The sequence below is a fragment of the Micromonospora sp. NPDC050187 genome (genome assembly GCF_044459745.1).
In the GTDB taxonomy this organism is placed as follows: Bacteria; Actinomycetota; Actinomycetes; order Mycobacteriales; family Micromonosporaceae; genus Micromonospora.
On record NZ_JBITJH010000028.1, the window covers coordinates 1 to 57,671 of the forward strand.

Here is a 57,671-nt window from a genome sequence, read left to right on the forward strand (position 1 = left end):
CCTGGTCCCGATGGCGACGCCGCCGCCAACACCAAGCCCGAACCTGCCACTACCGACGACGCGGCTACCCGTAACCAACTGCCGTTGCAGTACTAGGTGCCCAGGTCGACGGCGCGGGCAACTTGATCTCGTAATGCGCAGGTCGCTGATGCGGCCGCGTACGAGTGATGGCGCGACGATCGGCTGCCGCGCCGCTACGCGGCTTGCCATCGGGTAGCAGCGCTCTGACCAGTGCTGCATGATCAGTCTGTGGGCCAACTGCCGGAAGATGTCAGGTCGTGTTATCGCTTCTTCGCGTTCTACCTCGCCAATGGCACGCTGTGCCTAGACCTTCTGGACGGGATCGACTACCGGCCTGCTCTGATGCAGTTCGGCTCGACGCTGGAACAGGTCATGGCGATCTTTTCCAATGTGCTCGACATCGACGAGCACGGCCAGGTGACGAACGAAGGCGATGCCCAGTGGCGCGCGGCGCAGTACATCCGCCGATACTGCGACCCCGAGTACACAGTCGAGCCGCCATTCGAAACTTGGGAGCTAGAGCTGCTGTGACGACGGGTAGCTGTACGGCTTGGGGTCGACGCCGGGCGACAAGGCGAGCAGGCCAACGGCAGCCACCGATGCCCGCCGGCAGTCGTCTTGACCTTTTCCGGGCAGGGGTCGGCTCCACGGCCTGCCTTCCGCGCTTGCGGCCCCGCCCTGCGGGCGGCCTCCGGCCGTCCTCGGGCGAGCCGCAGCGCACACGTCGACCTCCACGGACCATGTACGGACTGATCTTGACCAAGTAGCCCGGAGGTGGACCCGCCGATGCAGGTCAGCGGACCTGAAGTGCTCTGTCGACTGTTGGTTTCCTAAACCGTGTGTCGCAGGTTCGAATCCTGCCGGGGGCACCTCGAAGATCAGCCAAAACGCTCTCTGACCTGCGGATGCGCTTCTTCAGCAGGCCCCAGCCGGTTGCCGGAAGATGACAGTCCCGCTCCCGCAGACCCAGGGCCTCACTCGGCCGCAGCGCCGCGAAGTAGAGGCAGGCGTAGAAGGCGACCAGGCGCTCACCACGGCGGCCGTTCTTCCCGCGCTGGCCGACGTACGTCACCCCGGTCAGCAGCTCGCGCGCCTGACGGATGTTGACCACCACGCGGCGATCCACCTCCCCGACCACCCTCCGCCGGAACGACCGCACCCGCAGCTTGTCGACCGGGTTGAAGTCCAACAGCTCCAACTCCACCCGCGTGCTGAAGAACGTTGTAGAAGACCGAGCGCCGCCGCCTGGTCGTCGACGCCGCCGCCGGCCGTCCGTCCATCGTCAAACCCAGCGTGTCCAGCACCGGACGCATCACCGCGGCTTCTGCCATCGCCGACAACGGCAGGGATGCCTTGCCGAGCCAGCGCAGCGCGCCGGCTACCTCCGCCGGACGGTCGAGTTGCCGAGACGCGGGCGGAAACTCCCACTCCCGCAAAGCCCGCCGCAGCAGCGCCGGATCAGGCCGCCCGGCCAGGTCCCGCACCAGCGCAGCCGTCACGGTCGCCAGCGCATCCGTCGTGCTCTCTCGTGACTTGGCCGCCGCGCCCGGCCACTTCATGTCGATGTACCGGCGGACGAAGCCCCTAAGGTTCCCCCCGGAATGTGGACACCGGTTATGCCGCGATTTGATGGATCGTAGTCGGTGTGAGGGTCTGTTCGTAGCCGGCGGGGCTGAGGTATCCGAGTGCGGAGTGGCATCGTCGGTGGTTGTAGAAGGCGATCCACCGGAACACGTCGCGGCGGGCGTCGGCCTCGCTGTTCCAGCGGCGTCGGTCGACGTCGAGTTCACGCTTGAGCGAAGCGAAGAACGCCTCGGCCAGGGCGTTGTCGTACGACGAACCGATCCGGCCCATCGAGCGGCGGATGCCGTGGCGGTTGCAGGCGTCGGCGAAGTCACTACTGCCGTACTGGACGCCGCGGTCGCTGTGAAAGATCACCTCGTGGACCCGGTCGCCGCGGGCGGCGACGGCGTGCAGGGCGTCGGTGACCAGGCTGGTACGCATGTGGGTGTTGATCGACCAGCCGACAAGCCTTCGGGTGGCGATGTCGATGACGGTGGCCAGATAGAGCCAGCTGGCGCCGACGCGGAGGTAGGTGATGTCGCCGCACCACCGCTGGTCGGGTGCGTTGGCGGTGAGGTCCCGGCCGATCAGGTCCGGAGCTGGCGGGGTGGCCGGGTCGGGGATCGTGGTCCGCTGGCGGCGGCGCATGTGTCGGCCTACGACGTTACGCTGCCGCATGATCCGCTCGACCTGTCTGCGGTTGACTCGCACGCCCTGGTAGTGCAGTTCGAGGGTCACCCAAGGGGATCCGTAGGCACCACCGGAGTCGGCGTGAATAATCCTGATATCTGCTCGGCGAGGGTGTCCTCGGCGGCAGCGCGGGCCTGCCGGGCCGGTTCGCTGGCCGTCCAGCGGTAGAACCCGGACTGGGATACGGCCAGGACCCGGCACAGCCGCTTGATGCCGAAGGCGGCGCGGTGGGTGGAGATGAACCGGAAGCGGCTGAGTACCGATCCATTTCCTTCGCGAAATAGGCGGCTGCCTTGCGCAGGATCTCCTTCTCCTGCCGCAGCTCAGTCACCTCACGCCGCAGGCGGGCGATCTCGGCGTCCTTGTCCGCCACCGATAACCCATCAGCGGCAGGCACCGCTCCGCCGGACCCGGTCCGCTGATCTTGCTTCCGGACCCAGTTCCGCAGGGTCTCATGACTCAGCCCGAGCTCACGAGCGACCTGGTTGATCGGCCGCCCCGACGAACGGACCAGGTCGACCGCGTCACGCCGGAACTCTTCCGTGTACTTCGATGGACGCCCCCACGGGGACACCCCTTCCTCTGGACCAACGTCCAGTCTCAGGGTGTCCACATCTCAGGGGGAAGCCCATCGCCGACCTCGGCTACGCCCTACTCTGCTACCGCCGACTCACCAAAAACAACCATCTGGAATAAGCCTTAACTGTCGCGGAATGCGCCTTACCCCGCGAAAGGACTGGCGTGACCGGCGGGCCGCACGGACAGCACGGACAACGACAGCAGCAGGATGCCGCCGATCAGGAAGTAGGTACCGGGGGCCACCATGTAGGCCAAACCCAACTCGGGATTGGCCGCCTTGGCTCCCCATTGAACGATTTCGCCGCCGACGGCGGCCGACAGCAGCAATCCCAGCAGCGGGGCGACCGCTCGGCCGAGGCGGAGAAGCTGCGGATTACCGCACAGCACCGCAGTCGCCACTACCAGCGCCACCAGGCCCAGCATCGGGGTCAGGAAAGGAAGGTCCGTGGTCCGCAGCGCAGAGACGGGATCTCCGTTCGAGGCCAACGGCGCGAACATCGCCACCATCATCGCGAGGAATCCGGCACCGGCCATGAAGTGCGGCAGCGGCGAGGATAGCCCGTTGGGCGATGCCGCCATCGCGGCCCCGCCCGGCGCGGGAGGTGTCGTGAAGTAAGGCGGCGGGGCGGGCTGCGCGGGCACCGGCTGCGACGAGCCCTCGGCCCGGGGAGGTTGGCTCGGCGGCACCGAAGGACGGGTCTCCTCGTGGTCTGCAGCTGTCACCCCTGCAGTATCGCGGTCGACTGCAATCGACCGGGCTCAGCCCAACCTAAGTGGTCGGCTCCGGAAGTCCTTCGGGGGTTGATCAAGCTGCCGGCGCGACGGAGGATTCTTCTGGGTGATCGGCGGTGTGCCGGTCGAGTCTGGCCAGCAGATCGTCCAGGTCTGAGGGGGTGAACTTCCACTGGAACGGCTGCGCCGTGGCGTTGTAGCGGTCTTCGAAGGCTCGGAGCCGGTTTCCGACTTGGGCAAGGTCGGTGAAGTCATTGGGCGCCACGACCTTGCGCTGCACGACGGAGAAGAAGATCTCCACCTGGTTCAGCCAGGAGGCGTGCACCGGGGTGTGGACCAGCACCGTGTTCGGGAACGCCGCGGTCAGCCGGTCTGCGGCCATCTTGCCGCGGTGGGAGGAGCCATTGTCGACGACCCAGAACACGCGTTTTGCGCTCGTGTACGGTTCCTGGCTCATGACCTGAGCGACGAGAGCCATGAACGGGTCGATGCCGGTTCGTGCTTCGGTGCGGCCGAACACGCGGGCGTGGTGGACGTCGTAGGCGGCCAAGTAGGTCACCGCTCCGCCGCGTCCCTAGGTGTGGTTCACTCGCATCGCCCTCGCCTGCCCTGGTGCGAGGGTGGGGTGACAGCGGCAGCGGGCCTGGATGGAGGTCTTCTCATCCGCGCTTATGACGTACTCGTCCGCACCGAGCGGCCTGCCGTTGAAGGTGCGGGCGTAGAGGTCCAGCACGCGCTCGGCCTTGGGGCGGAAGTCAGGGTCGGTGATGAAGATCCAGGATCGGTGCTGCCAGGGCTTGAGGGTGTCCTGGGCGAGCCAGCGACGCACGGTGGAGGCCGACACGAACGTGGCGATGTCTCGCGCCATGGCCTCGCGGGCCAACTCCGGGCACGACCAACGCGACAGTGGCGCGCCGGCCTCGAAGGGAAGCCGACAGGCCAGGGCCTTGACCTGGGCGACCTGCAAGGCGGTGAAGCGGGGCGGACGGCCAGAGCGCTTGCGGTCGGCTAGCCCAGTGAGTCCCAGCGCAGCGAATCGGTTCCGCCAGGTCCGCACGGTGTCCAGGTGTAATCCGGTCACACGGGCGATGCGCGCGTTGGAGCGCCCACGCGCCGCGTGCAGGATCACCTGAGCCCGCATACGCAGCCGGTGCTCGGTCTTTTGACCGTAGGCCATCCACTTCAGCCGCTCGCGCTCGGCGGGGGTCGGGGCTATCGCACGGGCCAGGGCAACAGACAAGACAGACAGGCCAATCTGTAGAAGTGGATTTTTACCGCCCGCATTCCCGGAAGCCCTGCCTGTCGCACCCCCGGAACCCCGCCGGATCGTCCGTCAGCGGTTGACCTCGAGGTTGATCAGGAGGAGCAGGGCCCGTCGTGGCTGGTGCGCACGTCGGCATGTCCTCCCGGTCACAGCCCCGCCCGGGAGGACATGCCGCCGCTGATCGCCGCCGCTTGCCCGGGACCGCCGAACTTGGAGTACGAGCTGTCAGTCGGTGCGATAGCCGGCCATCATCGAGGCCGGGTAGCGGCTGCCTGCGGAGCCCTGGGGGAGGACCTCCCGGATACGGGCCAGGTCGGCCTCGGTGAGTTCTACGTCGGTGGCGCCGACGTTCTCCTCCAGACGTGTGGCGCTGCGGGTGCCCGGGATCGGGACGACGTCCTCGCCCTGGGCGAGCAGCCAGGCCAGGGCAAGCTGGGCGGGGGTGATGCCCTTGGTGGCGGCGAGCTTTCGGAGCTGCTCGGCGGCGTTCAGGTTGTAGGCGTAGTTCCCGCCCTGCCAGCGCTCGTCCCAGCGGCGCATGTCGCCCTCGGGATACTCGTCGGCGGGCTTGACCACGCCGGAGAGGAAGCCGCGGCCGAGCGGCGAGTACGGCACCAGGCCGATCCCCAACTCTCGCAGGACCGGCAGGATCTCGTCCTCTACTTCGCGTTCGAAGACCGAGTACTCGTACTGAAGGGCTGTGACCGGGGTGACGGCGTGGGCGCGGCGGATGTACTGCGGGCCGACGTTACTCAGGCCGAAGTACTGCACCTTGCCCTCGGTGATCAGGTCACCGACAGTGCCGGCGACCTCCTCGGTCGGTACGTCGGGGTCGGAGATGTGCTGGTAGAAGAGGTCGATGCGGTCGGTCTGGAGGTAGCGCAGGCTGTTCTCGGCGACCTTGCGGATGTTCTCCGGGCGGCTGTTGACGCCGATCCCCGGCGTCTTGCTGGTCATGTCGAAGCCGAACTTGGTGGCCAGGACGACCTCGTCACGGAAGTCCTTGACTGCGCTGCCGAGCAGCGTCTCGTTGCTGCCGGTGCCTTGGCCGTACAGCTCGGCGGTGTCGAAGAAGTCGACTCCGAGTTCGTGGGCGCGGCGGATGGTGGAGATGCCGTCCTCGTCGTTCGAGGGGCCGTAGGCCAGGGACATCCCCATCACGCCCAGTCCGAGCGCGGAGACGCGCAGTCCCTGCTGTCCCAGGGTGCGGTGCTGCATGAGATCGCTCCTCGTGTCATATCGGCAGCCCATAGCTGACCAAACCAAACTGTTCGGTGTGATCCTACGCCTGCCTGGAGTGCAACGCAAAACCGAACGGTTCGGTCGCCTATCCTGGGCTCATGCCTCGCTCCACCAACCCTGGCCAGACCTCGGACGCCGCCATCGCGGGCGACTCCACGCGCCAGCGGATCGTCGCCGCAGCCAAGGAGGAGTTCGCCCGGCACGGGATCGCCGGCGCCCGCGTGGACCGCATCGCCAAGCAGGCCAGGACGAGCAAGGAACGTGTCTACGCCTACTTCCGCAGCAAGGAGGCCCTTTACGCGCACGTCGCCGAACGCGAGACGACCGCACTCGTCGAGGCCACTCAGCTGGATCCGGCCGACCTGCCCGGTTATGCCGGCATCCTCTTCGACCACTTCACGGCCCGTCCGGACCACTACCGCCTGATCATGTGGGGCCGCCTGGAGCTGGCCGAGCCCGCAGACAACACCACCAACCCCCTCCAGGCCACGATCGCCGGCAAGCTCGACCAACTCCGCGACGCACAGCGCATCGGGCTGCTCGACCCGGCCTGGGACCCGGTCGACGTCCTCGCCCTGATCAACCAGATCGCCATGACCTGGGCAGGTCAGCCCGAAATCGCCGCCGCTGCCGCAGGCCAGGCCGTGGACCCCTCCATCGCCGCCCGCCGCGCCGCACTGGTGGCCGCCGTCGAGCGCATGTTCCCTCGCTCGGACTGGGAACAACGCCCAAACCGTTTGGTTTGACGCGCACCTCCGGGTGTGTCCGGTGAATCCGGGTGTGTCCGTTGAAGATGACCTGGTGGACGAACGCGCGGTCCGCTGGCGCGGGAGTGATGACGTCGAGCCCGCGGCCGGCCAGGCGGTCGGTGATGGCCGTGGCCATCCGGATGGCGGTAGCAGCCCTCGCCAACGGCTGTGCCAGCCAGGAGTTCGGCGACACCCGACAGACGCGCCGTCCCGGGGGGCAACCCCCCGAAGGACTTCCGGAGCCGACCACTAAGGGACGTTCGTAACCCGGCGTCTGTCTGTTGGGGCGTCGGGCAGGATGCCTGGGTGCAGGTGATCACGGCAGCCTGCCCGGAGTGGATATTCCCATTTACTGGGCTGCATCCGGCTCAATTCCGCACGCTGGTCCGGCTCGTCGACGAGCGTGGCGGTGACGCCGTAGCCGGACCAGCAGTGCCGCCCGTCGAGTCCTTGTGTGGGTCGGCGGCAGGCGGGATGGCGGGGAAGTATCCAGCACCTAAATGTTGCAAGGCGGTTCTCGCGGCGTGGCACCGCTAGTAGCTGGAGGTGGCCGAAATGCTAGACGTGGGAACCGGCGGAATGCTCCACGATGATGAGGGCGTCACTGAGTTGGGCTCGGGGAATGCGCCAAAACTCGTCAGGCTGAGCTCATCACACATCATCCATGCATGCCGCATACGTATAAACTGTTCCGTTCGTGCCCCATTTAAGCGCAATCCAGACGTTGCTGTAGGCGCCGCAGGCCTGGACCCAATCGCCCGACACCGTGAAACCCCAGCAGCTATACTGATATCCCCTTTGGGCGGTACTAACCAACTCGGCGTTCATGTAGGGGCCCACTCGAATCGGCAGGTTTGCTGCGATCGACACGACGCGACCAGTACTGCAGAGGGAGCTGGCGATGGAAATGTCTTTCGCCGCGACGACGGGGCCAGCGCTGGCGACCTTGGCGCTGGCAGGAGTCGGAGCTGTAAGGAACATCCCGAATGCGCAGGCTAGCGCCAGGGTGGCCTTGGTTGCTTTCATTCTTCCCCCGTTTCGGTGCGTAGAGGCAGCAGGCATGACGGTCGGGCCCCTGCTCGTTTGGCGCTGAGCGACTCCCGACCATGCCTGACATTGACCTACATCACTGTAGTCGCCCGGGCGGCCTCATGCTAGATCAAGGCGAGAGCCGTTCAAGATCATGGAGCCGGCCGAGTAGAGCGGTCAGTAGAGCCATTCGTGCAGCCGGGCCCGCCGACGGACACCGTCCGGGGTCGACGGCAGGCGACACGGTGAGCGATTCAGCGACAGCCACCGACGCAGGCATGCAGCAGTCTTGATCTTTGCAGGTCAGGGGTGGCCGTTGCGCTCGCGGCCTGCCCTGCGGGCGGCCTCCGGCCGTCCTCGGGCCCGCAGCGCCTCGTGCAGAGTACGTGCAATGATCTTGGCTCGGGGAGCCGGTGAGTAGCCGGCCCGCCCAGGTTGCGGCCACAGTGGTCACGCTGCCGCAGGCGCCTTCCTGAACCTTGTGTCGCAGGTTCGAATCCTGCAGGCGCCTTCCTGAACCTTGGGTCGCAGGTTCGAATCCTGCCGGGGGCACCAACGTGAGGTGTTGACCAGCAAGAACCCGGTCAGAGATTCGATGTTTCTCTATAAAACTCCGAATCGTCCCCCGAGAGCCCTCCGGTAACGCAGGTGAGCGACCAGGCCTGACATTCCAGGCGGGGGCAGTCGGGGCTGGTGGCGCTTGGGCTTCTCCTTGCTCTCCCTTGCTGTGGCCGGGATTGTCGTTGGCCGTCCGCTGACAGGCTAGTTTGCTCGGATGAGTCTCCTCGATGACGTCGCGAAGCGTGACAGTTGGCGGTGCTGGGTGTGCGACGAGCCGGTCGATGCCGACATGTCGGTGAACGACCCGCGTGGTCCGAGCGTCGACAGCCGTACCGCCGACAGGAAGGCCAAGGTCGTCGAGCGACTTGCGCATCGTGCTTGCAACACCCGCAAGGGTGCGGTAAAGGTGGTCATTGCCTGGCCGGACCGGCTGCACGTGGTGGAGCCCGCGCCGCTGATCACCGTCGCCGAGCGGCTCGAACGCAAGGGCGGCCGCGAGTTGGTCGCCCGCTGTCCGAGCAAGAGGGACGCCCAGGAGGCGGCGGACTGGCTGGTCGACCGGTTCTCCCGGCTGGTGCCCGGACTGCCGGTGACCGCAAGCGTCGACGCGGGCGGCGGACAGTACCTCGTCACCCTGGCCACCGGCCGCCGCTGACCGGTGGCCTGGTCTCTGGCCGGGCGTCCCTACGACCTGCGGCACGCCTACCCGTCAGGTCGACCCCGAACCGGTCCACGTGCCTCCGCAGGATCGCCACCAGTTCCGGCGGGATCCGCACCTCACGCGCTTCCGTCTCGCCCTGGTGCTTGAGTCTTCGGTCGTCGTGCACCTCCTCGCTGTCGGTGTACCGCTTCCCCGCCGTCGGCCGGGACTTCTCCACCACCAGCAGCCTTCAGCCCGTTGCACGGAAGGTGGAAGCCCTGTTCTCGCAGGCCCAGCGCCTCACTCGGTCGCGGCCCGGCGAAGTAGAGGCAGGCGTAGAAGGCGAGGGGCGCTCACCGTGCCGGCCGTTCTTACCGTGCCGGCGGACGTGCGTCACCCCGGTCAGCAACTCGCGCGCTTGGCGCACGTCGACCACGACCCGCCGGCCTACCTCGCCGGCCACCTTCCGCCGGGACGACCGGACCCGCAGCGTTTCGCGGGCATTCCCAGGGCGGCACGGATAGCGTTTCGCGGGCGATTCAATGACTCTCGTCGCTGCTTGACCGCCCTGTCGTCGCGCAATAGCCTGCACTCGACGACCTCTGTGGCGCCCGGCCTCAGGTCGTCAGAAGTCCGAGGAGGGAAACATGCAATTGGGTAGACGACTGACGGCCTTGGTCGCGATGGTACTCGGCTTTGTGGTCCTGTCTGGAAACGCGGCTCAAGCTGCCTATTACAACACATACACCGACATCGCCAGCACACCCGACACGAGCTGCTGCACCGGGGTGCAGGGCTTCGCTGCCGGAGCCACCTACCTTTACTCGATCAAGAACCGCACCAATTACGACGACGTCTCCGTCATCTACCGTGTCCACAAGACCACCGGTGCGCGAGTGGTGATGAAGAACGGCACGAACAACACGTCGAGCAATACCTGGCTCGGGCACGGAAACGACATGACCATCGTCGACATCGATGGGAAGCACCACATGTTCATCGTCACCATGAAATCGAGCGGCGCGCAGCTCGTGAGGCTCCGCTACGACGGCACCACCTACTACCATGCCGGGTCGTACCAGGTGCGCCTCAACGGGGCCGTATCGACGCCGTCCGGGATCAACCGGGTCTCGGTCACCGGCACGACGATCACGTTCATGTTCAAGAGCGGCAGGACGATCTACAACGGCAGTGTCCCGCTGCGCGCCTCCTCCGGGACCATCAATTTGACAAAGGCGTTCAGCCTGCAGGTCGAGGGCGCCCTCGTCAACGGCGCACCGGTGCCGGACCTGGGGACCTTCACCAACCAGGGGTTCTTCTACGACGAGAGCAAGAAGGTCCTCTACTACCCGCTGACCAAGGACAACCGCAGCATCGTGCTCGTCTACCGGAACGTGTCGCCGACGACGACGGGGACCGCGCCCGCAGCCACCAACCTCTCCTTCCGCATCACGTCCTCGAAATACTCGTCCAAGTTCGAGATCGAAGGCGTAGGAATCAGCGGCGGCAAGTTGTACTTCAGCACGAACCGGGCGAACTCGAGCGGTGCCTACGACGGGGTCCACGTGTTCAACGGCTACGTCGCGGCCTAACTCACGCGACGGTGGGACCTGCTGTGGCAGCGATTGAGCCACAGCAGGTCCCACGCCCCATTGCTGGGCCGGCTGGCGGGTACGGTGACCGGCGTCATGCGTACGCTCGTGGGTGTCCTCTTCTTCGGCCTCGTGCTGCTGATGCTGGCCTGGCCGGTGCCGGCGGGGGCGGCCGTCGTCCTGGCGGTGCGGGCGGCGTTCGCCTTTCAGGACGGCCGGAGCGCACGACCGAGGGCGGGACGGCTGCTGATCGCCGCGGCGGCGTCGACGGCTCTCGCCGCCTACGGGTACGGGCTGGGCACGACCACCTTCGGTCTGCTCACCGACGCCGACGACCGGTGCGGGATCGCCCGGCCCGATCTTTACGGGTACGAGCACGACGGGCCAGCCGGCGGGACGCACAGCATGTGGCCGCTGCGGGACACCACCTGCGGCCCGGACCTGGTGCCCTGGTTCGTCAACCCTCTGGTGGCCGGCTCGATCGTCCTGCTCGTGGTGCTGGTGGCCGTCATGGTGGTGGCACGGGTCGGGTTCCGCCGTCGCTGACCGGCTACGCCCCGTCCCGGTGCACTGCTGAAGCTTTCCTTCGCCGAGAGGTCGTACGCCGAAGGGTATTGACCTGAACTGATTGCCGGGTAAGGGTGGGCCTCGGAGTCATCAATCCGACCGGGAGGCTCGATGCCCAGCGTGACGTCCCCGACGAGCAGACGCATCCTGCTCGCGGCCGTCGTGGCTGCTGCCACGGCGATCGTTCCCCTCACCACCACCCCTGCCGTCGCCGACGAGTCCGTCACCCGGCAGCAGCAGTACGCCGCTGCGGCGGCGGAATACGGCGTGCCGGAGAGCGTGCTGCTCGGCGTCTCCTACCTGCAGTCCCGCTGGGACACCAACGCCGGTACGCCCAGCACCAGTGGTGGCTACGGCCCGATGCACCTGACCGACGCCGAGTACGTGGTGTCCCTGCCGGGAGGAAACCACCACGACGACGACGAGGACCCACGCGGCGACGACTCGCGGCCGGCGCGCAAGGTCGACTCGGGCGGGGACGCACCGCCGGCCGAGTCTCTCCAGACCCTCGACGCCGCCGCCACCCTCACCGGCACCAGCGAGGCGGCGCTGCGCGGCGAGCCGGTGGCCAACATCCGGGGCGGGGCGGCGCTGCTCGCGTCGTACCAGCGGGAACTGGCCGCGCCGATCGGGCGCACGAGCGACCCGGCCGCGTGGTACGGCGCGGTGGCCCGTTACGCCGGTGCGGACAGCGCGGACGCGGCGGCCGCCTTCGCCAACGAGGTGTACCGGACGATCCGCGAGGGTGCGAGCCGGACCACCGACGACGGGCAGCGGATCACCCTGGCCCCGCACGCGAACCTGGTCCCGGTCACGTCGTGGCTGGACAAGCTCGGGCTGCGGAAGCTGGCCCGTCCGGACGGCCTGGAGTGCCCGGACGACATCTCCTGCGAGTGGATCCCGGCGCCCTACCAGGATCTCGGTAACGGGGACTACGGCAACCACGACCTCTCCGACCGGCCCGGCCGGCAGAAGATCGAGTACATCGTCATCCACGACACCGAGGGCAGCTACGCGGGCACGGTGCGGATGGTCCAGGACCCGACCTACGTGAGCTGGAACTACACGCTGCGCTCGGTGGACGGGCACATCGCCCAGCACGTGAAGTCCAAGGACGTGGCCTGGCACGCCGGCAACTGGTACGTCAACGCCAAGGCCATCGGCCTGGAGCACGAGGGCTTCGCCGCCCAGGGCACCTGGTACACCGAGGCGATGTACCGGACCTCGGCGAAGCTGGTGCGGCACCTCGCCACGCGGCTCGGCATCCCGATGGACCGGCACCACATCATCGGCCACGACAACGTCCCCGGCACGGTCGCGGCGAACGTGCGCGGCATGCACTGGGACCCGGGACCGTACTGGGACTGGGACCACTACTTCGAGCTGATGAAGGCGCCGGAGATCAACACCGGGACGCACCGGACCGGCCTGGTCCGCATCGAGCCGGACTTCGCCACCAACCGGCCGGCCTTCACCGGCTGTGTCACCGCCGGGGTGCCGTGCCCCTCGCGCGGGTCGTCCTCGGTGATCCTGCGCAGCGCGCCCAGCCACGACGCACCGCTGGTCAACGACATTGCCCTGCGTCCGGACGGCACGCCGAACACGATGCACATCTCCGACTACGGCGCGCGGGCGTCGACCGGTCAGACGTACGCGGTCGCGGACCGGCAGGGGGACTGGACGGCGATCTGGTACCTCGGGCAGAAGGCGTGGTTCCACAATCCGGCTGACGCCCCGACCGCGAAGTGGACCGTCGGCCTGGTCGCCACTCCCAAGCCGGGGAAGGCGACGATCCCGGTCTACGGGCGGGCGTACCCGGAGGAGGCGGCGTACCCGGCCGGCGTGCCGTACCAGACGATCTCGCCCCTGCAGTACACGCTCTCGGCCGGTCAGCGGTACGCGGTCGGCAACGTACTGCCCGGTGAGTACTACCGGTCGACCACGTTCGACGGTTCGGCTCCCGGCGACTGGACGGTGATCCGGGGTGAGAACCGGTACGTGCAGATCCAGTTCGGTCACCGGGTGATGTTCGTCGACCGGAACGACGTGCAGCTCCTGCCCTCCGCGGTGGGGGCGCCCCGCTAGGTGCGGTCGATCGGAGGGTTCCCGGTCGATGCCCGGGAACCCTCCCCGCCGGATCGGGTGCGGTGTCGTCCGGGAGCACCCGGGAGGACCGGGAACGGCCCCGCGTCCCGGGGAGGGACACGGGGCCTGCTGGTCAGCGGGCCAGGACGCCCACCAACGTTCCGATGCTGGCGACGATCGCGGCGATGATGGGGCCGAGCGCCTTGATGTACGCCAGGATGAGCCGGTGCCGTCCGTCGTGGTCGGTCGGGGGCTCGTCGTCGGAATCCGGCGTCTCGATGTCTGGCCCTTGAGGGGCTACAGTCAACACGACTCCTTCCGTTGCGTGCGGTCGAGTCGATTGCGGCGTCCGGTGCCAGCCGGGCGCCGCCTCTTTTGGGCGGCGCTGCGCCGTTCGACCGTTAGAGCATCCTCCTGCCGTGCAACTAGCACAAGGGTCGAATTTTCACTGTCGGGTAGGCGACAGTCCGATGAAACGCACTGAGAAAATTTCGGTGCAACTCCTTGCGTTACGCGAGATCCTTATGAAGCTGTACAGCGCAAGGTGACCGCACCCTCACCTGTCCGTGAGTGCCGTCCGAGCGGCGCCGGACCGGGAGAGCAGGAGGCCGCCGCCCTCGTGGTGAGAGGGCGGCGGCGACGGTGGGACCGTGACGGTGGACCGGTCCCCGCCCGGTCGCCCCGTGCCGACCGGGCGGGGAGCGGTCAGTTCTCGGGCAGCTGCGCGACGTGCTCCAGCACCCGGTCGATCAGCCCGTACTCCCGGGCCTGCTCGGCGGTGAACCAGCGGTCCCGGTCCGAGTCGCGCGTGATGTCGGCCAGGGACTGGCCGCTGTGCTGGGCGATCAACTCCTGCATGGTGCGCTTGACGTACAGCATGTTCTCGGCCTGGATGGTGATGTCGGCGGCCGTGCCGCCGAAGCCGCCGGAAGGCTGGTGCATCATGATCCGCGAGTGCGGAAGGGCGTACCGCTTGCCGGCCGTCCCGGTGGAGAGCAGGAACTGCCCCATCGAGCCGGCGAAGCCGAGTGCCAGGGTGGCCACGTCGTTCCTGACATAGCGCATGGTGTCGTAGATGGCCAGACCGGCACTGACCGAGCCGCCCGGTGAGTTGATGTAGAGAAAGATGTCCCGCTCGGCGTCCTCGGCGGCGAGCAGCAGGATCTGCGCGCAGACCTGGTTGGCGGACGCCTCGGTCACCTCGGTGCCGAGGAAGACGATCCGCTCCCGCAGCAGCCGATCGAAGACCTGGTCACCGAAGGACGGCTGGTTGACCTCCAGCATGCGCACCGTGTATCCGATCGTCACCCTCGACCTCCCCGCGTGCCTGCCGGCGGGCGGTGCTCACCACCCGGTGGACCGGCCCGTCAAGCGTGCGGGCGGTGCGGCCCACCGGCCGAGGGTTTCTGCCGGTGGCATATCTGCCAAGGGCAGAAGCCGGTCAGCAGCGGGGCGAGGGGCCGACGGTGAGCAGGACGCGGCGCTGGCCGACGCCGCTGCGGACGGCCCGGCCGGCCCGCGCGGGGAAGTCGCCCCCGCGTCCGGTGGTCACGGCGGGACGGCGGCCGGCCGCCGCCCGGGCGTTCGGGATCCGGTTCGTCGGGCAGGTGGACCCGCCCGCCGCCGGCCGGGTGGCCGGGGTGGGACGGGAACCGGCCTGGTTGGGGCGGGAGCCGGCCGGGGTGGGACGGGGGCCGGTCGGCAGGACCCGCCGGCCTGTCGGAACCCGGGGCGGTGCGACCGGGGTACGGGGCTCCACGCGGCGCAGGTCGTCGCGGGCCTCCTCGAGCAGGTCGGAGAGGCGGATGCCGAGGGCCCGGCAGATCGCCGCGAGCACCTCCGACGAGGCCTCCTTGCGTCCCCGTTCGACCTCCGAGAGGTAGGGCACCGAGACCCCGGCCACCTCGGCGACCTCGCGCAGGGTGCGGCCCTGCCGGACGCGGAGCCGGCGCAGGACCCCGCCGATCACCCGTCGTAGCAACGACATTCCGGCCTCCTCGTCGGTGGTGCGGTATCCGACTCTGCTCATTGTGCCGGTTTCCGCCGGTTGCGGTGACCCGGCCGACCGTGGTCGGCACGGCGGCGGATCGGCGGCGCTCCTTGCGGTGCCGGCCGCTGGCAGGGGCGGCGGAGGCGGGCCCGGAGCTCATCGGGTCGGCGTCGGGCGCAGGGACGTCGTCACCTGCCCGGCCGACCTCCGGCGTACCGGCTATGTTGTGCACGTGCAGGCGGCAGCGGAGGCGGGGCGGGCCCGACAGTGATCCATTTTCCCGCGCAGCGGCGGGGGCCGCTCAGTGCGCTCAGCCTGCGGCTGGCCGCCGCCGTCGCCCTGGTCTGCTCCGTGGTCGGCGTGGTCTACCTCGACCGCGAGGGCTACCGCGACGTCAACGAGGACGGCCTGACCCTCCTCGACTGCTTCTACTACGCGGTGGTTTCGCTCTCCACCACCGGCTACGGCGACATCACGCCGGCCTCGGACTCGGCGCGGCTGACCAACGTCCTCTTCGTCACGCCGGCCCGGGTGCTCTTCCTGATCATCCTGGTCGGCACCACCCTGGAAGTCCTGACCGAGCAGTACCGGACCGGCCGTCGGCTGAGCCGGTGGGGGAGAACCGTGAAGGATCACGTCATCATCTGCGGCTACGGCACCAAGGGCCGCAGCGCGATCTCCGCCCTGCTGGAGAACGGGCTGGACAAGTCCAGGATCGTCGTCGTGGAGCGCAGTGGCGCGGCGATCCGGCAGGCCACCTCGGCCGGACTGGTCGCCATCGAGGGCTCCGCCACCCGGTCGACCGTACTCAACGAGGCGCACGTCCGCACCGCCAAGGCGGTGATCATCGCGACCGACAGCGACGACGCGTCCGTGCTGGTGGCGCTGACCGTCCGGCAGCTCACCGCCGGGCAGGTCCGGATAATCGCCGCGGTGCGGGAGGCGGAGAACGCGCCGTTGCTCAAGCAGAGCGGCGCGCACCACGTGATCGTCTCCTCCGCCACCGCCGGCCGGCTGCTCGGCCTCTCCACCTCCGCGCCACCGTTGATCGACGTGGTCGAGGACCTGCTCACCCCCGGCCAGGGCATGGCGCTGGCGATGCGGTCGGCGGAACGCGCCGAGGTGGGCCGCTCGCCCCGGGAGCTGGAGTCGCTGGTCATCGCCCTGGTCCGCCGGGGCAAGGTGGTCACCCTCTCCGACCAGGCCGGGGCCGTGATCGAGACCGGCGACATGCTGGTGTACGTCCGGGACGACCGCCCGCAGGCGGCGACCACGGCCTGAGTCGACCGGGAGCAGGCGGCGGCGACGGCCTGAGCCGACCGGGAGCAGGGCGGCCCTGAGTCGACCGGGCGTGGGGCGGCCCTGAGTCGACCGGGCGTGGGGCGGCGTACCCTGCCCGCCGTACGCGCAGGGGCGGCCCCGTCCGGGACCGCCCCTGCCTGGCGCTTCGGTGCCGACCTAGACGATGGTCCAGGTGTCCCCGCTGTTGAGCAGGCCGGCGAGCTGCTGCTCCGGCGTCTCGGAGGCCGCGGCCACCGCCTCGGCGACCTGCGTCTGCACCACGCTGTCGTAGGTGGGGCGTTCGACCGAGCGGAACACCCCGATCGGGGTGTTGCTCAGGTCCGCCCCGGGCAGCCGGCTCAGCGCGAACGCGTACGCCGGGTCGGCGACCGTCGCGTCGTGCACGACGATCTGCTCGGCCGGGGTGGACGCGGTCTCCCGCACCTCCAGGCCGAAGCCGCCCGGCGGGTGCACCACGCAGAACTGGCCCTCCGCGCCGAACGTGATCGGCTGCCCGTGCTCCAGCCGGATCAGGAAGTCGTCCCGGGTGCCCGGCTCCTTGAGCTGGTCGAACGCGCCGTCGTTGAAGATGTTGCAGTTCTGGTAGATCTCCACGAACGCCGAGCCCTGGTGCTCGGCGGCGGCCCGCAGCACGGACTGGAGGTGCTTGCGGTCGGAGTCGATGGTGCGGCCGACGAAGCTCGCCTCGGCACCCAGGGCCAGCGAGATCGGGTTGAACGGCGCGTCCGCCGAGCCGGCCGGGGTCGACTTGGTGACCTTACCGACCTCGGAGGTGGGGGAGTACTGCCCCTTGGTCAGCCCGTAGATCCGGTTGTTGAAGAGCAGGATCTTGAGGTTGACGTTGCGGCGCAGCGCGTGGATGAGGTGGTTGCCGCCGATCGAGAGGGCGTCGCCGTCCCCGGTGACCACCCAGACCGACAGGTCGGGCCGGCTGACCGACAGCCCGGTGGCGATCGCCGGGGCGCGGCCGTGGATCGAGTGCATCCCGTAGGTGTTCATGTAGTACGGGAAACGCGAGGAACAGCCGATGCCGGAGATGAAGACGGTGTTCTCGCGCGGGATCCTCAGCTCGGGCATGAACTGCTGCACCGCGGCGAGGATCGCGTAGTCACCGCAGCCGGGGCACCAGCGCACCTCCTGGTCGGACTTGAAGTCCTTGGCGGTGAGCTTGAGGGCGACGGGCTCAGACATTCTTCAGGACCTCTTCCAGCATCGTCTCCAGCTCCGCGGCGGTGAACGGCAGGCCCCGGACCTGGTTGTACGCGATCGCGTCGACCAGGTAGCGGCCCCGGATCACCTGGGCGAGCTGGCCGAGGTTCATCTCGGGGACGACCACGCGGTCGTAGGAGCGCAGCACCGTGCCGAGGTTCGCCGGCATCGGGGCGAGGTGCCGCAGGTGCGCCTGGGCGATGGAGAGCCCGCGCTGCCGCAGCCCCCGGCAGGCCGCGCCGATCGGCCCGTACGTCGAGCCCCAACCGAGCACCAGCACCCGGGCGTCGCCGTCCGGGTCCTCCACCTCGACGTCCGGCACCGGGATGGTCTCGATGCGGGCGGCCCGGGTGCGGACCATGAAGTCGTGGTTGGTCGGGTCGTAGGAGATGTCGCCGGTCTTGTCGGCCTTCTCCAGGCCGCCGATCCGGTGCTCGAGCCCGGGGGTGCCCGGGATCGCCCACGGCCGGGCCAGCGTCTCCGGGTCGCGCAGGTACGGCAGGAAGCTCTTGCCGTCCTCGCCGTTGGGCTCGGTGGCGAACTCGACCCGCAGGTCGGGCAGGGAGTCGACCTCCGGCAGCAGCCACGGCTCGGAGCCGTTGGCGACGTAGTTGTCGGAGAGCAGCAGCACCGGGGTGCGGTAGGTGAGCGCGATCCGGGCCGCCTCGATGGCCGCGTGGAAGCAGTCCGAGGGCGACTTCGGGGCGATCACCGCGACCGGGGCCTCGCCGTGCCGGCCGTACAGGGCCATGTTGAGGTCGGCCTGCTCGGTCTTGGTGGGCATGCCGGTGGACGGGCCGGCCCGCTGCACGTCGACGATGACCAGGGGCAGCTCCAGCGCCACCGCCAGGGAGATCGTCTCGCTCTTGAGCGCGACGCCCGGGCCGCTGGTGGTGGTGATGCCGAGCGCGCCGCCGTACGACGCGCCGAGCGCCGCGCCCACCGCCGCGATCTCGTCCTCGGCCTGCATGGTGGTCACGCCGAAGCGCTTGTGCTTGCTGAGCTCGTGGAGGATGTCCGAGGCCGGGGTGATCGGGTACGCCCCGAGGAAGACCGGCAGCCCGGAGCGGACCCCGGCGGCGACCAGCCCCAGCGAGAGGGCGGCGTTGCCGGTGATGTTGCGGTACGTGCCGGGCTGCATCTTGGCCGGCTTGACCTCGTACCGCACCGAGAAGGAGTCGGTGGTCTCGCCGAAGTTCCAGCCGGCCTTGAAGGCGGCGATGTTCGCGGCGACCAGTTCGGGCCGCTTGGCGAACTTGCGCTCCAGGAACCGCAGCGTGGAGTCGTACGGCCGGGAGTACATCCAGGAGAGCAGGCCGAGGGCGAACATGTTCTTGGCCCGCTCGGCGTCCTTCTTCGCGACCGCGAGTTCGGCGAGCGCGCCGACCGTCATCGAGGTCAGCGCGACCGGGTGCACCACCCAGCCGGCCAGGGTGTCGTCCTCCAGCGGGTTGGCCTGGTAGCCGACCTTGGCCAGGTTGCGCTTGGTGAACTCGTCGGTGTTGACGATGATGTCCGCGCCCCGGGGCAGGTCGTGCAGGTTGGCCTTGAGGGCGGCGGGGTTCATCGCGACCAGGACGTTCGGCGCGTCACCCGGGGTGAGGATGTCGTAGTCGGCGAAGTGCACCTGGAAGCTGGAGACCCCGGGCAGGGTGCCGGCGGGGGCCCGGATCTCGGCGGGGAAGTTCGGCAACGTGGAGATGTCGTTGCCGAGCTGGGCCGTCTCCGAGGTGAACCGGTCGCCGGTGAGTTGCATACCGTCGCCGGAGTCACCGGCGAACCGGATGACCACCCGGTCGAGTTGGCGGATCTGCTTGGTCACGCCTGCACCTCGTTTCGCGTGGCCCGGTCGCCTGGGCGGCCGAACCTGATGCTGGCCTCGCCTTGCCCGGGCACCTGACCTCCTTGGACGCACTGCTAAGACGGGCCCTCCGGGTGACCGATGCGACCCGCTCCGCTGAACACCTTGAAGCCTACGTCGCGCAGGGGGTCCCTCCGGGCCCGAGGTCCGTCGAATGGGACCGTCTTACCCCGCGAACTGTACGGTTTTGCGACGGTTTGGGGCTAGGGCCGTAATCGAAATCACCGGTCGGGCATCCGTCATCCGATCGACGGAGATCGCTTGGAGCCGTCACCGTTTCCGGTCGCTCCGCCCGGCGGTCCGGTCAACCGTCGGCGTAGTGACGTGGTCGCCAGCGTCAGCGCGAGGGCCACCAGTAGACCGGAGGTGACGATGAGGATGATCGCGGTCCGCTGCGCCGAACTCAATCCGTCGTCCGGGCCCGAACCTCTGGTCGAACCGGTGAGGACGCCCTGCGAGCCGGTCGGCTGGGGCACCCCGGCCACCGGGGTCAGCGCGGCGGCGGCGGTGATCCGGAAGCTCATCTGCACCCGGCGGCTCTCGCCGTGGCGCGGGTCGAGCTGGCCGACCGCACCACCGGAGAGCGGTGCCCGCCGCTGTGCCTCCGGCGTCGCGACCACCGGCAGCCGTACGACGGCCGTTCGGCCGGCGGCCACCGTTCCCGCCTCGCACCGGGTGCGTCCGGTGGCCGGCTGGAACGTGCAGCCGTCCGGTGGTTCGGGCACGCCCACCCCGTCGGGCAGGACCACCTCGACCAGGCCGGCCGCGTCCACCGCGCCGGTGTTACCGAGCCGCACCTCCAGGGTGCTCGGCCCGCCGCCGATGTCGAAGGCCACCTCGTCGGTCTCCAGGGCGATGCCGGGCACCGGCGGGCCGGGCGGGAAGAGGACCGCGAAGCCCTCGTCGTCGCGGACCGGAGCGGCCTCGCCCGGGGCGGTCGCGGTGACCGTCACCGCGCCGCTGAGCGGCATCTGCCGCCAGGCGTCCCCGCTGACCCGGATCCGGATCAGGCTGCTGAACCGCGCGCCGGGCGCGGTCGTCCACGCACCGCACCGGTAGCTGCGGTCACCGGCCGGCGCGCAACCCGGCGTGCCGGCGTCGCTGACCCCCGCCGGCAGGGTGTACGCCAGGCTGAGCTGGCCGGTCACCCCGCCGGTGTTGGTCACGGTGACCCGGAGGGCGGCCCTGGTGCTCGCCGCGTTCCAGTATCCGGCGGTCAGGTGGACGTCCCCGGTGGTGACCTGGACGCCGAGCCGGGTGGGGGCCGGCTGGCCCGGGGCGGACGTCGTCGGCAGGGAGTGGGTCGGCAGTGGCGGCCGGGGCGTCGAGGTGCGGGTGACAGTGGGCAGTGGTCCGGCAGTGGTCACCGTGGGTAGCGGATCGGGTGCGGCGGTGGTGGTGGGCGATGGGGTCCCGCCCGGCGGTTCCTCGGTCGGCGGCGCGGTGGTGGGCGCCGGGTCCGTCGGGGTGGGCGGGTCCGTCGGCGGCTCCGGATCGCCGTCCTCCCCCGGCTCGGTGACCGGCGCGTACGCCTGTCCGGCAGCGACCGGCGCGGCGGTGGCCAGGCCCGGGGACACGGCTGCTGCGCCTGCTCCGCCGACGGCGAGCGAGACCGACAACAGGGACACCACCCATCGGTCCCGGAGACGCTCACCGGGGCGTACGTCGGGGCGCGTCATCTCTCCTCCGGTCACAATGGGTGAGGGTTCATTATTCGGTAACAGTTGTCGCATGACACTCGTCCCCGGGGAAACAGTTGCGTAACGGGTTCGGGCCGGTGGGCGGCCGGTAGGCTGTCGGATCATGGGCGGATACCTGGGCTCGTACGCGACGCTCGGGCTGTTGCTGGCCGCGAGTGTCCTCTTCTTCGTAGTGGCGTTCTCAGCCAATCGGGTGTTACGTCCCGCCCGTCCGGCCGATCCACCAGGCAAGCGCGCCAGCTATGAGTGCGGCCTCGACCCGGTGGGCGGCGACTGGGCGCAGATGCAGATCCGCTACTACGTCTACGCCTACCTGTACGTGCTCTTCGCCGTCGAGGCGGTCTTCCTCTTCCCCTGGGCGGTCGTCTTCGACCGGCCCGGATTCGGCCTGGTCACCGTCGCCGAGATGGGCATCTTCGTGGCCGTGCTCGCGCTCGGCATCCTCTACGCCTGGCGGCGGAACATCCTGCGCTGGACCTGACCGGCGACGGTCGCGCCCGACCTGTCCGGCGACGGCCGACGCGTGCGGTTCAGGCCCGAAGCGTCCGGCTCAGGCCAGGCCGCGTCGGGTGAGGGTGGGCGCGCGGTCCCCCCGGATCGAGGCCACCATGTCCAGCACCCGCCGGGTCTGCCGCACCTGGTGCGCCCGGAACACCCGCGCGCCCAGCCAGGCCGACACGGCGGTGGCGGCGAGCGTCCCCTCCAGCCGTTCGGCCACCGGCAGGTCGAGGGTCTCGCCGACGAAGTCCTTGTTCGACAGGGCGACCAGCAGTGGCCATCCGGTCTCGGCCAGTTCGCCGAGCCGCCGGGTGATCTCCAGCGAGTGACGGGTGTTCTTGCCGAAGTCGTGCGCCGGGTCGATGAGGATGCCGTCGGCGCGCACCCCGAGCGCCACCGCCCGGTCGGCCAGCCCGGTCACCGTGGTCAGCACGTCCGCCACCACGTCGTCGAAGGCGGCCCGGTGCGGCCGGGTGCGCGGCGCCAGCCCGCCGGCGTGCGAGCACACCAGCCCCGCGCCGGTCTCGGCGGCGACCCGGGCCAACGCCGGGTCCGCACCGGACCAGGTGTCGTTGAGCAGGTCCGCCCCGGCCGTGACCGCCTCCACCGCGACCTCGGCCCGCCAGGTGTCGATCGAGATGACCACCTCGGGGAAGGCGGCCCGGACCGCGGCGATGGTGTCGACCGTACGGCGGATCTCCTCGGCGACGTCCACCTCGTCGCCGGGGCCGGCCTTCACCCCGCCGATGTCGATGATCTCGGCGCCCTCCGACACCGCTCGCTCCACGGCCCGCAGGGCGCTGTCGGCGGCGTAGGTGGCCCCCCGGTCGAAGAACGAGTCCGGGGTGCGGTTGACGATCGCCATCACCACCAGCTCGCCCGGGGCGAACGTACGCGCACCGAGCCGCAGCGTCCTGGCCATGTCGCCTCCCGAACCCCGTCCGTAACCGACCGTCTGCGACGCTAGCCGGTCCGCCGGCACCCGCGTGCCCCGGTCCACCGACCGGGCCGGTCGGCGGCACGATGTGGTCCGGGGGTCGCCCGACGGCGATCGTCATGCCACGATCTGTGCATGGGTCAGCTTCTGCTCCTGCTGGTCGTGGCGTTGACCGTCGCGGCGGTGGTGTTCGGTGTGACAGTTCTGGTCACCGGTCGTGATCCGGGCCTGGTCCCGGCCGAGCCGGACGGTCGGGCGGTGCCGCTGCCCGGCGGTCGTCCGCTCGCCGAGTCGGACATCGGCACGGTTCGTTTCGACACCGCCCTGCGGGGGTACCGGATGGACCAGGTCGACCAGGCGCTGCGCCGGGCGGCCTACGACATCGGGTACAAGTCCGAGTTGATCGGGGTGCTGGAAGCGGAGGTCGTCGCCTTGCGGGAGGGACGTACGGCCGAGGCCGACGAACTGCGGGACACCCGACTGGCCTCCCTGACCGGTGCCCCGGTCGCCGCCGGCGGCACCCCGCCCGCCGGTCCCGTGCCGGCCGACACGGACTCCCCGGCTGACGCTGCCACCACCCCCGACGTCGCCGGGGACGCTGGCGAAGGCACGGAGGGGGCCGGCGACACGGGCGACGGCGGAGCGGACCTCCGACCGGCCGGCCAACCCGACGCGGTCGTCCGGTCGGAGTCGGCGTGAGCGCACCGGGAGGCTCGGAGGAACTGCGGGAGGCGGCCCAGCCCGGCGCCGGGGAGGTCACCGCGACGGTGATCGTCGACGCGCCCGCCGAGCGGGTGTTCGCCGCCTTCACCGCGTGGGAACGCCAGTCGGACTGGATTCCGTTCACCAGGGTCCGCGTCGTCGAGGGGGACGGCGGCGAGGGGAGCCTGATCGAGGCGGTCACCGCGATCGGGCCCGCCGCGCTCCGCGACGAGATGCGGGTGGTCCGGGTCGACGCGCCGTACGAGGTGGGCGTGGTCCACTGCGGGCGGCTGCTGCGCGGCCCGGGCGTGCTGCGCTGCACCCCGATGGAGGGCGGCCGGACCCAGGTGGTGTGGCACGAGTGGTTCCACCTGCCCGGTGGCGCGGCCGGGCGGGTCGCCTGGCCGGTGCTCTGGCCCGGCTCGAAGGTCAGCCTGACCGGGGCCCTGCGGAAGTTCGGCCGGCTCGTCGAACAGGGCCGCCTGCCCTGACCGGGGCCCGGTGGACGTCGGCGGCGGCCAGGAGCCGCCGGTGGCGCCGGGATGCCGGCCAGGGAGGGGGGTTGTGGGCGGCATGTTCTCTACCCTCGTACACCCTCGACCCCCCCCGGAGCCGTCATGACGAGGCGGACGTCAGTCGGTCAACCTCTCTAGCACCCGCCGCTGCAGGTCCGGCGGAAAGTTGACGGAGAAGGCGGTGCTGCGCGGTGCTTTGTCTCCGATGGGCAGTAGGCAGTCCAGCACTTCGACCGCACCGCGTGCCGCGCTGCGTTCCGCGTCCGAATAGAACACGACGCCGGCCGGGATCGGCTGGTCCATGACGGCCACCCGGCCAGTGACCGGATGGCACCGGGTGGACCAGGCCCACAGCAGGTCGCGCATGTCGGTGAGGTCGATGTCGTGGTTGACGACCATCAGCCTGCTGATCCACCAACCGGCGTGAGCGGCGTCCGGAGCCTTACAGACATCGAGGATGCGCCGCGCGAGGTCGGTCGAGGTCAACCCCGTGCGCTGCGCCCAGTCCGGAGAGACGCAGACGGCCAGCAGGGTGCAGGCGCTTTCTGGGACGACCCAGGCTGACATGACTGGCAGGTTGACGCGACGTAACTCCTCCAGCAGGACAGCTGCGATCCCGGGGCCACAGATCGTGTGGTCTTCGTCAACCGGTTTGCCCCCGCAGACGACGGGAAGGATCGGCTCGTCCCGGTGAGTGATCGCGGTGACGTGGTAAACGGGGCGCTGTTTGCGTACATTCGGCAGATATCCGTGGTATTCGCCAGTAGGCCCCTCAAGCCATGTCTCGTCGTTGGCCAAATAGCCCTCGATGACCAGCTCGGCATTTGCGGGAACCTCGAGATCCACGGTCTTGCAGCGGACGGTCTTCATCGGCTCGCCGAACAGTCCACCGAGGAAACCTGCTTCGTCCACCCCGTCGGGCAGCGGCATACCGCCAACGAACATCGCGCTTGGCTCGGGGCCCTGAACAAGTGCGAACGGCATCGGCTCACCGCGTTGCTGCCACATCCGACGGATCACGTTGTTGTGCTGGCTGGCACTGACGATGCCGGTCATCCGCTTGCCGTCGATCAGCATCGCCCGGGCGACCGACCAGTTCGTCCATTTCCGGTCCGGGCTGGCGACCACGAAGATGCCTATGGTGTTGACATAGGGGCCACCGTCTCCTACATGCAGCAGCGGGTTCGGCAGTTTCGTCAGGTCCGCCGCGTCGCCGACCAGCACATTCTCATGGCACGGCGCGTCGTCCACGACAACTGGTGCGATGGGCTCCCGGTGCATCGCCGCAGCGAGTACTTCGACGATGCGTCCGCCGGGGGTCGTCGGAGGCAGCCCGAGTGCGATCGCTACCCGGGCCATCCGGGTTTCGGCGGAGGAACTGTAAGCGAGGGGCGCCCCCGCCATGCGATACCCGCTGTGTCCGCGAATGTTGGTGAACAGCGGAACCGGCGCGCACACCTCGCTGCTGTGGCGTGTGACCGCGCCGATTTCGAACGCGGTGTCCACCTCCCACTCGATCCTCCGCAGGTCTCCGAGCTCATCCAGACGACTCAGGTATTCACGAAAGCTCTGGGGGCGGTCTTTAGGGAATGGGGGCTCATCCATGGCGGGTTCTCCGGTCATCTCGGTCTCCGGCAATTGGGCGGAAATGCTCGACAGCGACGTCAAACAGATTGTGGCGCGAGCGGTTCCCGCCGATCCGACCGATCTTGTCGTCGCGGAGGCGTTGCGGCCAGGCCGGGATCCAGCTCCAGCGTCACCGCAAGCTGCCGGAGGTCGGCCACCCCGTCCCCGCCGGCACCGGACCTGTTGACCCACACACCGAGGAGACCGGCTGCGTCGGCAGCAGCTGCGTCTCCAAGCTTGTTGTCGCCCACATACGCGGTCACAGCCGGTGGGTACCCCAACGCCGCGCAGCCCGTGTGGAAGATGCGGGGGTGCGGTTTCGACACGCCCGCGGCGTCGACGCCGACAACACAGTTGAACCGGGAGAGAAGGCCGACCCGCTGGAGCTTGACCCGCGAAAATGCGGTGTCGCTGTTGCTCACGATTCCCAGGGGCACGTTGCCCAGCGCGGCGAGCCCATCAAGGACATCGGGAAAAAGCCGCAGCGATGCTTCGTAACGCTCGCGATAGCCCAGGAACCAGCGGTACGGATCACCCGTCGAGCGCACTTTCATCCAGGCGATCATGTCCTTTGCGAGCGAGCGCGCCTGTCCCACATAGTCGGTTCGGCCGGCGAGGAAGCGGTTGAAGTGGAACTCCTGCAGCTCCCCGAACCTGGCCGCTGCAACCTCGATATCAATCTCTACCCCAAGAGAGCGGAGGTAACTGACGATCCCATCGTGCTCCGCACCTGCGTAGTCGATGAGCGTGTCGTCGACATCAAACAGCACTGCTCTTATCGTGCGCACGAGCCCTCCTCGTGTGGCGACGTTGCCTTGTGGAGCGGACGTCAGGCCCGCGAGAAGGTCTTCGTAGGGGTCACCCGCACCAAGACCCGCGTCTCGTCCGGTTGGGGGACCCAGTGCGTGCCGCGGTAGGCGAGCGACAGTTCGTCGATCAGCTCCATCGCACCCTCGGGCGACATCGAGGCGGTGCCGCGTACTTCGATGTAGCTACCCGGGACCTCCGGATCCCACGCCAGAAGGCTGACCCGGGGGTTGATCAGCATGTAGCGGACCTTCAGCCGGTTCGCCGCTGTGGAGAACAGGACTTCGCCATCGTCGAATTTGACCCACAGGGGACTGGACTGCGGCTGCCCGGCCGGGCTCACTGTAGAAAGCGACGCGATGACCGGGGCCCGGAACAGGCGGGCCATTTTTTCCAGATGCGAGGAAACTATCGTAAGGCTGCTGTTCTTGAGGCTGGTGTCACCCATGAGAAGCTCCTCGTGCCTTTAGGTGCGCAAGGGTGGCAACGTGCCCGTCTGGCCGTCAAGCACAGTGGGCAGTGACCCGTGTTCCGGGCAGGCGCCCACGGTCTCGACCATCTGCGCCCAGGCCAGCTTCCATGCGGCAGCACGAGCCTGCCTCACCATCGTCAGGGTCGCAACGTCCAAAGTCGACAACTCCTATGTGGTGGTCGAACCGGGCCGTGGGATCGTGTAGCCCACCGCCTTCTGTGACGGGCGATTCCGACCTAGATCAGCACAAATTGTGCCGGACTACCATTTTTCGATCCAGTATCGGCGGATTCATCAAGTAACTGGGAATGCAACCATTGTCGGAGTCCTCGGGTATTGATGCCTGCCCGGCGGGGCGCCTGCCTTACCGTTTCCGTACGTACCGAACACAGCGCGCCTTCCGGCGTCGTCGACGTGACCCTGAGCGTTGCCCCTGCGGCAACGCGATGCGCGTGCGCATGGCGAAACCGCGGAAGCGTAGCGAACCGGCAAGGAGCGTTTTATGGCACGGGTCCCGAACGACTCATTCGACGCAGAGTGCGCGTGGCTGATTCTGCGCGAGGCATGCTCGACGAATCACGTCAGCATCTCCGGTGGGGAGTTGATCCGCCTCGGTGAGAACGCGGTTTTCTGGCTTTCCTCGCGAACTGTGGTGGCGCGAGTCGGGCGGGGGGACGCGCGCGCGGCAGAGGCCGAGCGAGAGATCAAGGTCGCCAGATGGCTGGCCGGGGCGTCGGTTCCCACGGTTCGTCCGCTTGAGATAGCTCAGCCACTGCGTGTCGGCGACCATTTCGTGACGCTGTGGGAGTCGGTGGGAGACGAGATCAGCTACGGCACCCCGGCGGAGTTGGCGTCCCTGCTCCGGCAGTTGCACGCCCTGGAACCGCCTGCCGACGTCACGTTGCCGCGTGCGGACCCGTTCCGCCGAGCGCGTTGCTGTCTCGCGAACGCGACGGCGCTGGACAACGAGGACAAGCTGTTCATCGGTGCTCTGCTGGACCGTCTGGCGAACAGGTACACAGGGCTGACGTTCGCACTCCGGCCGGGTGTCGTCCATGGCGACGCGAATGTGTGCAACGTCTTCCGGGATCGCCGTGGCAGGCCGGTGCTGGGCGATCTGGACACCGTGGCGGTGGGGCCGCGCGAGTTGGATCTCGTACCCGCCGCGCTCTACTACGACCGGCTCGGATGGCACTCGGTCAGCGAGTATCGGGAGTTCGCGAACAGCTACGGCTTCGACGTGCTCGACTGGCCCGGTTACGACCTGATGGCGGATGCCCTTGAAGCCGAGATGGTCACCTGGCTTGCGCAGAATGCGGGGCAGGACGAAAGAGCGGGGCAGGAGCTCGTCAACAGAGTCAGGACGTTGCGCACGGGCTCCTCGCGAGCGCTGTGGGTGCCATTTCTCTGGCACCAGGATGGCTGAGGTGGGATTGGGCCTCCCGGTGCCGGCGCTCACGGAACTTGGCCACCGCCGTCTTGTCGGAAGCCTCGCCCTACGTCGACCCTCGCCCTGCCGCACCGTTCGTGACCGCGCCGTGACGACGATTAGATTCGTTGACAGGCCACACGACCGCCGGTACAACTGACCAGCAGCGATGCTGGCCGGCAGGAAGGCCAAGCGAGCACCAGCTCTCGGAGCATGCCTGGAGCCTGACGTCGCGGTGCGGGCGCGGGCTTCGGTGCAGCGGATGATAGAGATCGGCACCCCAGGGGGCGGCGAGTGAGCGCTGTGTCTGCCGGAAAAGGACAAGGATACTGAGTTGCGTCAGCTCATGCCACGGCCTGACCCTGATGCGCTGTTGCCGGTCGCGCATGACGCCATCGACAAGGCAGTCGACTATGTCCTGACGAATCCCTTCACCGCTGTTCGGCAGAAGGACGCCCACGAGATCGTGACGGACGTCGACGTCGCCGTCGAACGCCTCGTGCACGCCGCGTTGTCCCAGGGCGTCACAGGGATCGGCTTTCTCGGCGAGGAGACCGGCGCAGTGGGTGACCCCGACACCTACTGGGTGCTCGACCCCATCGACGGCACCACCAATTTCAGTCACGGTTTGCCGCTGAGCTCGATCTCGCTTGGCCTGGTGCACGACGGCTTCCCGATTCTCGGCGTGATCGCAGTCCCGTTCCTCGCGCGTCGGTACTGGGCCACGCGTGCTGGCGGTGCCTTTCGCGACGGTGCGCGTCTACAGGTTTCCGCGACGGCCGATTTGTCCAAGGCGTTGGTTGCGCTCACCGATTACGGCGGACCCCAGCCGGAGATCGGTGATCTGTTGTGCCGGGAGCTGGATCGCGAGTTGACCACTCGCGCCCAGGGGCTGCGCCGGTTGGGCTCGACGGCCATCGAACTGGCCTTCGTCGCAGAAGGTTCTCTCGATGCCAGCATCAGCATCTGGAACGGAACATGGGACACCGCGGCTGGCGCCGTCATCGCGCACGAAGCAGGTGCGGTCGTCATGGATGCTGACGGAAGCCCACACTCAACTCGATCACGGTGCGCCATTGCGGTTACCCCGGCACTGCGTGGTGCCATGTTGTCGGTTCTCGAGATCGTGCGCGGCACCCGCTACTGGCCGGTCGAGGCTGAGGACGTTTCGGCGCGCGATGGCGGAATTGCCTGATCGAAGGGACAGCCCTGCGGGCCGAGGCAACGGTCCGGAGCAGGGTGACCTACGGTGGATGCCGTGAACGACCTGGTGACCGGTGCCGACGGGCTGGCCCGCTGCGGTTGGGGTGCCAGCACCCCGGACTACGCGGCCTACCACGACGGGGAGTGGGGCCGACCGCTGCGCGGTGACGACGCGCTCTACGAGCGGATCACGCTGGAGGCGTTCCAGTCCGGCCTCTCCTGGCTGACCATCCTGCGCAAGCGCGCGGCGTTCCGGCGGGCCTTCGACGACTTCCGGATCACCACCGTCGCCGGCTACGGCGAGGCCGACGTGACCCGACTCCTCGGCGACGCGGGCATCGTCCGCAACCGGGCCAAGATCGAGGCGGCGATCGCCAACGCGCGGGCCGCGCTCGATCTGCCCGAGGGGCTCTCCGCGCTGCTCTGGTCCTTCGCCCCGCCCGCGCGGGCGATCCGGCCCGGCCGGCTGGCCGACGTGCCGGCGGTGACGCCGGAGTCGACCGCGCTGGCCAGGGCGCTCAAGAAGCGCGGCTTCCGCTTCGTCGGGCCGACCACCGCGTACGCGCTGATGCAGGCCACCGGCATGGTCGACGACCACCTCGCCGGCTGTCACGTCGTCCTCGTCCCTACGCCGTGATGGGATGGCGGACATGACCGACACCGACCGCGCCTGGGCGGTGCTGCTCCCCGCCGACCGGTACGACGCCGAGCGGCTGGTCCACCACGACACGCTGGAGCTGACCGGGCTGGAGACCGAGCACCGGCCGGTCCCCGGCGACCGGGTCGCGGTGGTCGTCGACGGGGAACCGCCGTCGCTGGTCGCACTCGGCCGCATCGAGTCCGGCGTGGGAACCGAACCGGATCCGGACGACCCCGGCGCCGACGACGCGGAGACCCCGCTGGTGGTGACGTACACCCGGCGGGTCTTCGACGAGCCGTCACCGGTCGACGGGCTGGTGCTCGACGGCCCGGTCACCCCGCTCGCCGTCGACCGTTGGCGTGGCCTGGCCGACCGGCTCGGGCCACCGCCGCCCCGGCAGACCTGGCTGGTCAGCCTGGATCTGCCGATCGAGGCGGCGAACCCGGCCGAGGCGGTGCGGATCTTCTGGTCGTACGTCCACGAGCTGGGGCCCCGGGAACTACCCGCGTACGTCTCGCCCAGCGGGGACGAACTGGCCATGCAGGCGTTCGTGCTGGGCGCCGAGGCCAACCAGGACCCGGAGGAGGACGACTAGCGGCCTCCGGCGCGGGTAACGGGTCGGCGAGAAGCCGGCGTGCCGCCGGCTTTCCCGTACGCGGCCCGCGAAACGAACGCGTGGCGCGGGAGAGGGGCGCCGATGCGTTTCCAGGACAGGGTCGTCTTCGTCACCGGTGGTGCGTCCGGGCTGGGGGCCGCCGCCGCGCGCCGGTTTGCGGCCGAGGGGGCCCGCGTGGTGATCGCGGACATCGACACCGAGGGCGCCACGCGGGTCGCCGCCGAGCTGCCGGACGCCCTGCCGGTGACCGTCGACACCGGTGACGCCGCCTCGGTCGAGCAGGGCGTCGCCGAGGCGGTTCAGCGGTACGGCCGGATCGACGTGATCTTCAACAACGCCGGGATCGACGGAAAGCAGCAGCCGCTGCACGAGATGGACCTGGACAACTGGGAGCGGGTCCGGCGGATCAACGGCGACGGCGTCTTCCACGTGCTCAAGTACGGCATCGAGGCGATGCTGCGCGGTGGTGGCGGAGCGATCGTGAACACCTCGTCCACCACCGCGTTGGCCGCCCAGGAGAACATCTCGCCGTACACCTTCAGCAAGGCCGGGATCGTCGGGCTGACCCGGTCGGCGGCCGTCGAGTACGCGGCGCGCGGCATCCGGGTCAACGCGGTCGCCCCGACCGTGGTGATGACCCCGCTGGTCGAGCGCTTCATCGAGAACGCTCCGGACCCGGCGCAGATGCGCCGGCAGATGGAGTCGTTCAACCCGAAGCCCGGCATCCCCACCCCGGAGGACGTCGCCGGGGTGGTCGCGTTCCTCGCCTCCGACGAGGCCGCCTGGATCACCGGTCACACCGTCCCGATCGACGGCGGTTACGTCGCCCGCTGAGCCCGTGATCCACTCCGGTTGCGGCAAGTCGGGGCGTCCCGCGTCAGGATGAGCCCGACTTGCCGCGATCCGTGACCGCCCGACGGGGTGCGCGGGAGGCTCAGCGCCCCTCGTAGACCGGCTGCTCCTTGCGGATGAAGGCGCGGGTGGCGGCGCGGTGGTCGGCGGTGCCCCCGCAGATCGTCTGCGCCTGCGCCTCGGCGGCCAACGCGTCGGCGAGGGTGCCCGCGTCGGCGATGGAGAGCTGGCGCTTGATCGCCCCGTACGCGACGGTCGGGCCGGCGGCCAGCCGGGCGGCCAGCTCCTGGGCGGTCGGCAGCACCTGCTCGTCGTCCGCCACGAGCTGGTTGAGCAGCCCCAGCTGGCGGGCCTCCTCGGCACCCACCGGCTCGGCCAGCATCAGCAGCTCGACCGCCTTGGCGTGACCGACCAGCCGGGGCAGCGTCCAGGACGCGCCGGTGTCGGCGGCCAGCCCCACCTTGGCGAAGGCCATCAGGAACTTGGTCCTCGGCCCGCCGATCCGGATGTCGGCGAGGAAGGCCAGCGACGCCCCGGCCCCGGCGGCCATGCCGCGTACCGCCGCGACCACCGGCTTGGGCAGGTTGGCCAGCCGGGCGGCGATCGGGTTGTAGTGCGCGCCGACGGTGGCCAGCGGGTCGCCCTTGGTCGACTCCAGGGTCTCCACGTGCTCGCGCAGGTCCTGGCCGGCGCTGAACTGTCCGCCCGCCCCGGCGAGCACCACCGCCCGGCAGGTCCGGTCGGTCTCCAGCTCGGCCAGGGTGTCCCGCAGGGCCTCCTTGAGCGCGACGTCGAGCGCGTTCATGGCCGTCGGGCGGTTCAGCGTCAGGGTGACGACGGCGTCGGTGCGGTCGACCAGGAGCGGCTCGGTCACGTGTCTAACGACCCTTCTGTCGTACGGCGCGGTTGCCCAGGTCGAGGCACTGCTCCACGTACCGGTCGGCGGCCGGGCGGAGCCGGGCCGCGTGTCGGTCGAAGAAGCTGGCGGCGCTGGTGCCGGGCCAGCGCTCGGGAAGCAGGGCCGGGGGCAACTGCGGATCCTTGAACAGGAAGGTACGCCACGCGTGCACCAGTCGGAATCGTGCCGCGTACGCCTCCTCGTCACCGCTGCGGGCGGTGACCGTGGCCAGCAGCGGACGCTGTTCGGCGACGAAGTCCTCGTACGCCCGGCCGATCTCGGCGAGGTCCCAGGCGCGACGGACCATGGCCACCGCGCCCGGCGTGCCGGCGGTGTGGGCAGCGGTGAAGCGCTCGTACCGGACGCCGGCCTCGGTCAGCACGACGTCGGCGTCCTCGGCGGCCCGGGTGGCGACCCAAACCTGTTCGTCGAGGGTGCCGTACCCGAGGAAGCGCAGGGTGGTGGCGAGCCGTTGCCGCTCCCGGCGACCGCTCGGCGCGTCGAGCACGATCAGGTCGAACCGGCCGTCCCAGCCGGTCCGGGCGGTGCGGTAGATCCGGGACGCCGCCTCGTCGAGTCGGCGGGCCGCCTTCGGGGTGATCACGTAGCCCGGTCCGGAGGCGAGCCGGATCGGGTCCAGCCAGCCCTGTCGCACCATCCGGGAGACCGCGGTACGCACGGCGGGGGGTGCGATACCGAGCGGCGCGAGCAGTTTGACCAGGGCGGCGACCGGTGCCCGGCCGCCCCGGGGACGGAGGTGGTCGCCGTACAGGTCGAAGAGTGCCGACCGTGCCTGCATGACCGCACATTGTGACAGGCCTACTCGGGATATGCTAGACGCTGTTACACCAATGCTGCTTCGGTTTGGGTCCGGCGGTGTTCATCAGGGAAAATCGTTGGTCAGCACCGCGCGTCGGCGCGTGGTGGGTTTAACGCGAAGTGGCTGTGGGGCAACCCACCGACCCTGGTGTAGGTCTGAGGGGAGACAACATGGCGGCGATGAAGCCGCGGACGGGCGACGGTCCGCTGGAGGTCACCAAGGAGGGCCGGGGCATCGTCATGCGGGTTCCGCTGGAGGGTGGTGGCCGGCTCGTCGTCGAGATGACTCCCGACGAGGCCAACGCGCTCGGTGACGCGTTGAAGGCAGCCGCCGGCTGATGGAGGAGTGGCCCGGGCGGCGTCCGCCGCCCGGGTGGTCCGGAGGAACCTGAGCCACCGGTACACCGGTGGCTCAGGCTCTTCGTGTCCTGAGAATCCCTGGAGGTACGGCAAAGCGTGCTGGACATCCGCCTGGTGACCGGTCCCGACCGGTTCGACACCCTCGTCCTACCTGTCCGAAGCGTCGAGGGGACGGACGCCCCGGCGGCGCTGGTCCCGACGGCGGCGACACTCTCCGACGACCTGGTCGCGGAGGCCACCGCGCTGGTGTCGGCGGCGGCACTGACCGGGGCCGCCGGTGAGACCCGTCTCCACCTGCGCCCCATGTCCACCCCCGTACGGCTGCTGCTGCTCGGCGTGGGCGACGGCGACGAAACCGGTTGGCGGGCCGCCGGAGCGGCGCTGGTCCGTGCCCTCGCGAAGGAGAGCACCGCCACCGTGGCCCTGCCGGCCGGCGCGCCGCCCGAGGCGGTACGCGGCCTGACCGAGGGGGCGCTGCTGGCGTCCTACCGGTTCCGGATGACCGACACCGGGTCGACCCCGGCGTTGACCGGACTGGAGATCGCGGTCGCCGAGCCGGAGCGGTACGCCGCCGCGCTCGACACGGCCCGCACCACCGCCCGGATGACCTGTTTCGCCCGGGACCTGACCAACATGCCGTCGTCCGTGAAGAACCCGGAGTGGTTCGCCGGCCAGGTCGCCGGGCTCGCCGCCGACCTGCCCGAGGTCGACCTGCGGGTCTGGCAGCCCGACGAACTCGCCGAGGCGGGCTTCGGCGGCATCCTCGCCGTCGGTGGCGGCTCGGCCAAGGGACCCCGCCTCGTCGAGCTGGGCTGGCACCCGGCCGGCGCGACGACCCACGTGGTGCTGGTCGGCAAGGGGATCACCTTCGACACCGGCGGCATCTCGATCAAGCCGTTGTCCGGCATGAAGCTGATGCGCAAGGACATGGCGGGGGCCGCCGCCGTGGTCGCCGCCACCCTCGGGGCCGCCGCGCTGCGCCTTCCCGTCCGGGTCACCGCGCTCGCGCCGCTGGCCGAGAACATGGTCTCCGGCTCGGCCTTCCGCCCGGGTGACGTGATCCAGCACTACGGCGGGCTGACCAGCGAGTCCACCAACTCCGACGCCGAGGGGCGGCTGGTGCTCGCCGACGCGCTCGCGTACGCGGCCCACCGGCTCGCCCCCGACGTGCTGGTCGACCTGGCCACGCTCACCGGGGCCAACTCGATCGCGCTGGGCTCGCGGACCGCCGCGCTCTACACGGAGAACGACGAGCTGGCCGAGGCACTGGTCGCCACTGCCGCCGACGCGGGCGAGCGGTCCTGGCGGATGCCGTTGGTGGGCGACTACGTCGAGTACCTCGGCAGCGACCTGGCCGACTACTACAGCGCCCCGAACCGGGGCGCGGGCTCCGTGGTCGCCGCCCTGTACCTGCGGGAGTTCACCGGCGACCTGCGGGACCGCTGGGTGCACTTCGACATGTCCGCGCCCGCCTGGTCGTCCGACGCCAACGGCGAACTCGCCAAGGGTGCCACCGGCTGGGGCGTCCGGGGCCTGCTCCGCTGGCTGGCGACGCTGGCCTGAGTCGTCGGCTCCGTTCTGGGTGGTTGCAGGGGGCCCTTCCTACCGTTTCTTGATGAGGAGGGGACCCCTGCAGGCACCTGGAGCCGGCGGTACTCGGAGCCGGCGGTACCCCGAACGGGCGGTACTCGGAGCCGGCGGTGGGAGGGGGCTCGGTGGGCGGGCTGGTCAGCAGCGGATGGCGGCCAGCAGGCCGTGGCCGACCGGGAGCAGGGCGGGCACCCACTCGTCCGATTCCCGGAGCGCCTTGATGGCCTCGCGCAGGGTCACCGTCTCGAAATCACGGGCGGCCGGGTCGCCGATCCGCCCGCCGGCCAGCGCGCCGTTGACGGCGAGCACCCCGCCCGGGCGGAGCAGCCGCAGCGCGGCGTCCACACAGGCGCTCACGCCGGTCACCTCGGCGTCGACGAACACCAGGTCGTACACGCCGTCGGCGAGGCGGGGCAGCACGTCCAGGGCGCGGCCGGTGATGATCCGGGTACGCCCGGAGGGGAAGCCCGCCTCGGCGAAGATCCGGCGGGCGATGCGCTGGTGCTCGATCTCCACGTCGATCGTGGTGAGCACGCCGTCGGCCCGCATGCCGCGCAGCAGCCAGATGCCGCTGACCCCGGTGCCGGTGCCGATCTCCACCACCGCCCGGGCGCTGCCGGCGGCGGCGAGCAGCCGCAGGGCGGCACCGGTCCCGGTGGTCACCGTGTCGACGCCCACCTCCTCGGCGAGACTGCGGGCGGTGCGCAGGACGAGGTCCTCGGCGACGTACGACTCGGCGAACTGCAGGGCCTGCGCCGTCGAACTGCCGGAACTGGCGGCCGTGGCGATGGGGCACCTCCGGGGGCGGCGGGAGTGGAGCGGGGCGGGTTCGCGGTATGAGCCTAGAGGCGACGGTCGAGGGGCGCAGCCACGCGGTCGGTCGGTGTGGTGTTCGCCGGTACGACCGCCGACCCGGGGCCGGGCATCCGTGCAATCCTGGATGGTGATCCCGTCCGTCGCGGCCGGGCCGGTGCCGCCGGCCCGCCCCCGGCGGACGGGGCTCGGGACGGACTGGGAGGCACCGACGTGACCGACGGCTGGGACTGGCGCCGGCCCGCCGCGAACAATTCCGCACCGCCGCAGCCGCCGGTGGCCGGGGGAGCGCCGACGGGCGGTGTGCACGGAGGACCGACGAACGGCCGGGGCGTACCGACCGGCGGAGCGCATCCCGCCACCGGTGCCAGTTCGCCGTGGTGGTCCGACGCGCTCGCCGACCCGTGGCGGGATCCGGCCGCGCCCACCGCTGTGGTGCTGCCGGCCGCACCGGTGCGGGGAACGGAACCGGAGCCGGTGGCCGACCCGGACGCGCCCCGCCGACCGGTGCTGCGTCAGGTGTTGCTGATCGCCGTGGTCGCCGCGTTGCTCGCCGGCACGCTCGGCGGGGCGCTGGGTTACGCGTTCGCGGTGCGCGGCGGCGCGGGCGGGACGGTGCTCGGGGCCCAGCCGCAGGACGCGCCGGTGGCCGCCCAGCGCAAGCCCGACTCCCTGGCCGGGGTCGCCGCGCGGGTGCTGCCCAGCGTGGTCACCGTCCGGGTCGGCGGCGCGGCCGGCACCAGCGAGGGCTCGGGCTTCATCGCCAGCGCCGACGGCCATGTGATCACCAACGACCACGTGATCGCCGGCGGCAACGGCCGGGCGACGGTGATCTTCAACGACGGCTCCTCCGCCCCGGCCAGCGTGGTCGGTCAGGATCCGGAGTCCGACATCGCTGTGATCAAGGTCGCCCGGACCGGGCTGCGGCCGGTGGAGTTCGGCGACTCGGACGCTCTCGCGGTCGGCGACCCGGTGCTCGCCATCGGTTCGCCGCTCTCGCTGGCGAACACGGTCACCGCCGGCATCGTCAGTGCCCTGGACCGGACCATGCGGGCCGGTGAGCCGGGCGGACCGGTGCGCTACTACGCGGCGATCCAGACCGACGCGGCGGTCAACCACGGCAACTCCGGCGGCCCGCTGGTGGACGGCGCGGGGCGGGTCATCGGGGTGAACTCGACGATCAAGTCGCTGGTCTCCGAGGGGCAGGAGGCGGGCAACATCGGTCTCGCCTTCGCGATCCCGATCAACCAGGCCAAGCGCATCACCCAGGACATCATCGGCACCGGTAAGGCCCGTCGTACGGTGATCGGCGCCGAGGTGCCCGGACCGGGCGCGGCCCCCAGCGCCACCGGGGGCGTACGGCTGGTCATGGTCGAGCCCTCCGGGCCGGCGGCCGGGGCCGGGCTCAAGGCCGGGGACGTGATCCTCCGGCTCGCCGGGCGTCCGCTGTCCGAGCCGACCGACCTGATCGCCCTGGTCCGGAAGTTCGCCCCCGGTTCGGTGGTGACGGTGGAGTACCGGCGTGGTTCGTCCCTGGAGACCGCCTCGGTGACGCTGGCCGCAGACGCCAAGTAGGCGGCGGCCACCCCCTCCCGGAAGCCCTCCGGCGTGCGTACGCTTGCCGGCAGATGCCGAGGAGGAGGTTGCGCGTGTTCGACAACCTGGGCGCGTTCGAGGTCGGTGCGCTGCTGCTGCTCGCGTTGCTGATCTTCGGCGACCGGCTGCCGGCGGTCATCAGCGACGGCCTGCGGATGGTGCGCAACCTGCGCAACATGGCCCGGAACGCCACCACCGACCTGAGCCGCGAGTTGGGCACCGACATCCAGCTGGAGGACCTGCACCCCAAGGCGTTCATCCGCAAGCACCTGCTCAGCGAGGAGGACGAGCAGGCGATCCGGAAGCCGTTGCAGGGCATCTACGACGACCTGCGCACCGACGTCACCGGCGTGCACAAGGATCTGAAGGACGTGGCCGCCGCGGCGGACCTGCGCTCCGGAGCCGCCCCGGCCGCCACGCCGCCCCGGCCCCGCAGCTACGACCTTGATGCCACCTGACCCCCGGTCCGCAGGTGGCGGGGGCCAGGTGGGGGCGTCGGTCAGCGGCCGGCGGGCTTGAGGCCGAGGGGCTTGCCGAGCAGCGACTCACGGCGTACGGCCAGCCGGTCGGCGACCGCGTCCAGCGCCTTCGCGGCCGGGGCCCCCGGCTCGGCCAGCACGATCGGGGTGCCGGCGTCGCCGGCCTCGCGGACCCGGGTGTCCAGGGGGATCTGCCCGAGTAGCGGCACCTGCGCGCCGATGGTCCGGGTCAGCGACTCGGCCACCGTCGCCCCGCCACCGGAGCCGAAGACCTCCATCCGGGAGCCGTCCGGCAGCTCCAGCCAGGACATGTTCTCGATGACGCCGACCACCCGCTGGTGGGTCTGGAGCGAGATCGCGCCGGCCCGCTCGGCCACCTCGGCGGCGGCGGCCTGCGGGGTGGTGACCACCAGGATCTCCGCGTTCGGCAGCAACTGGGCCAGCGAGATCGCCACGTCGCCGGTGCCCGGGGGCAGGTCGAGCAGGAGGACGTCCAGGTCGCCCCAGTAGACGTCGGCGAGGAACTGCTGCAACGCCCGGTGCAGCATCGGGCCGCGCCACACCACGGCGGCGTTTCCGGCGGTGAACATGCCGATCGAGATGACCTTCACGCCGTGCGACTGGGGCGGCATGATCATGTCTTCCACCCGGGTCGGGCGGGCGTCCGCGCCGAGCATCCGGGGCACCGAGTGGCCGTAGATGTCCGCGTCGACCACGCCGACGGAGAGCCCTCGGGCGGCGAGCGCCGCCGCCAGGTTGACCGTCACGCTGGACTTGCCGACGCCGCCCTTGCCACTGGCCACGGCGTACACCCGGGTCCGGGAGCCGGGCTGGGCGAACGGGATGACCGGTTCCTCGGCCGAGCCGCCGCCGCGTAGCTTCGCCTGCAGCGACTGCCGCTGCTCGGGGCTCATCACGCCGAACTCGATCTCGACCCCGGTGACCCCGGGCACCGCGCCGACGGCGGCGGTGATGTCGGTGCGCAGCTTTTCCTTCAGCGGGCAGCCGGCGACGGTGAGCAGCAGCTCGACCCGGACCACGCCGTCGTCGCCGACGACCGCCGAGCGGACCATGCCGAGATCGGTGATCGGCCGGCGGATCTCGGGGTCGTCGACGGTGGCCAGCGCGGCCTGGACGGCGTCGGAGACGGTGCTGACGGGTGCTGACATGCCGGCAATGCTACGTCGGCGCCCCTCCGCGACCACGGGCAGCGGGGGTGGTGTGAGCGAGTCGGCGGCCCGCCGGGGAGGCGCCGGGTCGGCCGTGCGCCGGGGCGGTTCAGGGCGTCCGTGCCGTCGGACGGTGGTCGTCCGGTTCCGGCGGCACCGGGTACGCCGGTCAGTCCGTGTCCGGTCCGTCCCGGGGCTCGTCGAGGGGTTCGGGGCGCTGGCCGGTCTTCTCCTGCTGCCGCCGTTCGAGCCGGTGCCGGCGCTGCTGGGCCTCGTCCAGTTCCTCGGCCAGCCGGGCCAGTTCGGAGCGGAGGAAGTCCCGGGTGGCGACCTCGCCCATGGCGATCCGCAGGGCGGCGATCTCCCGGGCGAGGTACTCGGTGTCCGCCTTCTGTGCGGTGGCGCGACGGCGGTCCTCCTCGAGCGAGACCCGGTCCCGGTCGGCCTGCCGGTTCTGCGCGAGCAGGATCAGCGGGGCCGCGTAGGACGCTTGGAGGGACAGCACCAGGGTCAGGAAGGTGAAGGTGTACGGGTCGAAGCGCAGGTCGGCCGGGGCCAGGGTGTTCCAGCCGAACCAGGCCGCGATCACCACCGTCATGTAGACGATGAAGTTGGCGGTGCCCATGCCCCGGGCGATCCCCTCGGACCAGCGTCCGAACGCCTCCGGGTCGAACCGGGGCAGTTTGATCTTGCGGGGCTCCGCCGGCTGGTCCAGCCGTTCGGCGCGGCGCTGCTCAGCCATGCCCACCGTCCGTCAGCCGGTCGCCGGCCGGCTCCCCGGGCCGGTCCACACCCGGCGAGTCGGACCGGTCCGCCGCCGCGTCCCGGTCCCGCCAGTCCCGGGGCAGGGAGTGGTCCAGCACGTCGTCCACGGTGACCGCGCCGACCAGCCGGTTGTTGCGGTCCACGACGGGCATGGCGACCAGGTCGTACGTGGCCATCCGGCGGGTGATCTCCGGCAGGGGGGTGGTCTCGCGCAGCGGGTCGATGTCGTTGAGCACGACCCCGCCGAGCAGGTCGGCCGGGGGCTCCCGGAGCAGACGCTGGAAGTGCACCATCCCCAGGTAGCGCCCGGTCGGGGTGGTCATCGGGGCACGGGCGACGAAGACCTGCGCCGCCACGGCGGGGGAGAGTTGCGGCTCCCGGATCCGGGCCAGCGCCTCCGCGACGGTCGCGTCCGGCGGGAGGATGACCGGCTCGGAGGTCATCACGCTGCCCGCCGTACCCGGGGTGTACTTCAGCAGCTGGCGTACCGGGTCGGCCTCGTCCGGTTCCATCAGGTCGAGCAGCAAGTCCTGTTCCGGCGGGGGCAGCTCGTTGAGCAGGTCGGCGGCGTCGTCCGGGTCCATCTCCTCCAGCACGTCGGCGGCGCGCTCCCGGCCCAGGGCGGAGAGGATCTCGACCTGGACGTGCTCGGGCAGCTCGCTGAGCACGTCCGCCAGCCGCTCGTCGTCCAGGGCCGCCGCCACCTCGTTGCGACGCAGGTCGGGCAGGTCCTGGAGGGCGTTGGCCAGGTCGGCCGGGCGCATGTCCTCCAGGACGGCGAGGAGGTTGGCCGTACCCCGGGTGTCGGCGAATCCGGTGAGGCCTCGGACCTTGTCCCAGTCGACCTGGTGCAGGTGCCCCCGGCGGGTGAGCCGGCCACTCTGCTCCCGGATCGCCACCCGGCTGAGCGACCACTCACCGCCCCGGTAGCACTCCATCGCCACGTCGACGACGGTGCCGGACTGACCGTTCGGGTCGAGGTGCACGCGGCGGTCGAGCAGCTCCTGGAGGACCAGCAACTCGTTGGGACGCTTCTCGAAGCGACGCAGGTTGAGTGTGCCGGTGCCGAGGACGACCGCTTCCGCGTCGAGCGAGGTGACCCGGTTGATGGAGAGGAAGATGCGTCGGCGCATCGGCATCTCGGCGACCAGTCCGATCACCTCGGGCGGGCGGTTGGTCGGCCGGAGCCGGGCCACCGCGTCGCGTACCCGTCCCACCTGGTCGCCGTTCGGATCGAAGACGGCCACCCCGGCGAGTCGGGCGATGTAGACCCGGGTCGGCGTGCTCACGCCGACCAGCCTATGCGCCTAGTGTCTATCAACATGTCGACCTTGGCCTACGAGATCGTGGACGTCTTCACCGACCGCCCGTTCGCCGGCAACCCGCTGGCCGTGGTGTTCGGCGCGGAGGGGCTCGCCACCGAGCAGATGCAGACGCTCGCGCGGGAGTTCAACCTTTCCGAGACGGTGTTCGTGTTGCCCGCCACCCAGTTCGGCGCGACGTACCGGGCCCGGATCTTCACCCCGGCGGCGGAGCTGCCCTTCGCCGGCCACCCGAGCGTGGGCGCGGCGGTGACCGCGTGCCGACGGGGCTGGTTCGACACGGGTCAGGTCACCCAGGAGTGCGGGGCGGGGGTGCTGCCGGTCGAGGTGACCGGGACGGGCGCCACCCTGACCGGCGGCATGCCCACGTTGGGACCGGAGCTGGACGTGGAGCCGCTGCTGGAGGTGGCCGGCCTGCGGGCCGCCGACCACGCCGGGCCGGCGCCCCGGGTGGCCGGCTGCGGGCTGGAGTTCCCCTACCTGCCGGTCCGTCCGGACGCGGTGGCCCGCGCGCGGGTCGACGCGAGGGCGGCGGAGCGGTACGGAGTGGAGCATGTCAGCGTCTTCTCCTGGGACGCCGGTACGCAAACCGCCCGCTCCCGGGTCTTCGTGCCCGGACTGGGGGTACCCGAGGACCCGGCCACCGGCTCGGCCGCCCTCGGCCTGGGCGTGTGGCTGGTCGCCAGCGGCCTGCTCCCCGGCGACGGGCGGTCGTCGTACACCGTCGAGCAGGGCTACGAGCTGAACCGCCCGTCCGTGCTGACCTGCACGGTCACCGCGGCTGGCGGCGTCGCGCTGGGCGCTACGGTCAGCGGCCAGGTGATGCCGGTCGCCCGGGGCGAGATCAACGTTCCGCCGTTCCTCGGCTGACGCCCCCGCGCGACGTCGACGGCGAGGTGGATCTCCCGAAGCCCGCGACCCCGATTCCGAGTGGCGGTCCGGCGCGCGGGTGGGGGCGGGGTAGGGCAGGATCTGCGGGTGTGAGCGACGAGGTGGAGGAGCGGGCGACCACGCCCCTGGTCGACGAGGCACTGAAGAAGGCCGCCGTGGCCTGGGTCCGGGTGTCGGACGGCCCGGCGCTCGCGCTCTGGTGCGTACCTCTGGAAGGTGCCCTGTTCGTGGTGAGCGGCCCGGGGGAGCAGACGGCGCCCGGCCTGGCCGGGGCGACCGAGGCCGAGGTGACCCTCCGGGGCGACCACGGCGGACGGATCGTGACCTTCCCGGCGCGGGTCTCGCGGGTCGAACCGGAGAGCGAACCGTGGGCCTCGGTGGCCCCGGCGGTGGCCGGCAAACGGCTCAACGCCTCGGGCTCCGCCACCGACGTGGTGCGTCGGTGGGCCGCGGACGGCTGCGCGTTGAGCCGGTTGGAGCCGGCGGGCACGCCGCTCGCCGGGTCCGCGCTGCCGGACGACTCGTTGGCCGAGCCGCCCCGGGACACCCCCGCCGTCCGGCAGACCCGCAAGCCCTTCCGCCTGCACCGGGTACGCCGCCGCTGACCGCGCGGCAACGGGCCGGGCCTGTGTGAGGATCGTCTCCCGTGCAGTCGTCACCGCAGCATCCGCCTCTCGACCCACTGACCAGCGGGGCGGTCGTGCTGGCCGTCGCGGCGGTCTCCTCGTCGGCACCGCTCATCGCGTTCGCGACCGCGCCTGCGCTGGCCATCGCCTTCTGGCGGAACCTCATCGCCACCGGTGTCGTCGCGCCGTGGTCGCTGGTGCGCCGCCGCGCCGAGTTCCGGGTCCTGGCGTCGGCCGCCGGACGGCGCGAGGGCTGGTACTGCGTGCTCTCCGGGGTGGCGCTGGCCGCGCACTTCGCCACCTGGATGCCGAGCGCGCAGCTCACCTCGGTCGCTGCGGCGACCGCGTTGGGCGCCACCCAGCCGGTGTGGCAGGGGCTGATCGCCCGCTGGCAGGGCCGGCGGCTGCCGGGCACGGTGTGGGCCGGCATCGGCATCGCGGTGCTCGGCGCGGTGCTGGCCAGCGGTGCCGACATCGCCGTCTCCGGTCGGGCCTTCGCCGGGGACCTGCTGGCCGTCGCGGGGGCGATCTTCATCGCCGGCTACACCGCCCTGGGCGAGCGGGCCCGCGCCACGCTGAGCACCACCACCTACACCACGATCTGCTACAGCGTCTGCGCGGCCGTCCTGCTGGTGGTCTGCCTGGTCGGCGGGGTACGGCTCGGCGGGTACGACACCGACACCTGGCTGGTGATCCTCGCGCTGGTCGCCGGGGCGCAGCTGCTCGGGCACTCGATGTTCAACTACGCGTTGCGGCGGGTCTCGGCCACCACCGTGAGCGTGCTGATCCTGCTGGAGGTGCCGGGTGCGGCGTTGATCGGCTGGCTCTGGTTGGGGCAGTTGCCGCAGCCGCTCGCCCTGCCCGGTCTGGGTGTGCTGCTGGCCGGCACGGTCGTGGTGGTGCTGGGCGGAGCGCGGGCCGGCCGGCGGCCCCAACCGGTGCCGTTGCCCGGGGAGGTGGGGCCGCCGCCGCCGGCCTGACGGCGGATCACGCGGTTCTGTCACCCGCTCCGTGCTGCGCCGGGGTCGGCAGGGCCCCCACACCTGGGTGACCCTGACCGACCCCGGGAGCAATACGAATTCCGTCCGGTCCGAGTGCCGGCCGGGACGTGGTCAGGAGCTGACCTCGTCGGCCATCCCGGCCCGGTCGGCGGTGGTGGCCGACTCCTTCTCCCGCGTGGCGAGATACTGCCGGACCGACCAGACCACCGCCGCCGCCCAGGCCACCGTCACGACCGCGTAGCAGACGTACCGGACGGTGTCCGGGGCGGCGACCCACTCGCTGCGCAGCAGCGTACGGCCGTTGGTGAGGATGATCATGCCGCCGACCGCCGAGCCGAGCACCCGGGGCGGGACCTTCCGGACCAGCCACGCCGCGATCGGCGCGGCGGCCATGCCGCCGAGCAGCAGGGCGAGCACCCAGCCGTAGTCGATGTTCTGTGAGCCGAGCCCGACCAGGAAGCCGAGGCTGGCGGCGACCGCCACCAGGAACTCGCTGGTGTCGATCGAGCCGATCACCCGGCGCGGCTCCATCCGGCCGCTGGCGAGGATGGCGGGGGTACCGACCGGCCCCCAACCGCCACCACCGGTGGCGTCGACGAAACCGGCGACCAGACCCAGCGGGCCGAGGAACCGCTTGCGCAGCGGCAGCCCGACCCGGCCGGTGGGCAGTCCGGCGACGGTGAAGCGGATCAGCAGGTAGAGGCCGAGGGTGAGCAGGATCAGCGACATGATCGGAGCAGCCGCCGCGGTGGAGATGCTGGAGAGGAAGGTCGCGCCCAGGAAGGCCCCGAGGGCTCCCGGTACGCCGACCCGGCGCACCACCCGCCAGTCCACGTTGCCGAATCTCCAGTGGGCGGCACCGGAGACGAGCGTCGTGCCGATTTCGGCCAGGTGAACCGTCGCGGACGCGCTGGCGGCGCTGGTGTTGATGGCGAGCAGCAATGTGGTGGATGTCACTCCGTAGGCCATCCCGAGGCTGCCGTCAACGAGTTGGGCACCGAAGCCCACCAGAGCGAGCAGGATAAGTTTACGCACTTTTAACCGCCGATCATAAAGAGGTAATCAGAGTTAGCGGCCTGGACACGAGAGTGCTCCGGCAATCCCGTCGGGGCCGGAGGGCCGAGCATTCGTGCTGGTGGCGGGGGTGTTGCCACGGTGGTGCGGCGAGTTCCGGGGGTGGAGCGAATCGGCGATCACCACACGTGGCGGCTAAAACGATCGTTAAAGGTCGAATCGGTCGGCTGGTGATCTGTGACAACGACCACTTATCACCAGGTGGGAGGCGGGCGGAGGGGAGCTGTCCCGGTGTCCCGGGATGGTCCTGCGGGTCGTCGGCCGGCCGAATCGGCAGGTGGTGGGCCGCGTCGGTCCGGCTGGTCAGGGCATCGGGTCGTCCGGGTGTCTCACCTCGCTCTCGCGTAAGTCAGAGCAATTCGATAGGGAATGGCGGCTACGCGATGGAAAGGGATCGTCCACGGCCGCCGGTCGCCCTGACAAGAGCCCGTCCGAATATTGAGACAGGTTGATGCGTCAAGTGTTTCTCGTCTATCCGGGGGCTCGGGGGCCGATTGTTTCGTGAGTAATTAACAACCCTCTTCTTGCCCGTTCCGGGTCAGCCTCTAGCGATCCTCGACCGACTCTCGTTGGTTCTTCCTGGCAGCGGTTGAGGCAAATCCCGCCTGCTCAGTAGGAATTCCGAGGCTTGTTCGCGTTCGCGCTGGAGTTAATCATTCGGCAACAACCTGCCACTAGCTTGTTACGGAGCGCAACATCGATTCATGCGAATTCGGTTCTGGTCACTCGCGGTTTGACCGATCCAGCCCGTCGCAACGCGAGACCCTCGCGAACGAAGTGGGAGCCCGATGAGTACTGCAACGTACACGCGCGACCTCGTCATGGTCGTCAACCCCGGCGGCGCTGTGGAGCCCGCCCCACGACTGGCCGCCGCCGCTCGTGCCGGCGGTGGGTTGGGAGTGTTGGACCTGGCGGGCGGCGACGACTGGGTGCTGCGCGCGCTCGCCCAGGCCGTCGCCTGGTCGTCGGGGCCGCTCGGGATACGGGTACCGGCCGGGTGCCAGGCCACACTGGACGAGGTGGAGCGGGTCGCGCCCGGCGGGGTCGACCTGGTCGTCCTGACGTCGGACTCGTCCTGGACGGTGGCCGAGACCACTCCGCGCTACCGGGTACTGGTCGAGGTGGCCAGCCGGGAAGAGGCACACGCCGCCGCCGGGGCCGGCGCGCACGGCCTGATCGCCCGGGGCATGGAAGCCGGTGGGCGGGGCAGCGACCTCAGCTCTTTCGTCCTGCTCCAGCAGCTCGTCGCCGACGAGACCCTCGACCTGCCGGTCTGGGTGGCCGGTGGCGTCGGCCCCCGCACCGCCGCCGCCTGCCTGGTCGGCGGCGCGGCCGGCGTCGTGCTGGACAGCCAGCTCGCCCTGATGCCCGAGTCCGAGCTGCCGACCGACGTACAGGCCGCCGTCCGGCGGATGGACGGCTCCGAGACGGTGCTGGTCGACGGCGTCCGGGGCATCCGGCGTGGCGGCCCGCACGACGAGGCCTCCGAGCTGGTGCCGATCGGCCAGGACGGCTGGCTCGCCAGCGTCTTCGCCGAGCGCTGGCCGGACACCGCCGCCGCCGTCCGGGGCATCCGGGGCATCATGCTCGACGCCGCCACCGACGACGCCGCCGGTGAGGTGCTGGCGCCCGGATCGCCGCTGGCTGTGGACCTCGGCATCCGGGTGCCCGTCGCCCAGGGACCGATGACCCGGGTCAGCGACGAGCCCGGCTTCGCCGCCGCCGTCGCCGAGGACGGTGGCATGCCCTTCGTCGCGCTCGCCCTCAACGGCGCGAACCAGACCCGCCGCATCCTCACCGAGACCGCCGCCCGCCTCGGCGACCGGCCCTGGGGCGTCGGCGTGCTCGGCTTCGCCCCCGAGGAGGTGCGCGAGGCGCAACTGGAGATAATCCGGGAGCTGCGTCCGGCCTGCGCGATCATCGCCGGTGGCCGGCCCCCGCAGGCCAAGGCGCTTGAGCAGCAGGGGATCACCACGTTCCTGCACGTCCCGTCGCCGGGACTGCTGCGGCAGTTCCTGCGCTCCGGGGCCCGCCGGTTCATCTTCGAGGGCGCCGAGTGCGGCGGCCACACCGGACCCCGGGCCAGCTTCCCGCTCTGGGAGGCCCAGCTGATGGTGCTCGAGGAGTACCTCGACGCCGAACCGACTGCGGCCACGGCGCTCCAGGTCTTCTTCGCCGGCGGCATCCACGACGCCCGCTCGGCCGCGATGGTCGCCACCATGGCGTCGCCGCTGGCCCGCCGGGGCGCGCGGATCGGTGTCCTGATGGGCACCGCGTACCTCTTCACCGCCGAGGCGGTGGAACACAACGCGGTCCAGCCGCTCTTCCAGCGCGAGGCGATCGCCGCCGAGCGGACCGCGCTGCTGGAGACCGCCCCCGGGCACGTCACCCGGTGCCTGCCCACCCCGTTCGTCGACGACTTCCACCGGGTCCGCGACGAGCTGCGCGAGTCCGGGGTGGAGAGCCGCGAGGCGTGGCAGGAACTCGAGAAGCTCAACATCGGCCGGGCCCGGATCGCCAGCAAGGGCATCGTGCGCGAGGGCGACACGCTGCGCTCGGTCGACGAGGACACACAGGCCGCCGAGGGCATGTTCATGGCCGGGCAGGTGGCGGTGCTGCGCGACAGCGCGACCACCATCGCCGGGCTGCACGACTCGGTCAGCGCCGGAGCCCGCGCGTACCACGGGAACAGCGTCGAGGCGATCCGGGACCGGCTGTCCCCGCCCGCCGAGGTCGAGGAGGCGCCCGCGCCGTTGGACATCGCCATCGTCGGGATGGCCTGCATCCTGCCCGGCTCACCGGACCTGGAGAGCTTCTGGCGTACGGTGCTCAGCGGCGCGGACGCCGTCGGCGAGGTGCCCCCGCAGCGCTGGGACACCGACCTCTACTACGCCCCGGAGGTCGGCCCCGGGCAGACCGGCCGGATCAGCGTCTCGAAGTGGGGCGGCTTCATCGAGCCGGTGCCCTTCGACGCGATCGGTTACGGCATCCCCCCGGCCGCCCTGGCCAGCATCGACCCGACCCAGTTGCTCGCCCTGGAGATCTCCCACCGGGCGCTGGTCGACGCCGGGTACGCCTACGACGCCCCGGGGGTCGACCACTCCCGTACCGGCGTGGTGTTCGGCGCGGAGGCCGGCAGCGACATGGGCCACGCGCAGACCCTGCGCACCATGCTCCCGGCGTACCTGGGCGACGTGCCCGCCGAGATGGAGGAGCTGCTTCCCACGGTGACCGAGGACAGCTTCCCCGGTGTCCTGGCGAACGTCATCGCCGGCCGGGTGGCGAACCGGCTCGACCTGGGCGGCCCCAACTACACCATCGACGCGGCCTGTGCCTCGTCGCTGGCCGCCATGGACGCCGCCTGCAAGGAACTGGCCAGCGGCGACAGCGACATGATGATCTGCGGCGGCGCGGACCTGCACAACGGCATCAACGACTACCTGATGTTCACCTCCGCGCACGCGCTCTCGCCGACCGGCCGCTCCCGCCCGTTCGACTCGACCGGTGACGGCATCGCCCTCGGTGAGGGGGTGACCTGCATCGTGCTGAAGCGGCTCGCCGACGCCGAGCGGGACGGCGACCGGATCTACGCGGTGGTCAAGGGCCTCGGCGGCTCCAGCGACGGACGCGCCCTCGGCCTCACCGCGCCCCGGACGGACGGGCAGCGCCGGGCCCTGGACCGGGCGTACCGCCGCAGCGGCGTCTCGCCCCGCGAGGTCGGCCTGGTCGAGGCGCACGGCACCGGCACGGTGGTCGGCGACCGGACCGAACTGGAGACGCTCACCCGGATGTTCGCCGAGGCCGGCGCGGAGCCCGGGAGCTGCGCGCTCGGCTCGGTGAAGTCGCAGATCGGGCACACCAAGTGCGCCGCCGGCCTGGCCGGCGTGATCAAGGTGGCGCTCTCCCTCTACAACGGCATCCGCCCGCCGACCATCCACCTGGAGCGGCCCAACCCGGCCTGGCACCCGGAGCAGAGCCCGTTCGCCTTCTACACCGAGGCCCGCCCCTGGGCGGTCCCGGCGCGGGAGCGGATCGCCGGGGTGAGCGCCTTCGGCTTCGGCGGCACCAACTTCCACACCGTGCTCGCCGCGTACGGCGACGCCCCGGAGCCCCGGCACGCCCGTCGGACCTGGCCGGCGGAGCTGTTCTGCTTCCCCGGCGTCGACCGGGCCGCGGCCCACCAGGCGATCGTGCAGTTCGCGGACCGGCTGGCCGCCGACGGGGACCGGGACCGCCCGGGTCGGCTGGCCGAGCTGGCCGCCCAGGTCGCCGGGGAGGCCGCCGGACGGCGCGGACCGACCCGGGTCGCGATCGTCGCCCGGGACGTGACCGAACTGGACACCCTGCTGCGGCGGGCCCTCGCCGGTGAGCACGACCCCGCCCGGGGCCTGGTGCAGCCGGACGGGGACGCCGACCCGGGCAAGGTGGCCTTCCTCTTCCCCGGCCAGGGCAGCCAGCGCCCCGGTGCGCTCGCCGAACTCTTCGTCACCTTCCCCGAGCTGCGGCACTACCTGGAACTGGACCGCGACGCGGCGGAGCTGCTCTTCCCGCCGACCGCCTTCGACCAGGAGAGCCGCAGGCGGCAGGAGGACCGGGTCCGCGACACCCGGGTCGCCCAGCCGGTGCTGGGCATCGGCGGCCTCGCCGTCGACCACCTGCTGCGCCGCCTCGGCGTCCGGCCGGACATGACCGGCGGGCACAGCTACGGCGAACTCGTCGGACTCTGCGTCGCCGGTGCGTTCGACGCCCGTACGCTGCTCGAACTCAGCCGGGAGCGGGCCGCGGCGATCCTCGGCGCGACCGGCGAGGACCCGGGCACCATGGCCGCGGTCAGCGCCACGCCCGAGCAGGTGGCCCAGGTGCTGGCCAGCGCCGGGCTGACCAGCGAGGTGGTGCTCGCCAACCGGAACGCGCCGAAGCAGATCGTCGTCTCCGGCCCGACCGCCAAGGTCGAGGCGGCGGTGGTGGCGCTCAAGGAGGCCCGGATCTCGGCGAAGATCATCTCGGTGGCCTGCGCCTTCCACAGCCCGCTGGTGGCCGGTGCGGTGGAGCGCTTCGCCGAGGTGCTCGCCGACCGGCGGATCAGCGAACCGAACATCCCGGTCTGGTCCAACCTGACCGCCGCCCCCTACGTCGACAACCTCGACCAGCTCCGCCAGCAGCTCGCCGAGCAGATCGGGGAACCGGTCCGCTTCGTCGAGCAGATCGAGGCGATGTACGCCGCCGGTGCCCGCACCTTCGTCGAGGTCGGCCCCGGCCAGGTGCTCAGCAAGCTGGTGAAGGCGGTGCTCGGCGACCGGCCGTACCGGGCCGTCGCCACCGAGCGCGGACCGGCCGAGGGGCTGCGCGGATTCCTCATCTCGGTCGGCGAGATCGCCTGCGCCGGCGTACCGGTCCGCACGGACTGGCTGTTCCACGGACGGGTCAGCGGCCGGCCCCGCAACGCCGCGTCGCACCGCCGTCCGGTCTGGACGGTCGACGGGCAGCTCGTCCGCGACCAGAACGGCGACTGCCTCCCCGGTGGCATGACCCCTCCCCGAATCGTCAAGGAGTTGCCGATGAGCCCCTCGAACGGTGCCCACGTCCCCACCTCTGCCCCCGCTCCCGCCCCCGTCCAGCACGTCGTGCAGGACATCCGGGGCGAGCTGCTCGGCGAGTTCCTGCGGACCACCCGGGACATGATCGCCTCGCAGCGGGACATCATGCTCGCCTTCCTCGGCGACGGTGGCAGCGGCGGACGCCTGGTCTGGCAGCCGGCCGAACCGCACCGGACCGACGGGTACCCGAACGGCTCGGCGATGGCCCCGGCCGCGCCCGCGCAGATCGCCCCGGCGCACATCGTCCCGGTGGCCGAGCCCGCGCCGGTTCCGGCGATGGCGGTCTCCACCAACGGCGGGTCCGCGATGACCGCGACGGCGACCACGTACGCCCCCGCGCCCACCGTCGCACCGCCCGCACCCGCTCCGGCCGCGCCGGCCGGTCCGTCGGTGGCGGACTTCCAGAACGCGATTCTGGCGGTGATCAGTGAGCGGACGGGTTATCCGGTGGATCTGATCGAGTTGGATCTGGATCTGGAGGCGGATCTGTCGATCGACTCGATCAAGCGGGCTGAGGTGGCTGGTGAGGTCGCGTCTCGGCTGAGTCTCGCGGTGGAGGGTGACGAGTCGGAGCTGGAGGACCTGGTCAAGGCGCGCACCGTGCGGGCCATGGTCACCTGGCTCGACCAGCGGATGGGCAGCACCGCCGTGACGGTCGCCGTCGCGTCGCCGGTGGCGGTTCCGGCTGCTCCGGTGGGTGGTGCGTCGGTGGCGGACTTCCAGGCCGCGATTCTGGCGGTGATCAGTGAGCGGACGGGTTATCCGGTGGATCTGATCGAGTTGGATCTGGATCTGGAGGCGGATCTGTCGATCGACTCGATCAAGCGGGCTGAGGTGGCTGGTGAGGTCGCGTCTCGGCTGGATCTCGCGGTGGAGGGTGACGAGTCGGAGCTGGAGGACCTGGTCAAGGCGCGCACCGTCCGTGCCATGGTGACCTGGCTCGAGGCGAAGATGTCCGCCACCGTCACGGTGTCCGCGCCGTTCGCCACCGCGCCCGCCGTCGCGTCGCCGGTGGCGGTTCCGGCTGCTCCGGTGGGTGGTGCGTCGGTGGCGGACTTCCAGGCCGCGATTCTGGCGGTGATCAGTGAGCGGACGGGTTATCCGGTGGATCTGATCGAGTTGGATCTGGATCTGGAGGCGGATCTGTCGATCGACTCGATCAAGCGGGCTGAGGTGGCTGGTGAGGTCGCGTCTCGGCTGGATCTCGCGGTGGAGGGTGACGAGTCGGAGCTGGAGGACCTGGTCAAGGCGCGCACCGTGCGGGCCATGGTCACCTGGCTCGACCAGAAGATGAACGCCACGGCCGCCCCGGTCGAGGCGGCACCGACCCCGGCCGCCGCCCCGGCCGCGGCCGAGGAACTGGCGAACCCCGGCATCCCCCCGAAGCGGCTGGTGCCCCGGGAGTCGGTCCGGCCCGCGTCCCTCGGTGACCCCGCCGAACTCCTCGCCGGCAAGCAGTTCCTGATCACCGGCGGCGGAGCGGTCGGGGCTTACCTGGCGGAACTGCTCAGCGAGTACGGCGCGGGCGGCCAGGTCGGCGTCCTCGACAGCGAGCAGGCCGACCAGGGCTTCGACGGGTTCCTGCTGCTCGACGGCCTCACCCGCACCGAAGGACCGCTGCTGCCGTCGGTGTTCCCGCTGGTCAAGCGGGTGCTGGCGACCAACCCGCGCTGGCTGATCGGGGCCGGCGCGCCGGCTGCCGGCGGCACCGCCGACGGTATGCCCGGCCTGTTCCGCACCATCGCCCGGGAGTACCCGGAGCTGACCGCCCGCTTCGTCGAGCTCGAAGCCGAGGCGGATCCGGAGGTCCTGGCCCTGCAACTCCTCGACGAACTGCTGACCGTCGGCGAGGAGAAGCCCCCGGTCGTCGCCCGGCGTGGCGACGAGCGGTTCGTCGCCGACCTGGTCCAGGTGGACCTGGGTGCCCTGGCCTCGCGGGGAGCCGGCCCGGCCGGTGACGGGGCCTCGGAGGTCGCCGCGCTCGGCCTCAGCCACGAGTCGGTGGTCGTCCTGATCGGCGGGGCCCGGGGCATCACCCCCTGGTTCGCCCGCACCCTCGCCTCGGCCGGCCGGTGCCGGATCGAGCTGGTGGGTCGTACCCCGAGGCCGGCAGGTCCGGAGGACGCGGCGCTGGCCGCCGCCCGGGACAAGACCGAGCTGCGCGCCGCACTGGTGAAGCAGGGGCTGCGCGCACCGGCCGAGATCGAGCGCCGGGCGCAGGCCATCATGGCCGGCCGGGAGGTCGAGGCGACCATCGCCGAGCTGACCGAACTCGGTGGCGAGGTGCGCTACCACACCCTCGACGTGCGGGACGCGGACGCGACGAAGGCCCTGCTCGCCCAGATCCACCAGCACCACGGACGGCTCGACGGCCTGGTCTACGCGGCCGGCATCATCGAGGACAAGCTGATCGCCGAGAAGGACCCGGCGTCCTTCACCCGCGTCTTCGACGTCAAGGTCAACGGGGCCCGGGCGGTGCTCGCCGGCCTCGACGAACTGCCCGGCCAGCCGAAGTTCGTGGTCTTCTTCGGCAGCATCGCCGCCGCCTACGGCAACCGGGGCCAGTCCGACTACGCTGCCGCCAACGACGCCCTGGACACCATCGGCACCCGCTGGTCGACCCAGACCGGGATCCGCTGCCTGACCGTCCACTGGGGCCCGTGGGCCCCGGGTGCCGGCCACGGCGGCATGGTCACCGCCGAGCTGAGCCGGGAGTACGCCCGCCGCGGCATCGGCCTGATCGACCCGGAGGAGGGCGCGCTCAGCCTGCTCCGTGAGCTGGCCTGGGCCGAGCCGGGCGACACCTCCGTCGTCTACACCGCGTCGGGGTGGTGACCGCCGTGACCAAGCCCGATCAGCAGATCGCGATCGTCGGTATGGCGGCGCTCATGCCCGGAGCCGCCGACCTGGACAGCTACTGGCGCAACCTGGTCAGTGGCGTGGACGCCATCACCGAGGTCCCGGAGCACCGCTGGGACGAGGAGTTCTACGACCCGGAGCAGGCCCACCGGGCGGACCGGATGTACTGCCGGCGGGGCGGCTTCGTCGACGAGTACGCCACCTTCGAGCCGCTGAAGTTCGGCGTGATGCCCGCGTCGGTGCACGAGATCGAGCCCGACCAGCTCATCACGCTGGAGGTGGCCGCGAAGGCCATCGACGACGCGGGCGGCCCGGACCGGCTCCCGTCGGGTGAACGGGTCGGGGTGATCCTGGGCCGGGGCGGCATCCTCAGCCCCGCCCAGGCCCGGTACGCCCAGCGGGTCCGGATGTCCAGCCAGGTCATCAGCATCCTCCGGGAGCTGATCCCGGACGTCGACCCGGCCCGGCTGGAGATGCTCCGCAAGAAGTTCGACGAGCGGCTCGGCCCGTACCAGCCGGAGGGGACCATCGGCCTGGTGCCGAACCTGGCCGCCTCCCGGGTGGCCAACCGGCTCAACCTCCGTGGCCCGGCGTACACGATCGACGCGGCCTGCGCCTCGTCGCTGATCGCGGTCGACCAGGGCATCACCGAGTTGCAGAACGGCCGGCTGGACGCGGTGCTGGCCGGCGGCGTGCACCACGTGCACGACATCAGCTTCTGGTCGGTGTTCAACCAGCTCCGGGCACTGTCCCGGCAGGGCGAGATCCGGCCGTTCGACGCGAACGCCGACGGGCTGCTGATCGGCGAGGGCACCGGCATCGTGGTGCTCAAGCGGTACGCCGACGCGCTGCGCGACGGTGACCGGGTCTACGCGGTGATCCGGGGCAGCGGGGTCTCCAGCGACGGCAAGTCGGCGAGCATGTTCAACCCGGCGGTCTCCGGTCAGGTGCTGGCCATCGAGCGGGCCTGGGCGGCGGCCGGGCTCGACCCGACCGCGCCGGACGCCGTCGGCTTGCTGGAGGCGCACGGCACCGGTACCCCCACCGGTGACGCGGCCGAGCTGACCACCATCGGGCAGACCTTCGGGGCGCACCGGGGTGGGCCGAAGCCGGTGATCGGCTCGGTGAAATCGATGATCGGCCACACCATGCCGGCGGCCGGTGCCGCCGGCCTGATCAAGGCGACGCTCGCCGTCTACCGGGGCGTGCAACTGCCCACCCTGCACTGCGAGAACCCCCGGGCCGAGATGGCCCAGACCCGGTTCGCGCCGATCACCTCCGCCCAGCCGTGGGAGAGCGACGGCCCGCGCCGGGCCGGGGTGAACGCCTTCGGGTTCGGTGGGATCAACGCGCACGTGATCGTCGAGCAGGTGCCCGACTCGGCCGGGGTCGCCCTGCCGACGGCCGGGCTGACCGCGACGGCCGACGGGAAGGTCGTGGTGGACGAGCCGGACCAGGTGCTCTGGCTCGCCGCGCCGACCTCGGCCGCGCTGGCCGACCTGCTCGCGAAGGACGACGCGACGGTACGCCGGCTCGGCGCCGAGCGGGCCCAGACCGCCCCCGGCCCGGTCGACGGCTCCGAACGCGTCCGGCTCGGCATCGTCAACCCCAGCGACAAGCTGCTCACCGTGGCCCGTAAGACGGTCGCCCGGGGCCAGGCGTGGCGGGGCGGCCGGGACATCTGGTTCACCCCGGACCCGCTGCTGGCCGGAGGCGGCAAGCTCATCTCGGTCTTCCCGGGTCTGGAGGCGGAGTTCTCGCCCCGGACCACCGACCTGGCCGCCCACTTCGGGCTGCCGGACCGCCCGTGGTCGATGGAGGACCTCGGGCAGCACGGCGCCGGCCTGATCGAGGTGGGCAAGATCCTGCACGAGGCGCTGCGCCGGATGAACGTGACGCCGGACGCGGTCGCCGGGCACAGCATCGGCGAGTGGACCGCCGCCGCGGTCAGCGGCCAGGCCGACGGGGCCAGCATGGACGAGTTCCTCGCCATGTTCAGCGCCAAGTCGGTGGAGATCACCGGGTACGTCTTCGCCGCCGCCGCCACGGCGGCGGACCAGGTCACGCCCCTGCTGCCGGACTTCCCCGGGGTGGTGCTTTCGCACGACAACGCCCCGCAGCAGTGCGTGGTCAACGGGCCGGAGACCGAGGTCGACCGGCTGGTGGAGGTGCTGCGCGGGCGGAACGTCTTCTGCCAGAAGCTGCCCTTCAAGTCGGCGTTCCACACCCCGATCTTCGGCGACGGCCTGCGCTCGATCGGCGACGCGCTCGGCCGGCTGCGGGTGCAGCCGAGCCAGCTCCCGATCTGGTCGGGCACCCTGGCCGCGCCGTGCCCCGACGAGATCGACGAGATCCGCCACCTGTTCATCCGGCACATGATGGAGCCGGTGTGGTTCCGGCAGACCGTCGCCAACATGTACGACGCCGGTTTCCGGGTCTTCCTCCAGGTCGGTGCCGGCCAGCTCGCCTCGCTCATCGACGACAACCTGCGCGGCAAGGACCACCTGGCGATCCCGGTGAACGTCTCGCACCGGGGCGGGCTCAACCAGCTCCGCCGGGTGGCGACCGCGCTCTGGGTGGAGGGCGGCTCGCCGGACCTGCGCGTCCTGTCCACCCCGGGCGGCCGTGCCCCGGTGGCGAAGAGCACCGTGGGCACCGGCAAGCGTGGTCCGACCATCAAGCTCGACCTGGGTGGACCGTTGGTCCGGCTCGGCGAGGACGCGGCCGGCATGCTCGGTCTCCCCACCCCGGGCACCGGATCCCCGGTGGCCGCGACGCCGGCCGCTGCCGCCCAGCCCGCCGCACCGGTGGCGACCGGTGAGACCGCCGGGGCCCTGGCTGCGCTCAGCCAGCTCGCCGGCCACTCCCGGGCCGCCGCCGAACTCGCCGCCCTGCTCCGGGACACCGCCCAGGGCACGGCGAGCGTGCTGGCCAGGGCGGGCGGCACGGTCGCGCCCGTCCAGCAGCGTCCCACCGCGCCGGCGACCCCGCCGGCCGCCGCTCCCCGGCCGCCCGTCGTGCCGCCGGCCGCCCCCCGCGCCGGTGCCGCGCCGGCCGTCGCGCCCCGACCGGGCACCGCGCCGTCCGCCGCGCCATCGGCGGCCCCGGCCCGACCCGGCGGCCCGGCGGTCGCCCGTCCCGCCACGCCGACCGTCGCTCCGCAGCGGCCGGCGACCCCGCCGGCCGCCCGCCCCGCCCCGGCCGCCAGCCGGGAGGTCGGTCGGGTCACCCTGCGGGTCTCCATCGAGACCATGCCGTACCTGCGGGACCACTGCTTCTTCGTGCAGCCGGACGACTGGCCGGACATCGAGGACCGCTGGCCGGTGGTGCCGGCGACCGCCCTGGTCCAGCACATGATGGACGCCGCCGAGCAGCTGCTGCCCGGCCAGCGGGTGATCGAGGTGCACGACGCCAAGTTCAACCGCTGGCTGATCGCCGAGCCGGCCCAGGACGTCGAGATCACCGTGCGGGAGGCCGGGGCGAACCGGTACACCTGCGCGATCGGCTCGTACGCCCGGGCCACGGTCGAGATGAGCAGCGCCTACCCGGAGCCGACCGAGCAGCCCTGGACGCACGACCCGGCCACCGAGCGTCCGACCACTCTGCCAGCGGACGAGATGTACGCCGAGCGGCTGATGTTCCACGGCCCCCAGTTCCAGGGGGTCACCAAGATCCACGCCATCGGTGACATGCACGTGCGGGGCGTCGTGACCGCCCCGGTGCCGCCCGGCGCGCTGCTGGACAACGCGCTCCAGGTCATCGGCAACTGGCTGATCACCACCCAGCCGATCCGGACCGTGGCGCTGCCGGTCGGCCTCCGGAACGTCCAGTTCTTCGGGCCGCCCCCGCCGGCCGGGCGGGCGTTCGAGTGCGTCGCCCGGGTCCGCTCCATCGACGACGGGCAGCTCGTCGCGGACACCCAGCTCAGCTACCAGGGGCGGGTCTGGGCACAGATCAACGGCGCGGTGGACCGACGCTTCGACAGCCACCCGCAGGCCCGGGTCGCCGAGCGCTTCCCGGAGAAGTACCCGATGTCGCTGTTCCAGCCGGAGGGCTGGACGATGGCCTTCGACTGCTGGACCGACCTCGTCACCCGGGGCATGGCCGCGCGCGGCATCCTCGGCGGCGCCGCCAACGCC

46 protein-coding genes and 1 pseudogene (1 of these 47 running past the window's edge) are annotated in these 57,671 nt (G+C 71.0%); 24 read left to right on the top strand and 23 right to left on the bottom strand.

Annotated features, from left to right (window positions below; genetic code table 11):
- Positions 1-249: 249 nt before the first annotated feature.
- Positions 250-552, top strand: coding sequence for a hypothetical protein (locus ACIBJE_RS28325; protein WP_396753330.1), 303 nt, complete (start codon positions 250-252; stop codon positions 550-552).
- Between the two features lie 1,083 nt (positions 553-1,635).
- Here the strand turns inward: ACIBJE_RS28325 and ACIBJE_RS28330 are convergent.
- From ACIBJE_RS28330 to ACIBJE_RS28350, 5 genes and pseudogenes are all read right to left on the bottom strand, one after another.
- Positions 1,636-2,848: pseudogene (locus ACIBJE_RS28330) on the bottom strand (IS3 family transposase).
- Positions 2,849-2,994: 146 nt separating this feature from the next.
- Positions 2,995-3,576 (bottom strand): hypothetical protein, encoded by a 582-nt coding sequence (locus ACIBJE_RS28335; protein WP_396753331.1) that lies wholly within the window; start codon positions 3,574-3,576, stop codon positions 2,995-2,997.
- Between the two features lie 82 nt (positions 3,577-3,658).
- Positions 3,659-4,144, bottom strand: coding sequence for a transposase (locus tag ACIBJE_RS28340; protein WP_396753332.1), 486 nt, complete (start codon positions 4,142-4,144; stop codon positions 3,659-3,661).
- A 15-nt stretch (positions 4,145-4,159) separates the two neighbouring features.
- Positions 4,160-4,825 (bottom strand): helix-turn-helix domain-containing protein, encoded by a 666-nt coding sequence (locus tag ACIBJE_RS28345; RefSeq protein WP_396753333.1) that lies wholly within the window; start codon positions 4,823-4,825, stop codon positions 4,160-4,162.
- Positions 4,826-5,074: 249 nt separating this feature from the next.
- Positions 5,075-6,067 (bottom strand): aldo/keto reductase, encoded by a 993-nt coding sequence (locus ACIBJE_RS28350; protein ID WP_396753334.1) that lies wholly within the window; start codon positions 6,065-6,067, stop codon positions 5,075-5,077.
- 122 nt (positions 6,068-6,189) lie between these two features.
- On the opposite strand from ACIBJE_RS28350, the gene ACIBJE_RS28355 reads away from it, so the two are divergent.
- Positions 6,190-6,837 (top strand): TetR family transcriptional regulator, encoded by a 648-nt coding sequence (locus ACIBJE_RS28355; protein ID WP_396753335.1) that lies wholly within the window; start codon positions 6,190-6,192, stop codon positions 6,835-6,837.
- Between the two features lie 654 nt (positions 6,838-7,491).
- Here the strand turns inward: ACIBJE_RS28355 and ACIBJE_RS28360 are convergent.
- Positions 7,492-7,866: a hypothetical protein gene (locus ACIBJE_RS28360; RefSeq protein ID WP_396753336.1), complete on the bottom strand. Its 375-nt coding sequence runs from the start codon at positions 7,864-7,866 to the stop codon at positions 7,492-7,494.
- A gap of 778 nt (positions 7,867-8,644) precedes the next feature.
- Between ACIBJE_RS28360 and ACIBJE_RS28365 the strand changes: the two genes are divergently transcribed.
- The 4 genes from ACIBJE_RS28365 to ACIBJE_RS28380 all read left to right on the top strand — a co-directional run bounded on the left by ACIBJE_RS28365 (position 8,645) and on the right by ACIBJE_RS28380 (position 13,314).
- A complete protein-coding gene (locus tag ACIBJE_RS28365; RefSeq protein WP_396753337.1) occupies positions 8,645-9,085 on the top strand; it encodes a hypothetical protein in 441 nt (146 codons plus the stop codon).
- A gap of 632 nt (positions 9,086-9,717) precedes the next feature.
- Positions 9,718-10,662: a hypothetical protein gene (locus tag ACIBJE_RS28370; protein ID WP_396753338.1), complete on the top strand. Its 945-nt coding sequence runs from the start codon at positions 9,718-9,720 to the stop codon at positions 10,660-10,662.
- A gap of 96 nt (positions 10,663-10,758) precedes the next feature.
- The gene (locus ACIBJE_RS28375) at positions 10,759-11,208 is read left to right on the top strand and encodes a hypothetical protein (RefSeq protein WP_396753339.1); all 450 of its coding nucleotides are present in this window, start codon (positions 10,759-10,761) and stop codon (positions 11,206-11,208) included.
- 132 nt (positions 11,209-11,340) lie between these two features.
- Positions 11,341-13,314, top strand: coding sequence for an N-acetylmuramoyl-L-alanine amidase (locus ACIBJE_RS28380; protein ID WP_396753340.1), 1,974 nt, complete (start codon positions 11,341-11,343; stop codon positions 13,312-13,314).
- A gap of 133 nt (positions 13,315-13,447) precedes the next feature.
- Here ACIBJE_RS28380 and ACIBJE_RS28385 read toward each other — a convergent pair whose 3' ends face one another.
- The 3 genes from ACIBJE_RS28385 to ACIBJE_RS28395 form a co-directional block, all read right to left on the bottom strand.
- A complete protein-coding gene (locus ACIBJE_RS28385; protein ID WP_396753341.1) occupies positions 13,448-13,621 on the bottom strand; it encodes a hypothetical protein in 174 nt (57 codons plus the stop codon).
- 398 nt (positions 13,622-14,019) lie between these two features.
- Positions 14,020-14,598, bottom strand: a complete 579-nt coding sequence (locus ACIBJE_RS28390; protein ID WP_396753379.1) for an ATP-dependent Clp protease proteolytic subunit — start codon at positions 14,596-14,598, stop codon at positions 14,020-14,022.
- A 157-nt stretch (positions 14,599-14,755) separates the two neighbouring features.
- Positions 14,756-15,343, bottom strand: coding sequence for a helix-turn-helix domain-containing protein (locus ACIBJE_RS28395; RefSeq protein ID WP_396753342.1), 588 nt, complete (start codon positions 15,341-15,343; stop codon positions 14,756-14,758).
- Positions 15,344-15,571: 228 nt separating this feature from the next.
- Between ACIBJE_RS28395 and ACIBJE_RS28400 the strand changes: the two genes are divergently transcribed.
- On the top strand, positions 15,572-16,585 hold the full coding sequence (locus tag ACIBJE_RS28400; protein ID WP_396753343.1) for a potassium channel family protein: 1,014 nt from the start codon (positions 15,572-15,574) through the stop codon (positions 16,583-16,585).
- Between the two features lie 177 nt (positions 16,586-16,762).
- Here the strand turns inward: ACIBJE_RS28400 and ACIBJE_RS28405 are convergent, their stop codons facing one another.
- The 3 genes from ACIBJE_RS28405 to ACIBJE_RS28415 all read right to left on the bottom strand — a co-directional run bounded on the left by ACIBJE_RS28405 (position 16,763) and on the right by ACIBJE_RS28415 (position 21,355).
- A complete protein-coding gene (locus ACIBJE_RS28405; protein WP_396753344.1) occupies positions 16,763-17,797 on the bottom strand; it encodes a 2-oxoacid:ferredoxin oxidoreductase subunit beta in 1,035 nt (344 codons plus the stop codon).
- Entirely contained in the window at positions 17,790-19,637 is a 1,848-nt protein-coding gene (locus ACIBJE_RS28410) for a 2-oxoacid:acceptor oxidoreductase subunit alpha (protein ID WP_396753345.1), read from the bottom strand. Before ACIBJE_RS28410 ends, ACIBJE_RS28405 begins: the two co-directional genes overlap by 8 nt.
- A 278-nt stretch (positions 19,638-19,915) precedes the next feature.
- A complete protein-coding gene (locus tag ACIBJE_RS28415; RefSeq protein ID WP_396753346.1) occupies positions 19,916-21,355 on the bottom strand; it encodes a hypothetical protein in 1,440 nt (479 codons plus the stop codon).
- 124 nt (positions 21,356-21,479) lie between these two features.
- Between ACIBJE_RS28415 and ndhC the strand changes: the two genes are divergently transcribed.
- Positions 21,480-21,857 carry an NADH-quinone oxidoreductase subunit A gene (gene ndhC / locus ACIBJE_RS28420; RefSeq protein ID WP_088980859.1) on the top strand — a complete coding sequence of 126 codons (378 nt, stop codon included), beginning with the start codon at positions 21,480-21,482 and terminating at the stop codon, positions 21,855-21,857.
- Between the two features lie 69 nt (positions 21,858-21,926).
- Here the strand turns inward: ndhC and folP are convergent, their stop codons facing one another.
- On the bottom strand, positions 21,927-22,796 hold the full coding sequence (gene folP, locus ACIBJE_RS28425; protein WP_396753347.1) for a dihydropteroate synthase: 870 nt from the start codon (positions 22,794-22,796) through the stop codon (positions 21,927-21,929).
- A gap of 150 nt (positions 22,797-22,946) precedes the next feature.
- Between folP and ACIBJE_RS28430 the strand changes: the two genes are divergently transcribed.
- Together ACIBJE_RS28430 and ACIBJE_RS28435 are read left to right on the top strand one after the other, a co-directional pair.
- Entirely contained in the window at positions 22,947-23,510 is a 564-nt protein-coding gene (locus tag ACIBJE_RS28430; protein WP_396753348.1) for a DivIVA domain-containing protein, read from the top strand.
- Positions 23,507-24,004, top strand: a complete 498-nt coding sequence (locus ACIBJE_RS28435; protein ID WP_396753349.1) for an SRPBCC family protein — start codon at positions 23,507-23,509, stop codon at positions 24,002-24,004. The genes ACIBJE_RS28430 and ACIBJE_RS28435 overlap by 4 nt, the downstream gene beginning before the upstream one ends.
- Before the next feature lie 141 nt (positions 24,005-24,145).
- On the opposite strand, the gene ACIBJE_RS28440 is transcribed toward ACIBJE_RS28435, so the two are convergent.
- From ACIBJE_RS28440 to ACIBJE_RS28450, 3 genes are read right to left on the bottom strand one after another with little or no spacing between them, the layout of a single operon-like run.
- Positions 24,146-25,696 (bottom strand): UbiD family decarboxylase, encoded by a 1,551-nt coding sequence (locus tag ACIBJE_RS28440; RefSeq protein ID WP_396753350.1) that lies wholly within the window; start codon positions 25,694-25,696, stop codon positions 24,146-24,148.
- The gene (locus tag ACIBJE_RS28445) at positions 25,693-26,442 is read right to left on the bottom strand and encodes an HAD family hydrolase (RefSeq protein ID WP_396753351.1); all 750 of its coding nucleotides are present in this window, start codon (positions 26,440-26,442) and stop codon (positions 25,693-25,695) included. Before ACIBJE_RS28445 ends, ACIBJE_RS28440 begins: the two co-directional genes overlap by 4 nt.
- Positions 26,443-26,483: 41 nt before the next feature.
- Positions 26,484-26,909, bottom strand: coding sequence for a PPOX class F420-dependent oxidoreductase (locus ACIBJE_RS28450; protein WP_396753352.1), 426 nt, complete (start codon positions 26,907-26,909; stop codon positions 26,484-26,486).
- Positions 26,910-27,435: 526 nt separating this feature from the next.
- Here ACIBJE_RS28450 and ACIBJE_RS28455 point away from each other — a divergent pair.
- From ACIBJE_RS28455 to ACIBJE_RS28475, 5 genes are all read left to right on the top strand, one after another.
- Positions 27,436-28,359 (top strand): phosphotransferase enzyme family protein, encoded by a 924-nt coding sequence (locus tag ACIBJE_RS28455; protein WP_396753353.1) that lies wholly within the window; start codon positions 27,436-27,438, stop codon positions 28,357-28,359.
- 337 nt (positions 28,360-28,696) lie between these two features.
- Positions 28,697-29,557, top strand: a complete 861-nt coding sequence (locus tag ACIBJE_RS28460; RefSeq protein ID WP_396753354.1) for an inositol monophosphatase family protein — start codon at positions 28,697-28,699, stop codon at positions 29,555-29,557.
- A 63-nt stretch (positions 29,558-29,620) separates the two neighbouring features.
- Positions 29,621-30,202 carry a DNA-3-methyladenine glycosylase I gene (locus ACIBJE_RS28465; RefSeq protein WP_396753355.1) on the top strand — a complete coding sequence of 194 codons (582 nt, stop codon included), beginning with the start codon at positions 29,621-29,623 and terminating at the stop codon, positions 30,200-30,202.
- Between the two features lie 4 nt (positions 30,203-30,206).
- Complete coding sequence (locus ACIBJE_RS28470; RefSeq protein WP_396753356.1) at positions 30,207-30,800, top strand: hypothetical protein; 594 nt, start codon at positions 30,207-30,209, stop codon at positions 30,798-30,800.
- Between the two features lie 102 nt (positions 30,801-30,902).
- Positions 30,903-31,655, top strand: coding sequence for an SDR family NAD(P)-dependent oxidoreductase (locus ACIBJE_RS28475; protein WP_396753357.1), 753 nt, complete (start codon positions 30,903-30,905; stop codon positions 31,653-31,655).
- A 100-nt stretch (positions 31,656-31,755) separates the two neighbouring features.
- On the opposite strand, the gene ACIBJE_RS28480 is transcribed toward ACIBJE_RS28475, so the two are convergent.
- Together ACIBJE_RS28480 and ACIBJE_RS28485 are read right to left on the bottom strand one after the other, a co-directional pair.
- The gene (locus ACIBJE_RS28480) at positions 31,756-32,547 is read right to left on the bottom strand and encodes an enoyl-CoA hydratase-related protein (RefSeq protein ID WP_396753358.1); all 792 of its coding nucleotides are present in this window, start codon (positions 32,545-32,547) and stop codon (positions 31,756-31,758) included.
- A 4-nt stretch (positions 32,548-32,551) separates the two neighbouring features.
- The gene (locus ACIBJE_RS28485; protein WP_396753359.1) at positions 32,552-33,370 is read right to left on the bottom strand and encodes a PaaX family transcriptional regulator C-terminal domain-containing protein; all 819 of its coding nucleotides are present in this window, start codon (positions 33,368-33,370) and stop codon (positions 32,552-32,554) included.
- A gap of 191 nt (positions 33,371-33,561) precedes the next feature.
- Between ACIBJE_RS28485 and ACIBJE_RS28490 the strand changes: the two genes are divergently transcribed.
- Together ACIBJE_RS28490 and ACIBJE_RS28495 are read left to right on the top strand one after the other, a co-directional pair.
- A complete protein-coding gene (locus ACIBJE_RS28490) occupies positions 33,562-33,729 on the top strand; it encodes a DUF3117 domain-containing protein (RefSeq protein ID WP_007455245.1) in 168 nt (55 codons plus the stop codon).
- Positions 33,730-33,846: 117 nt separating this feature from the next.
- Positions 33,847-35,313 carry a leucyl aminopeptidase family protein gene (locus ACIBJE_RS28495; RefSeq protein ID WP_396753360.1) on the top strand — a complete coding sequence of 489 codons (1,467 nt, stop codon included), beginning with the start codon at positions 33,847-33,849 and terminating at the stop codon, positions 35,311-35,313.
- Positions 35,314-35,478: 165 nt separating this feature from the next.
- Here the strand turns inward: ACIBJE_RS28495 and ACIBJE_RS28500 are convergent, their stop codons facing one another.
- Positions 35,479-36,087, bottom strand: coding sequence for an O-methyltransferase (locus tag ACIBJE_RS28500; protein WP_396753380.1), 609 nt, complete (start codon positions 36,085-36,087; stop codon positions 35,479-35,481).
- Positions 36,088-36,351: 264 nt separating this feature from the next.
- On the opposite strand from ACIBJE_RS28500, the gene ACIBJE_RS28505 reads away from it, so the two are divergent.
- Together ACIBJE_RS28505 and ACIBJE_RS28510 are read left to right on the top strand one after the other, a co-directional pair.
- Entirely contained in the window at positions 36,352-37,728 is a 1,377-nt protein-coding gene (locus ACIBJE_RS28505) for a S1C family serine protease (protein WP_396753381.1), read from the top strand.
- A 74-nt stretch (positions 37,729-37,802) separates the two neighbouring features.
- Positions 37,803-38,207, top strand: a complete 405-nt coding sequence (locus ACIBJE_RS28510) for a preprotein translocase subunit TatB (RefSeq protein ID WP_396753361.1) — start codon at positions 37,803-37,805, stop codon at positions 38,205-38,207.
- 41 nt (positions 38,208-38,248) lie between these two features.
- Here the strand turns inward: ACIBJE_RS28510 and ACIBJE_RS28515 are convergent, their stop codons facing one another.
- The 3 genes from ACIBJE_RS28515 to ACIBJE_RS28525 all read right to left on the bottom strand — a co-directional run bounded on the left by ACIBJE_RS28515 (position 38,249) and on the right by ACIBJE_RS28525 (position 41,451).
- Positions 38,249-39,397, bottom strand: a complete 1,149-nt coding sequence (locus ACIBJE_RS28515; protein WP_396753362.1) for an Mrp/NBP35 family ATP-binding protein — start codon at positions 39,395-39,397, stop codon at positions 38,249-38,251.
- A 169-nt stretch (positions 39,398-39,566) separates the two neighbouring features.
- The gene (locus ACIBJE_RS28520) at positions 39,567-40,139 is read right to left on the bottom strand and encodes a DUF1003 domain-containing protein (protein WP_396753363.1); all 573 of its coding nucleotides are present in this window, start codon (positions 40,137-40,139) and stop codon (positions 39,567-39,569) included.
- On the bottom strand, positions 40,132-41,451 hold the full coding sequence (locus ACIBJE_RS28525; protein WP_396753364.1) for a magnesium transporter MgtE N-terminal domain-containing protein: 1,320 nt from the start codon (positions 41,449-41,451) through the stop codon (positions 40,132-40,134). The genes ACIBJE_RS28520 and ACIBJE_RS28525 overlap by 8 nt, the downstream gene beginning before the upstream one ends.
- A gap of 33 nt (positions 41,452-41,484) precedes the next feature.
- Here ACIBJE_RS28525 and ACIBJE_RS28530 point away from each other — a divergent pair, with 33 nt between their 5' ends.
- From ACIBJE_RS28530 to ACIBJE_RS28540, 3 genes are all read left to right on the top strand, one after another.
- The gene (locus ACIBJE_RS28530; RefSeq protein WP_396753365.1) at positions 41,485-42,354 is read left to right on the top strand and encodes a PhzF family phenazine biosynthesis protein; all 870 of its coding nucleotides are present in this window, start codon (positions 41,485-41,487) and stop codon (positions 42,352-42,354) included.
- A 110-nt stretch (positions 42,355-42,464) separates the two neighbouring features.
- Positions 42,465-42,980, top strand: coding sequence for a hypothetical protein (locus ACIBJE_RS28535; RefSeq protein WP_396753366.1), 516 nt, complete (start codon positions 42,465-42,467; stop codon positions 42,978-42,980).
- Between the two features lie 41 nt (positions 42,981-43,021).
- Entirely contained in the window at positions 43,022-43,981 is a 960-nt protein-coding gene (locus tag ACIBJE_RS28540; RefSeq protein ID WP_396753367.1) for a DMT family transporter, read from the top strand.
- A 132-nt stretch (positions 43,982-44,113) separates the two neighbouring features.
- Here ACIBJE_RS28540 and ACIBJE_RS28545 read toward each other — a convergent pair whose 3' ends face one another.
- Positions 44,114-45,037: a sulfite exporter TauE/SafE family protein gene (locus ACIBJE_RS28545; RefSeq protein WP_396753368.1), complete on the bottom strand. Its 924-nt coding sequence runs from the start codon at positions 45,035-45,037 to the stop codon at positions 44,114-44,116.
- A gap of 827 nt (positions 45,038-45,864) precedes the next feature.
- Between ACIBJE_RS28545 and ACIBJE_RS28550 the strand changes: the two genes are divergently transcribed.
- Both ACIBJE_RS28550 and ACIBJE_RS28555 read left to right on the top strand, forming a co-directional pair.
- On the top strand, positions 45,865-53,508 hold the full coding sequence (locus ACIBJE_RS28550) for an SDR family NAD(P)-dependent oxidoreductase (RefSeq protein WP_396753369.1): 7,644 nt from the start codon (positions 45,865-45,867) through the stop codon (positions 53,506-53,508).
- Positions 53,509-53,513: 5 nt separating this feature from the next.
- Positions 53,514-57,671, top strand: the 5' portion of a protein-coding gene (locus tag ACIBJE_RS28555) for a beta-ketoacyl synthase N-terminal-like domain-containing protein (protein ID WP_396753370.1). It continues 642 nt past the right edge of the window; the window shows 4,158 of its 4,800 coding nt (coding positions 1-4,158); its start codon is at positions 53,514-53,516; its stop codon lies beyond the right edge, outside the window.

What these genes read in the sequence shown, in the direction of transcription:
- ACIBJE_RS28355 (WP_396753335.1), top strand. Translation starts at nt 6,190, where the DNA reads ATGCCTCGCTCCACCAACCCTGGCCAGACCTCGGACGCCGCCATCGCG.
- ACIBJE_RS28395 (WP_396753342.1), bottom strand. Translation starts at nt 15,343, where the DNA reads ATGAGCAGAGTCGGATACCGCACCACCGACGAGGAGGCCGGAATGTCG.
- ACIBJE_RS28390 (WP_396753379.1), bottom strand. Translation starts at nt 14,598, where the DNA reads ATGCTGGAGGTCAACCAGCCGTCCTTCGGTGACCAGGTCTTCGATCGG.
- ACIBJE_RS28485 (WP_396753359.1), bottom strand. Translation starts at nt 33,370, where the DNA reads ATGCAGGCACGGTCGGCACTCTTCGACCTGTACGGCGACCACCTCCGT.
- ACIBJE_RS28405 (WP_396753344.1), bottom strand. Translation starts at nt 17,797, where the DNA reads ATGTCTGAGCCCGTCGCCCTCAAGCTCACCGCCAAGGACTTCAAGTCC.
- ACIBJE_RS28490 (WP_007455245.1), top strand. Translation starts at nt 33,562, where the DNA reads ATGGCGGCGATGAAGCCGCGGACGGGCGACGGTCCGCTGGAGGTCACC.
- ACIBJE_RS28375 (WP_396753339.1), top strand. Translation starts at nt 10,759, where the DNA reads ATGCGTACGCTCGTGGGTGTCCTCTTCTTCGGCCTCGTGCTGCTGATG.
- ACIBJE_RS28450 (WP_396753352.1), bottom strand. Translation starts at nt 26,909, where the DNA reads ATGGGTGACACCAGCCTCAAGAACAGCAGCCTTACGATAGTTTCCTCG.
- ACIBJE_RS28470 (WP_396753356.1), top strand. Translation starts at nt 30,207, where the DNA reads ATGGCGGACATGACCGACACCGACCGCGCCTGGGCGGTGCTGCTCCCC.
- ACIBJE_RS28350 (WP_396753334.1), bottom strand. Translation starts at nt 6,067, where the DNA reads ATGCAGCACCGCACCCTGGGACAGCAGGGACTGCGCGTCTCCGCGCTC.
- ACIBJE_RS28475 (WP_396753357.1), top strand. Translation starts at nt 30,903, where the DNA reads ATGCGTTTCCAGGACAGGGTCGTCTTCGTCACCGGTGGTGCGTCCGGG.
- ACIBJE_RS28455 (WP_396753353.1), top strand. Translation starts at nt 27,436, where the DNA reads ATGGCACGGGTCCCGAACGACTCATTCGACGCAGAGTGCGCGTGGCTG.
- ACIBJE_RS28370 (WP_396753338.1), top strand. Translation starts at nt 9,718, where the DNA reads ATGCAATTGGGTAGACGACTGACGGCCTTGGTCGCGATGGTACTCGGC.
- ACIBJE_RS28360 (WP_396753336.1), bottom strand. Translation starts at nt 7,866, where the DNA reads ATGAAAGCAACCAAGGCCACCCTGGCGCTAGCCTGCGCATTCGGGATG.
- ACIBJE_RS28365 (WP_396753337.1), top strand. Translation starts at nt 8,645, where the DNA reads ATGAGTCTCCTCGATGACGTCGCGAAGCGTGACAGTTGGCGGTGCTGG.
- ACIBJE_RS28415 (WP_396753346.1), bottom strand. Translation starts at nt 21,355, where the DNA reads ATGACGCGCCCCGACGTACGCCCCGGTGAGCGTCTCCGGGACCGATGG.
- ndhC (WP_088980859.1), top strand. Translation starts at nt 21,480, where the DNA reads ATGGGCGGATACCTGGGCTCGTACGCGACGCTCGGGCTGTTGCTGGCC.
- ACIBJE_RS28515 (WP_396753362.1), bottom strand. Translation starts at nt 39,397, where the DNA reads ATGTCAGCACCCGTCAGCACCGTCTCCGACGCCGTCCAGGCCGCGCTG.
- ACIBJE_RS28380 (WP_396753340.1), top strand. Translation starts at nt 11,341, where the DNA reads ATGCCCAGCGTGACGTCCCCGACGAGCAGACGCATCCTGCTCGCGGCC.
- ACIBJE_RS28550 (WP_396753369.1), top strand. Translation starts at nt 45,865, where the DNA reads ATGAGTACTGCAACGTACACGCGCGACCTCGTCATGGTCGTCAACCCC.
- folP (WP_396753347.1), bottom strand. Translation starts at nt 22,796, where the DNA reads ATGGCCAGGACGCTGCGGCTCGGTGCGCGTACGTTCGCCCCGGGCGAG.
- ACIBJE_RS28430 (WP_396753348.1), top strand. Translation starts at nt 22,947, where the DNA reads ATGGGTCAGCTTCTGCTCCTGCTGGTCGTGGCGTTGACCGTCGCGGCG.
- ACIBJE_RS28520 (WP_396753363.1), bottom strand. Translation starts at nt 40,139, where the DNA reads ATGGCTGAGCAGCGCCGCGCCGAACGGCTGGACCAGCCGGCGGAGCCC.
- ACIBJE_RS28530 (WP_396753365.1), top strand. Translation starts at nt 41,485, where the DNA reads ATGTCGACCTTGGCCTACGAGATCGTGGACGTCTTCACCGACCGCCCG.